Origin of the sequence: Ramlibacter paludis (assembly GCF_022012305.1) — a bacterium.
In the GTDB taxonomy this organism is placed as follows: Bacteria; Pseudomonadota; Gammaproteobacteria; order Burkholderiales; family Burkholderiaceae_C; genus Ramlibacter; species Ramlibacter paludis.
In genome coordinates, this window is the sequence record NZ_JAKLTM010000001.1 from 167,044 (window position 1) to 220,377 (window position 53,334).

Annotated in this window: 57 protein-coding genes (2 of these 57 cut by a window edge); 26 read left to right on the forward strand and 31 right to left on the reverse strand. The window is 68.7% G+C overall.

What is annotated here, in order from left to right:
• The 4 genes from msrP to LZ009_RS00850 all read right to left on the reverse strand — a co-directional run.
• Positions 1 to 802, reverse strand: the 5' portion of a protein-coding gene (gene msrP / locus LZ009_RS00835) for a protein-methionine-sulfoxide reductase catalytic subunit MsrP (protein ID WP_275695983.1). It extends 194 nt beyond the left edge of the window; only the first 802 of its 996 coding nucleotides appear in the window; the start codon lies at positions 800 to 802; its stop codon lies beyond the left edge, outside the window.
• Between the two features lie 67 nt (positions 803 to 869).
• Complete coding sequence (gene ccsB, locus LZ009_RS00840) at positions 870 to 2,195, reverse strand: c-type cytochrome biogenesis protein CcsB (protein WP_275695984.1); 1,326 nt, start codon at positions 2,193 to 2,195, stop codon at positions 870 to 872.
• Entirely contained in the window at positions 2,192 to 4,324 is a 2,133-nt protein-coding gene (locus LZ009_RS00845) for a cytochrome c biogenesis protein ResB (protein ID WP_275695985.1), read from the reverse strand. Before LZ009_RS00845 ends, ccsB begins: the two co-directional genes overlap by 4 nt.
• A gap of 92 nt (positions 4,325 to 4,416) precedes the next feature.
• On the reverse strand, positions 4,417 to 5,067 hold the full coding sequence (locus LZ009_RS00850; protein WP_275697089.1) for a c-type cytochrome: 651 nt from the start codon (positions 5,065 to 5,067) through the stop codon (positions 4,417 to 4,419).
• A 133-nt stretch (positions 5,068 to 5,200) separates the two neighbouring features.
• Here LZ009_RS00850 and yihA point away from each other — a divergent pair, with 133 nt between their 5' ends.
• Together yihA and LZ009_RS00860 are read left to right on the forward strand one after the other, a co-directional pair.
• Positions 5,201 to 5,893 (forward strand): ribosome biogenesis GTP-binding protein YihA/YsxC, encoded by a 693-nt coding sequence (gene yihA, locus LZ009_RS00855; protein ID WP_275695986.1) that lies wholly within the window; start codon positions 5,201 to 5,203, stop codon positions 5,891 to 5,893.
• Entirely contained in the window at positions 5,890 to 6,756 is an 867-nt protein-coding gene (locus LZ009_RS00860; protein WP_275695987.1) for an alpha/beta fold hydrolase, read from the forward strand. Before yihA ends, LZ009_RS00860 begins: the two co-directional genes overlap by 4 nt.
• A gap of 3 nt (positions 6,757 to 6,759) precedes the next feature.
• On the opposite strand, the gene LZ009_RS00865 is transcribed toward LZ009_RS00860, so the two are convergent.
• Together LZ009_RS00865 and LZ009_RS00870 are read right to left on the reverse strand one after the other, a co-directional pair.
• The gene (locus tag LZ009_RS00865; RefSeq protein ID WP_275695988.1) at positions 6,760 to 7,626 is read right to left on the reverse strand and encodes an LpxL/LpxP family acyltransferase; all 867 of its coding nucleotides are present in this window, start codon (positions 7,624 to 7,626) and stop codon (positions 6,760 to 6,762) included.
• Positions 7,623 to 8,393 (reverse strand): lysophospholipid acyltransferase family protein, encoded by a 771-nt coding sequence (locus LZ009_RS00870; protein WP_283254107.1) that lies wholly within the window; start codon positions 8,391 to 8,393, stop codon positions 7,623 to 7,625. Before LZ009_RS00870 ends, LZ009_RS00865 begins: the two co-directional genes overlap by 4 nt.
• 187 nt (positions 8,394 to 8,580) lie before the next feature.
• Between LZ009_RS00870 and metK the strand changes: the two genes are divergently transcribed.
• Positions 8,581 to 9,762 (forward strand): methionine adenosyltransferase, encoded by a 1,182-nt coding sequence (gene metK / locus LZ009_RS00875; protein WP_275695990.1) that lies wholly within the window; start codon positions 8,581 to 8,583, stop codon positions 9,760 to 9,762.
• Between the two features lie 34 nt (positions 9,763 to 9,796).
• Here metK and LZ009_RS00880 read toward each other — a convergent pair whose 3' ends face one another.
• Positions 9,797 to 10,660, reverse strand: a complete 864-nt coding sequence (locus LZ009_RS00880; RefSeq protein WP_275695991.1) for a hypothetical protein — start codon at positions 10,658 to 10,660, stop codon at positions 9,797 to 9,799.
• A complete protein-coding gene (locus tag LZ009_RS00885) occupies positions 10,657 to 11,148 on the reverse strand; it encodes a hypothetical protein (RefSeq protein WP_275695992.1) in 492 nt (163 codons plus the stop codon). Before LZ009_RS00885 ends, LZ009_RS00880 begins: the two co-directional genes overlap by 4 nt.
• A 212-nt stretch (positions 11,149 to 11,360) precedes the next feature.
• Between LZ009_RS00885 and LZ009_RS00890 the strand changes: the two genes are divergently transcribed.
• Entirely contained in the window at positions 11,361 to 12,371 is a 1,011-nt protein-coding gene (locus LZ009_RS00890; RefSeq protein ID WP_275695993.1) for a PA2169 family four-helix-bundle protein, read from the forward strand.
• Positions 12,372 to 12,390: 19 nt separating this feature from the next.
• Positions 12,391 to 14,937: a DNA ligase D gene (gene ligD, locus LZ009_RS00895; protein ID WP_275695994.1), complete on the forward strand. Its 2,547-nt coding sequence runs from the start codon at positions 12,391 to 12,393 to the stop codon at positions 14,935 to 14,937.
• Here the strand turns inward: ligD and LZ009_RS00900 are convergent.
• Complete coding sequence (locus LZ009_RS00900; RefSeq protein ID WP_275695995.1) at positions 14,924 to 15,610, reverse strand: hypothetical protein; 687 nt, start codon at positions 15,608 to 15,610, stop codon at positions 14,924 to 14,926. The genes ligD and LZ009_RS00900 overlap by 14 nt on opposite strands.
• A 64-nt stretch (positions 15,611 to 15,674) precedes the next feature.
• Entirely contained in the window at positions 15,675 to 15,917 is a 243-nt protein-coding gene (locus LZ009_RS00905; RefSeq protein ID WP_275695996.1) for a hypothetical protein, read from the reverse strand.
• A 109-nt stretch (positions 15,918 to 16,026) separates the two neighbouring features.
• Here LZ009_RS00905 and LZ009_RS00910 point away from each other — a divergent pair, with 109 nt between their 5' ends.
• Positions 16,027 to 16,788, forward strand: coding sequence for a YecA/YgfB family protein (locus LZ009_RS00910; RefSeq protein ID WP_275695997.1), 762 nt, complete (start codon positions 16,027 to 16,029; stop codon positions 16,786 to 16,788).
• Here LZ009_RS00910 and LZ009_RS00915 read toward each other — a convergent pair.
• The gene (locus LZ009_RS00915) at positions 16,785 to 17,462 is read right to left on the reverse strand and encodes a GntR family transcriptional regulator (RefSeq protein ID WP_275695998.1); all 678 of its coding nucleotides are present in this window, start codon (positions 17,460 to 17,462) and stop codon (positions 16,785 to 16,787) included. The genes LZ009_RS00910 and LZ009_RS00915 overlap by 4 nt on opposite strands.
• An 80-nt stretch (positions 17,463 to 17,542) precedes the next feature.
• On the opposite strand from LZ009_RS00915, the gene LZ009_RS00920 reads away from it, so the two are divergent.
• From LZ009_RS00920 to LZ009_RS00930, 3 genes are read left to right on the forward strand one after another with little or no spacing between them, the layout of a single operon-like run.
• A complete protein-coding gene (locus LZ009_RS00920) occupies positions 17,543 to 18,931 on the forward strand; it encodes an acyclic terpene utilization AtuA family protein (protein ID WP_275695999.1) in 1,389 nt (462 codons plus the stop codon).
• Positions 18,924 to 19,229 carry a DUF4387 domain-containing protein gene (locus LZ009_RS00925; protein WP_275696000.1) on the forward strand — a complete coding sequence of 102 codons (306 nt, stop codon included), beginning with the start codon at positions 18,924 to 18,926 and terminating at the stop codon, positions 19,227 to 19,229. The genes LZ009_RS00920 and LZ009_RS00925 overlap by 8 nt, the downstream gene beginning before the upstream one ends.
• Positions 19,230 to 19,249: 20 nt before the next feature.
• Positions 19,250 to 20,245, forward strand: a complete 996-nt coding sequence (locus tag LZ009_RS00930) for a Bug family tripartite tricarboxylate transporter substrate binding protein (RefSeq protein ID WP_275696001.1) — start codon at positions 19,250 to 19,252, stop codon at positions 20,243 to 20,245.
• Between the two features lie 7 nt (positions 20,246 to 20,252).
• Here the strand turns inward: LZ009_RS00930 and LZ009_RS00935 are convergent, their stop codons facing one another.
• Positions 20,253 to 21,011 carry an IclR family transcriptional regulator gene (locus LZ009_RS00935; protein WP_430300175.1) on the reverse strand — a complete coding sequence of 253 codons (759 nt, stop codon included), beginning with the start codon at positions 21,009 to 21,011 and terminating at the stop codon, positions 20,253 to 20,255.
• Between the two features lie 83 nt (positions 21,012 to 21,094).
• Between LZ009_RS00935 and LZ009_RS00940 the strand changes: the two genes are divergently transcribed.
• Genes LZ009_RS00940 through LZ009_RS00950 form a run of 3 tightly spaced genes read left to right on the forward strand, consistent with a single transcriptional unit; the run spans position 21,095 to position 23,701 of the window.
• On the forward strand, positions 21,095 to 22,063 hold the full coding sequence (locus LZ009_RS00940; RefSeq protein WP_275696003.1) for a Bug family tripartite tricarboxylate transporter substrate binding protein: 969 nt from the start codon (positions 21,095 to 21,097) through the stop codon (positions 22,061 to 22,063).
• 34 nt (positions 22,064 to 22,097) lie between these two features.
• Positions 22,098 to 22,775 carry an RraA family protein gene (locus LZ009_RS00945; RefSeq protein WP_275696004.1) on the forward strand — a complete coding sequence of 226 codons (678 nt, stop codon included), beginning with the start codon at positions 22,098 to 22,100 and terminating at the stop codon, positions 22,773 to 22,775.
• The gene (locus tag LZ009_RS00950) at positions 22,772 to 23,701 is read left to right on the forward strand and encodes an NAD(P)-dependent oxidoreductase (RefSeq protein ID WP_275696005.1); all 930 of its coding nucleotides are present in this window, start codon (positions 22,772 to 22,774) and stop codon (positions 23,699 to 23,701) included. Before LZ009_RS00945 ends, LZ009_RS00950 begins: the two co-directional genes overlap by 4 nt.
• A 6-nt stretch (positions 23,702 to 23,707) precedes the next feature.
• Here LZ009_RS00950 and LZ009_RS00955 read toward each other — a convergent pair whose 3' ends face one another.
• Together LZ009_RS00955 and LZ009_RS00960 are read right to left on the reverse strand one after the other, a co-directional pair.
• The gene (locus LZ009_RS00955; RefSeq protein WP_275696006.1) at positions 23,708 to 25,111 is read right to left on the reverse strand and encodes an FAD-dependent oxidoreductase; all 1,404 of its coding nucleotides are present in this window, start codon (positions 25,109 to 25,111) and stop codon (positions 23,708 to 23,710) included.
• Positions 25,112 to 25,121: 10 nt separating this feature from the next.
• On the reverse strand, positions 25,122 to 26,102 hold the full coding sequence (locus LZ009_RS00960; protein ID WP_275696007.1) for a Bug family tripartite tricarboxylate transporter substrate binding protein: 981 nt from the start codon (positions 26,100 to 26,102) through the stop codon (positions 25,122 to 25,124).
• A 97-nt stretch (positions 26,103 to 26,199) separates the two neighbouring features.
• Between LZ009_RS00960 and LZ009_RS00965 the strand changes: the two genes are divergently transcribed.
• Entirely contained in the window at positions 26,200 to 27,093 is an 894-nt protein-coding gene (locus tag LZ009_RS00965) for a LysR family transcriptional regulator (RefSeq protein WP_275696008.1), read from the forward strand.
• A gap of 4 nt (positions 27,094 to 27,097) precedes the next feature.
• On the opposite strand, the gene LZ009_RS00970 is transcribed toward LZ009_RS00965, so the two are convergent.
• A complete protein-coding gene (locus tag LZ009_RS00970) occupies positions 27,098 to 27,220 on the reverse strand; it encodes a hypothetical protein (RefSeq protein WP_275696009.1) in 123 nt (40 codons plus the stop codon).
• A 138-nt stretch (positions 27,221 to 27,358) separates the two neighbouring features.
• Between LZ009_RS00970 and LZ009_RS00975 the strand changes: the two genes are divergently transcribed.
• A complete protein-coding gene (locus LZ009_RS00975) occupies positions 27,359 to 27,652 on the forward strand; it encodes an ElaB/YgaM/YqjD family protein (protein ID WP_275696010.1) in 294 nt (97 codons plus the stop codon).
• 2 nt (positions 27,653 to 27,654) lie between these two features.
• Here the strand turns inward: LZ009_RS00975 and glmS are convergent, their stop codons facing one another.
• Positions 27,655 to 29,496 (reverse strand): glutamine--fructose-6-phosphate transaminase (isomerizing), encoded by a 1,842-nt coding sequence (gene glmS / locus LZ009_RS00980; protein WP_275696011.1) that lies wholly within the window; start codon positions 29,494 to 29,496, stop codon positions 27,655 to 27,657.
• A 124-nt stretch (positions 29,497 to 29,620) separates the two neighbouring features.
• On the opposite strand from glmS, the gene LZ009_RS00985 reads away from it, so the two are divergent.
• Positions 29,621 to 30,115 (forward strand): Lrp/AsnC family transcriptional regulator, encoded by a 495-nt coding sequence (locus LZ009_RS00985; RefSeq protein WP_275696012.1) that lies wholly within the window; start codon positions 29,621 to 29,623, stop codon positions 30,113 to 30,115.
• 81 nt (positions 30,116 to 30,196) lie between these two features.
• Here LZ009_RS00985 and glmU read toward each other — a convergent pair whose 3' ends face one another.
• A complete protein-coding gene (gene glmU / locus LZ009_RS00990; RefSeq protein ID WP_275696013.1) occupies positions 30,197 to 31,591 on the reverse strand; it encodes a bifunctional UDP-N-acetylglucosamine diphosphorylase/glucosamine-1-phosphate N-acetyltransferase GlmU in 1,395 nt (464 codons plus the stop codon).
• An 18-nt stretch (positions 31,592 to 31,609) separates the two neighbouring features.
• Between glmU and LZ009_RS00995 the strand changes: the two genes are divergently transcribed.
• Together LZ009_RS00995 and LZ009_RS01000 are read left to right on the forward strand one after the other, a co-directional pair.
• A complete protein-coding gene (locus LZ009_RS00995; protein WP_275696014.1) occupies positions 31,610 to 32,485 on the forward strand; it encodes a DUF6279 family lipoprotein in 876 nt (291 codons plus the stop codon).
• On the forward strand, positions 32,482 to 33,594 hold the full coding sequence (locus LZ009_RS01000; RefSeq protein ID WP_275696015.1) for an MFS transporter: 1,113 nt from the start codon (positions 32,482 to 32,484) through the stop codon (positions 33,592 to 33,594). The genes LZ009_RS00995 and LZ009_RS01000 overlap by 4 nt, the downstream gene beginning before the upstream one ends.
• Before the next feature lie 3 nt (positions 33,595 to 33,597).
• Here the strand turns inward: LZ009_RS01000 and LZ009_RS01005 are convergent, their stop codons facing one another.
• The 4 genes from LZ009_RS01005 to LZ009_RS01020 all read right to left on the reverse strand — a co-directional run bounded on the left by LZ009_RS01005 (position 33,598) and on the right by LZ009_RS01020 (position 36,044).
• Positions 33,598 to 33,900, reverse strand: coding sequence for a hypothetical protein (locus LZ009_RS01005; protein ID WP_275696016.1), 303 nt, complete (start codon positions 33,898 to 33,900; stop codon positions 33,598 to 33,600).
• Between the two features lie 118 nt (positions 33,901 to 34,018).
• The gene (locus LZ009_RS01010; RefSeq protein ID WP_275696017.1) at positions 34,019 to 35,008 is read right to left on the reverse strand and encodes an MBL fold metallo-hydrolase; all 990 of its coding nucleotides are present in this window, start codon (positions 35,006 to 35,008) and stop codon (positions 34,019 to 34,021) included.
• Between the two features lie 45 nt (positions 35,009 to 35,053).
• Positions 35,054 to 35,584, reverse strand: a complete 531-nt coding sequence (locus LZ009_RS01015; RefSeq protein WP_275696018.1) for a gluconokinase — start codon at positions 35,582 to 35,584, stop codon at positions 35,054 to 35,056.
• Positions 35,559 to 36,044 carry a DUF2917 domain-containing protein gene (locus LZ009_RS01020; protein WP_275696019.1) on the reverse strand — a complete coding sequence of 162 codons (486 nt, stop codon included), beginning with the start codon at positions 36,042 to 36,044 and terminating at the stop codon, positions 35,559 to 35,561. The genes LZ009_RS01015 and LZ009_RS01020 overlap by 26 nt, the downstream gene beginning before the upstream one ends.
• Before the next feature lie 110 nt (positions 36,045 to 36,154).
• Between LZ009_RS01020 and LZ009_RS01025 the strand changes: the two genes are divergently transcribed.
• A complete protein-coding gene (locus tag LZ009_RS01025) occupies positions 36,155 to 37,135 on the forward strand; it encodes a LysR substrate-binding domain-containing protein (protein WP_275696020.1) in 981 nt (326 codons plus the stop codon).
• Positions 37,136 to 37,173: 38 nt separating this feature from the next.
• Here the strand turns inward: LZ009_RS01025 and LZ009_RS01030 are convergent, their stop codons facing one another.
• Entirely contained in the window at positions 37,174 to 37,770 is a 597-nt protein-coding gene (locus tag LZ009_RS01030; protein WP_275696021.1) for a 5-formyltetrahydrofolate cyclo-ligase, read from the reverse strand.
• Positions 37,771 to 37,779: 9 nt separating this feature from the next.
• Between LZ009_RS01030 and LZ009_RS01035 the strand changes: the two genes are divergently transcribed.
• The 4 genes from LZ009_RS01035 (at position 37,780) to LZ009_RS01050 (ending at position 42,314) form a co-directional block, all read left to right on the forward strand.
• Complete coding sequence (locus LZ009_RS01035; protein WP_275696022.1) at positions 37,780 to 39,774, forward strand: lytic transglycosylase domain-containing protein; 1,995 nt, start codon at positions 37,780 to 37,782, stop codon at positions 39,772 to 39,774.
• Between the two features lie 3 nt (positions 39,775 to 39,777).
• A complete protein-coding gene (locus LZ009_RS01040; RefSeq protein ID WP_275696023.1) occupies positions 39,778 to 40,266 on the forward strand; it encodes an MgtC/SapB family protein in 489 nt (162 codons plus the stop codon).
• Between the two features lie 96 nt (positions 40,267 to 40,362).
• Entirely contained in the window at positions 40,363 to 41,049 is a 687-nt protein-coding gene (locus LZ009_RS01045) for a glutathione S-transferase family protein (RefSeq protein WP_275696024.1), read from the forward strand.
• Between the two features lie 35 nt (positions 41,050 to 41,084).
• Positions 41,085 to 42,314: a multifunctional CCA addition/repair protein gene (locus tag LZ009_RS01050; protein WP_275696025.1), complete on the forward strand. Its 1,230-nt coding sequence runs from the start codon at positions 41,085 to 41,087 to the stop codon at positions 42,312 to 42,314.
• A gap of 30 nt (positions 42,315 to 42,344) precedes the next feature.
• Here the strand turns inward: LZ009_RS01050 and LZ009_RS01055 are convergent, their stop codons facing one another.
• The 9 genes from LZ009_RS01055 to LZ009_RS01095 form a co-directional block, all read right to left on the reverse strand.
• The gene (locus tag LZ009_RS01055) at positions 42,345 to 43,268 is read right to left on the reverse strand and encodes an ROK family protein (protein WP_275696026.1); all 924 of its coding nucleotides are present in this window, start codon (positions 43,266 to 43,268) and stop codon (positions 42,345 to 42,347) included.
• Positions 43,269 to 43,277: 9 nt separating this feature from the next.
• Positions 43,278 to 43,472 carry a DUF2905 domain-containing protein gene (locus LZ009_RS01060; RefSeq protein WP_275696027.1) on the reverse strand — a complete coding sequence of 65 codons (195 nt, stop codon included), beginning with the start codon at positions 43,470 to 43,472 and terminating at the stop codon, positions 43,278 to 43,280.
• Positions 43,473 to 43,482: 10 nt separating this feature from the next.
• Entirely contained in the window at positions 43,483 to 44,613 is a 1,131-nt protein-coding gene (locus LZ009_RS01065; RefSeq protein ID WP_275697090.1) for a Gfo/Idh/MocA family protein, read from the reverse strand.
• A 32-nt stretch (positions 44,614 to 44,645) separates the two neighbouring features.
• Positions 44,646 to 45,656, reverse strand: coding sequence for a sugar phosphate isomerase/epimerase family protein (locus LZ009_RS01070; RefSeq protein WP_275696028.1), 1,011 nt, complete (start codon positions 45,654 to 45,656; stop codon positions 44,646 to 44,648).
• Between the two features lie 2 nt (positions 45,657 to 45,658).
• On the reverse strand, positions 45,659 to 46,588 hold the full coding sequence (locus LZ009_RS01075; protein WP_430300196.1) for a substrate-binding domain-containing protein: 930 nt from the start codon (positions 46,586 to 46,588) through the stop codon (positions 45,659 to 45,661).
• Positions 46,589 to 46,692: 104 nt separating this feature from the next.
• The gene (locus LZ009_RS01080) at positions 46,693 to 47,691 is read right to left on the reverse strand and encodes an ABC transporter permease (protein WP_275696030.1); all 999 of its coding nucleotides are present in this window, start codon (positions 47,689 to 47,691) and stop codon (positions 46,693 to 46,695) included.
• Positions 47,672 to 49,156, reverse strand: a complete 1,485-nt coding sequence (locus LZ009_RS01085; RefSeq protein WP_275696031.1) for a sugar ABC transporter ATP-binding protein — start codon at positions 49,154 to 49,156, stop codon at positions 47,672 to 47,674. The genes LZ009_RS01080 and LZ009_RS01085 overlap by 20 nt, the downstream gene beginning before the upstream one ends.
• On the reverse strand, positions 49,153 to 50,322 hold the full coding sequence (locus LZ009_RS01090) for an ROK family protein (protein ID WP_275697091.1): 1,170 nt from the start codon (positions 50,320 to 50,322) through the stop codon (positions 49,153 to 49,155). Before LZ009_RS01090 ends, LZ009_RS01085 begins: the two co-directional genes overlap by 4 nt.
• Positions 50,323 to 50,501: 179 nt before the next feature.
• Positions 50,502 to 51,587, reverse strand: coding sequence for a class I SAM-dependent methyltransferase (locus LZ009_RS01095; RefSeq protein ID WP_275696032.1), 1,086 nt, complete (start codon positions 51,585 to 51,587; stop codon positions 50,502 to 50,504).
• A 17-nt stretch (positions 51,588 to 51,604) separates the two neighbouring features.
• Between LZ009_RS01095 and LZ009_RS01100 the strand changes: the two genes are divergently transcribed.
• The 4 genes in view from LZ009_RS01100 to ttcA are tightly spaced (at most 59 nt apart) and all read left to right on the forward strand, a layout consistent with a single transcriptional unit that may run on beyond the window.
• Positions 51,605 to 52,354 (forward strand): SDR family oxidoreductase, encoded by a 750-nt coding sequence (locus tag LZ009_RS01100; RefSeq protein WP_275696033.1) that lies wholly within the window; start codon positions 51,605 to 51,607, stop codon positions 52,352 to 52,354.
• 5 nt (positions 52,355 to 52,359) lie between these two features.
• Positions 52,360 to 52,728 carry a dihydroneopterin aldolase gene (locus LZ009_RS01105; RefSeq protein WP_275696034.1) on the forward strand — a complete coding sequence of 123 codons (369 nt, stop codon included), beginning with the start codon at positions 52,360 to 52,362 and terminating at the stop codon, positions 52,726 to 52,728.
• A gap of 59 nt (positions 52,729 to 52,787) precedes the next feature.
• On the forward strand, positions 52,788 to 52,955 hold the full coding sequence (locus LZ009_RS01110) for a hypothetical protein (RefSeq protein ID WP_275696035.1): 168 nt from the start codon (positions 52,788 to 52,790) through the stop codon (positions 52,953 to 52,955).
• A 37-nt stretch (positions 52,956 to 52,992) separates the two neighbouring features.
• Positions 52,993 to 53,334: the beginning of a tRNA 2-thiocytidine(32) synthetase TtcA gene (ttcA, locus tag LZ009_RS01115; RefSeq protein WP_275696036.1), read on the forward strand. Its footprint extends 579 nt past the window's final position; only the first 342 of its 921 coding nucleotides appear in the window; it begins with the start codon at positions 52,993 to 52,995; its stop codon lies off the right edge, out of view.

The following is a 53,334-nucleotide window of genomic DNA, read 5'->3' on the forward strand; positions in this document are numbered from 1 at the left end:
CCTTGTTCCAGGCGGTGCGCGGCTCCTTCTCGACGAAGCGGATCTTGACGATGCTCTTGGCGCTCTTGAAGCCGTACTTCCAGGGCACCACCAGGCGCACCGGCGCGCCGTTCTGGTTGGGCAGCACCTCGCCGTACATGCCGAAGGTGAGCAGCGTGAGCGGATGCATGGCTTCTTCCATGCGCAGGCCTTCGGCGTAAGGCCAGTCCAGCACGCGCGAGCCGACGAAGGGCATGGTCTTGGGATCGGCCTGGGACAGGAACTCGATGTACTTGGCGTTGCCCATGGGCTCGACCCGGTTCACCAGGTTGGACAGCGAGTAGCCCACCCACGGAATCACCATCGACCAGCCTTCGACGCAGCGCAGGCGATAGACGCGTTCTTCCTGCGCACTCAGCTTCAGCAGGTCTTCCAGCGCGTACTTGCCGGGCTTCTTCACCAGGCCCTCGATTTCCACGGTCCAGGGATTCGGCTTGAGCGTGTGCGCGTTCTGCGCCGGGTCCGCCTTGTCGGTGCCGAACTCGTAGAAGTTGTTGTAGGTGGTGGCGTCCTTGTAGTCGGTCAGCTTTTCCATCGTCGCTGCGCCGGCCACGTTGGACTTGGCACCCGGCAGCGCCGCCAGCTTGCCGGGCCGCGCAGCTTGCGCGAACGCTTCACGTCCCGCCCAGGAAGCCAGCGCCGCGCCGGCGGCCCCGGTCGCCATCCACTGCAGCATGCGGCGGCGGTCTTCGTAGACCGCCTGCGGGGTGATTTCACTGCCGGCGGGATGCTGGAATCCGTCGCGGCCTGTCCTGATCAGCATGGGCACTCCTGGTTCAAATGTCTTGGCGTTATCAGAGTACGCACGCCATTGTGACCAGGATTCAAAATCAGAGTTCGCCGTAGCTGTGCAGGCCCGAGAGGAACATGTTGACGCCCAGGAAGGCGAAGGTCGTGACGGCCAGGCCGACCAGCGCCCACCAGGCGGACACGGTGCCGCGCAGGCCCTTCATCAGGCGCATGTGCAGCCAGGCCGCGTAGTTCAGCCAGACGATCAGCGCCCAGGTTTCCTTCGGGTCCCAGCTCCAGTAGCCGCCCCAGGCCTCGGCCGCCCACAGCGCGCCGAGCACGGTGGCAATGGTGAAGAAGGCGAAGCCGACCGCGATGGACTTGTACATCACGTCGTCCAGCACTTCCAGCGCCGGCAGGCGGCTGGCGATGTGCTTGCGGGTGGCCATGATGCCACCGACGATCAGCGCCGCGACGCCGAAGTAGGCCGTCCAGTAGCTGACGCTGCCTTCCACCGACTTGCGGAACACCACGGGCAGCACGCACAGGAGCACACCCAGCACCCACAGCGGCGCCAGCTTGTACCAGCGCGTCTCGGTGGCCTGCTTCTTGATCAGGTAGGCGAAGGCCACCATCGCCGACAGCGAGAAGGTGCCGTAGCCGATGAAGTTGGCCGGCACGTGCAGCTTCATCCACCAGCTCTTGAGGGCCGGCACCAGCGGCTGGATCTCGTGCGCTTCGCGCGCCACCGAGTACCACATGAGGAAGCCCACCGCGGCGCTCACCACCAGCATCACGAAGGCGCCCAGCGAGCGCGTGCCATACTGCTGTTCGAAGTAGAGGTAGAAGGCGGTGGTGAGCCAGCAGAACAGCACGAACACTTCGTACAGGTTGCTCACCGGGATGTGGCCGATGTCCGGGCCGATCAGGTAGCTCTCGTACCAGCGCACCAGGGTGCCGATCAGCGCCATGCCGACCGCGATCCAGGCCAGGCGCGAACCGATCGCTTCCATCGCCCCGGACTGGCCGCGCGCGAACATGCCGAACCAGTAGAACAGCGTGCTCATGACGAACAGCACGCTCATCCAGAGGATCGCCGACTGGCTGGAGAGGAAGTACTTGAGCCAGAACACGCTGTCGGCCCGCGCCAGGTCGCCCTGGTAGGCCACGATGCCCAGCAGCGCGAAGGCGGCGACCAGCAGCATGAGGACGCGCGTGGAACGCCAGAACCATCCCATCCAGATGGCGGCCGGCATCGCGCCGAGCAGGATGCCCTTCTCGTACACGTCCATGTGCTGGCCGTAGCGCGCGAAGGCGAACAGGCCGCCGGCGACGACGACCAGCGCGAACAGCCAGTCGAACGGCGAACGGCGCGAGAAGAAGCCCTCGGAGAGGGTGATGGTGGTGGTGGTCGTGGCGGTGTTCATGGCTTTGTCCCGAGGATGCGGTCCCGGAGCCGGTCGAATTCGCGGTCGACTTCCAAAAGCTTGCGGTTGCTCGATAGCGCCATCCGCGCCTGCGAACCCGCCCCTTGCGGAGTCAGCCAGACCCAGAGCCGGCGCTCCCGCACGTACAGCATCGCAAAAACGCCGAGGATCAGCAAGGCGCAACCCAGATAGACGATCAGGTGGCCGGGGGATCGCGTGACCTGGAACACGCTGGCCTGCACCTGCTTGAAGTCCTGCAGCTGGAAGGCCAGCGGCGCCGGATAGGCAAAGGCGTCCGACAGCGCCAGCACCGCCTGGGTCATGAAGGCCTGGGTCTTCTCGTCGCGCGGCAGCGGCGCCAGGCCGGCCTGTTGGCGGCTGGCCTGCGCCAATTCGAACAGCGCACCGTTCAGGATGCGCACCAGCACTTCGCCGGCGCGGGCGCGTTCGCCTTCGGGCACGTTGGCTTCGAGGAATTCGGAAACCGCGAGCAGCCCGCCCGGCGCCTTGCCCGAGCCGGCCTCTGCGCCGGCAAACAGCGACAGCGCGCGGCTGGTCGACAGGGCCAGCTGCTTCGCCAGCTCCGGCTTGGCCGGGTCGGTGGCCTGGCGCGCGTAGCTTTGCACGGCCTTCTCGCGCAGCGCGGCGTCGTTCAGTGCGCCCCGCAGCCGGAAGAAGCCGTCGATCGACCCCTTGTCGTCGGCCGGCACGCGCAGGTAGCGGAAGCTCTCCGCCGGCGAATCGCGCATGCCGAACAGGAACACCGGCACGCCGTCGCCCAGTTCCACCGGCAGCATGTAGTTGTTGAACTCGCGCGCCTGGCCGGAAGCGTCGCGCAGCTTGTACGCGATGCTGGGGCCGACGTTGCGCAGCGTCTTCTTGTTCTGGATCTTGTTGGCGGCGCCCAGGCGGCCTTCCAGCGAATCCTTGAGCGAGTCGCGCAGGTCCACCTTGCGCGGGTCCATGCCGCTGCCCGTGCCGTTGCCCGCGAGGTTCTCCACGTTGATCACGCGCAGGCCCGTGTATTCCAGCGTCAGCTTCTCGGCGCCGGCCTGCTGGCCGCGCGTGAGCTGGGTCGTCGAGCCGATGGTGCCGTCGACCTCGAAGGTCTTGTCGCTGCCGTCCAGCGCCACCGACTTCAGCTTCACGCTGGAGCCGCCGTCGTCGAAGCTCGATTGGTAGATCTCGATGCCACGGTGGCTGGCCGGGTGGTTCACCTCCACGCGCGCCGGGATCGCCTCGCCCGTCTCGCGGTCGTGGATGATGATCTCGCTGGCGAACAGCTTCGGCATGCCGGTGGAGTAGAAGTCCACGATGAACTTCTTCAGCTCGATCGAGAAGGGCAGCTCCTGCAGCAGGATGCCGTCGGACTGGTTCAGGATGGCCGTGGAGGACTGCGTGCCTTCGGCGACCAGCAGGTTGCCGCGGAAGGTGGGATTGCTGGTGGGCAGGCGGTGCTTCGCCGGCACGTCGGAGATCATGCCGCCGCCGTTGTACGGCTGCTTGCCGCCCCACAGCATCTGGGCGCGCACGATCAGGTCGCCATCGAGCAGGCCGCCCAGGCAGACCAGCACGATCGCGCTGTGCGCCGCCAGGTAACCCAGCTTGTTCAGGCTGCCGGCCTTGGCGGCCACCATCCAGCCGGCGTCGCCGCGCTGCTGCAGGCGCACCTTCCAGCCGGCGCCCGCCAGCGCCTGGCCGACGTTGCGCGCGGCGGCCTCGGGCGTTTCGGCCAGCGTGCCTTCGGCCCGGTGGTGGAAGGCCAGCAGGCTCTGCTCGCGGATGTTTTCCTTGAAGGCCTTGAGGTCGGCGACGATCTTGGGCGAATTGCGCGCGATGCACAGCGAGGTGCTGGTCACCAGGAAGGCCAGGATCAGCAGGAACCACCAGGCGCTGTAGACCGCATTGAGCTTGATCGCCATGAACAGTTCGGCCCAGAACGGACCGAACTGGTTGATGTAGTTGCCCAGCGGCTCGTGCTGCTTGAGGATGGTGCCGATCACCGAAGCGATGCAGATCACCGTCAGCAGCGCGATGGCGAAGCGCATCGACGACACCAGTTCCAGCAGCGCCCGCGCGCGGGTCGCGTCGCGGCGGACAGGCGTGGCTGGAAGGGTGGCTTCGTTCATCGGTTCCGGAAGTGAAAAGGCGGGCCCCCTCGCGAGGTGCCCGCCCTTCTTGGTCTTGTTAACGGCGGTTTAGTTCAACAGCAGGCGCTGTCTCAGCGCAGGCCGGCGATGTAATCCGCGACGGCCTTGATCTCGCGGTCGTTCATCTTGGAGGCGATCGCCGTCATCTGCGCGCTGTTCTTGCGGCCGCCTTCGCGGAAGGCGACCAGCTGCGCGGCGATGTAGTCGGCATGCTGGCCCGAGAGGCGCGGGTACTGCGAAGGCACGCCGGCGCCGTTGGGGCTGTGGCAGCCGGCGCAGGCGGCAACGGCGCGGTTGGCGATGCCGCCGCGGTAGATCTTCTCGCCGCTGGCGACCAGTTCCTTGTCCTTGGCGAAGCCGGCCTTGCCCTTCTGGCCGCCGACGTAGGCCGCGATGTTCTTCATGTCCGCGTCGGTCAACTGCGCGGCGAAGCCCTGCATGATGGGGTTCTGGCGCTTGCCGCTCTTGAACTCCTGCAGCTGCTTGACGATGTAGTCGGGATGCTGCTGCGCCAGCTTGGGGTTGGCGGGCGTGCCGGAATTGCCGCCGGCCCCGTGGCAGGCCGCGCAGACGGCGTCGAACTTGGCGGCGCCGGCATTGGCGTCGACCTTGGCGGCCATCTGGGGCGCCGGGGCGGCAGGAGCCGCAGCCGGGGCGGCAGCGGCAGCCGGCGCCGAAGCGGCGGGCTGCGCTTCGGCGGCGGGCGTGGCGTGCTGGGCCAGGGTCGGGAGCGCGGACGCCGCCAGCACGAAAGCCAGCAGCAGGGAGACGGGCGACTTGGTCACGGTATTCTGGTTTGATTGGCGCAAAACCCGGTGATTCTACAATGCCCCACCAAGCCCTCCCCCCGATCGCATGACCACCTCCCCGGGCCCGCGCGCCCCCGCTTCCCCCGCCGCGCAAGCCCTTGGCTGGCTGCACACCGCCCGTTTCCTCACCACGGCGCCGCGCCTGGAGCATCTTCCAGCGGTCTCCGTGCCGGAGATCGCCTTCGTCGGCCGCTCCAACGCCGGCAAGTCGACCTGCATCAACACCCTGACGCAGCAGAAGCGCCTGGCCTTCGCGTCCAAGACGCCGGGCCGCACCCAGGCGATCAACCTTTTCGCGCTGGGCAAGCAGGGCGAGACCGACGCCATCCTGGCCGACCTTCCCGGCTACGGCTATGCCGCCGTGCCCAAGGCCGACAAGATCCGCTGGCAGCAGGTGATGGCGAATTACCTCGTCACGCGCGAGAACCTCACCGGCGTGGTGATGCTGTGCGACCCGCGCCACGGCATTACCGAGCTGGACGAGATCCTGCTGGAGGTGATCCGCCCGCGGGTGGAGGAAGGCCTGAAGTTCCTGGTGCTGATGACCAAGTCGGACAAGCTGAACCGGCAGGAGCAGAACAAGGCGCTGTCGATTGCGCGACTGCAAACCGGCGGCGGAGAGACGAGACTGTTTTCCGCGCTGAAGCGCGAAGGCATCGAAGAGACGGCCTTGACGCTCTTCCAGTGGGCCCACCCGGCGGAACCTCCCGCAGCTCCCCAAGCTCCCGACTCGCCATGATCCAGACCTGGCTGCAGCCTCTCCCCCACGGCATCACCCTCAGTTGCCGCGCGGCCGGAGAGCGCGGGCGGCCGGTGCTGCTGTTCCTGCACGGCTTCCCGGAAGCTGCCTTCGTCTGGGACGAACTGCTGCTGCATTTCGCGCGCCCCGAAAACGGCGGCTACCGCTGCGTGGCGCCCAACCTGCGCGGCTACGAGCAATCGAGCCAGCCGGCCGACGTGGCCGCCTATCGTGCCAAGCACCTGGTGCAGGACCTCGTGGCCCTGATCGACATCGAGGGCGCGCCGCTCGACTGCCTGGTGGCGCACGACTGGGGCGGCGCCGTGGCGTGGAACCTGGCGAACCAGCGGCCCGAGCTCGCGCGCAAGCTGGCCATCATCAACTCGCCGCATCCCGGCACCTTCCTGCGCGAGCTGCAATCGAATCCGCGCCAGCAGCAGGCCAGTGCGTACATGAACTTCCTGGTGCGCCCGGACGCGGAAGCGCTGCTGCGCGAGGACGGCTACCGCCGCCTCCTGGGCTTCTTCGGCAACCCGCCGTGGCTGACGGAGGAGCTCAAGCGCCGCTACATCGAGGTGTGGGACGCGAGCCTCACGGGCGGCTGCAATTACTACCGCGCCTCGCCGGTGCGGCCGGGAAGCGCCGACACGGTGAACCTGCCGCGCGAGATGCTCACCGTGGACATCCCGACGCTGGTGCTGTGGGCGATGGAAGACATCGCCTTGCCGCCCGAGTTGATCGAGGGGCTGGATGACTACGTGTCGCAGCTGACGCTGGAAAAGGTGCCGGGCGCGACGCACTGGATCGTGCACGAGCGGCCGGCTTTCGTGGCGGAGCGGCTGGCGGCGTTCCTCGCGCGCTGACGCTCAATAAACCCCAGGCTCCCCCGGCGGACGCGTCTTGAAGCGCTTGTGCACCCAGTAGTACTGCTCCGGCATTTCGTCGATGTAGTGCTGCAGCTCGGTGTTCATGCGCGCCGTGTCGGCTTGGAGGTCACCGGTGGGGAAATCGCCCCACGCCGGCAGCACTTTCACTTCGTAGCCCGTAGGCGTGAGCTTCGCCACCACGGGCACCACCTTCGCCTTGCCCAGCCGCGCAAAGCGCGACAGGGACGGCACCGTGGCCGCCTGCACGCCGTAGAAAGGAACGAAGATCGATTCCTCCGGCCCGAAGTTCATGTCCGGCAACAGGTACATGACGTCCCCCGCGCGCAGCGCCGAGACGATCTCGCGCACGCCTTCGCTGCGGCTCATGGGCCGCGCGCCGCCGAAGCGGTGCCGCCCCTGCAGCACCCAGGCGTCGACCACCGGGTTGCTTTGCCGCGTGTAGATGCCGATGAAGCGGCGGGCCACCTGCTGCGTGAGCGCGGTGACGCCGGCATCGAGGCCGACGAAGTGCGGCGAGAACACGATCGCCGGATCCTTGCCGGCGAGTTCGTGCACCGCGCCGGTCACGAGCAGCCGGCGCCGCACGACCTCGGGGTCGGCGTGCCAGAGCCAGCCGCGATCGAGGAAGGATTGCGCCACCAGGACGAAGTGCGCCCGCGCGGCGCGGCGGCGTTCGCGCGGCGTCCACTGCGGGAAACACAGGCGCAGGTTCACGTTCACCACGTGCCGGCGCGGCCACACCACCCAGTACAGCAGGAGGCCGAGCCCCGTGCCCAGCGCCCGCACCCAGGCCAGCGGCAGCGTGGCGAGGAAATGCATGAAGCGCACGCCCAGCTTGCTGATCATGGCGCCAGCTCCTCGCGCGGCGTCTTGTAGCGGGCATAACCCCACAGGTACTGGCGCGGGCCGGCGCGCACCAGGCGCTCCATCTGCGCGTTGACCTGCGCGGCGGCCGCTTCCTGCACCGCCGGAATCTCGCCTTCCCACGCCGACACGCGCACGCAGTAGCCACGGCCGCCCGGCAGGCGCTCGCCCCAGATCAGCAGCAGCACCGCGCCGGTCTGCTGCACCAGCCGTGCCGGCAAGGTCATCGTGTAGGCGGCCTTGCCGAAGAACGGCGCCCACACGCCCAGCCCCTGCGGCGGCACCTGGTCCGGCAGCAGGCCGATCGCGCCGCCCGCCTTCAGCGCGCGCAGCATCTGCCGCACGCCGGCCAGCGTGGTGGGCGCGGTGGCGAGGTTGGGCCGCGCGCGGGCCGATTCGATGATCTCGCGCAGCCAGGGCTTGCGCGCCGGCCGGTACAGCACGGTGACCGGTCCGAAGCGCTGCGCATAGGCCTGCGCGGTGATCTCGAAGCAGCCGAGGTGTGGCGTGAGGAACACGACACCGCGACCTGTGGCACGCGCGGCCTCCACCAGTTCGGCGCCCACCCATTGCACCGGCACCGGCGCGCCGAACCAGAGCCGGGGCGCTTCGGCCACCAGCCGGCCGGCCTCGCCGACGGCGCGCCGCACCTCGGAAAACGAGTAGCCCGCCTGCTGCGCATTGGCGATGAAGCGCCGCCGGTAGGTCGGCGACGCGAGGAAGGCGATCCATCCCAGGAGCGCGCCCATTACATGCAGCAGGGGGAGGGGCCAACCGGAAAGCGATTGGAAGAGTTTTTTCACGCGGGTTAGAATCGGGGCGTCGCCGAGTTATGGAACTACTTGCAGGGCGACGTTAAAAAATTTCTGCTAAAGCGTTCGCCAGAGCTCCGGCACAAGGCAACGCGCCTTTCAGTCATCGACGGAGTGTATTCAAATGGCGAACGATTTCCTCTTCACTTCCGAGTCCGTGTCCGAAGGCCATCCCGACAAGGTGGCCGACCAGATCTCGGACGCGATTCTCGACGCGATCTTCAAGCAGGACCCGCGCAGCCGCGTCGCCGCGGAGACGCTGACCAACACCGGCCTCGTGGTCCTCGCGGGCGAGATCACCACCAACGCCCACGTCGACTACATCCAGGTCGCGCGCGACACCATCAAGCGCATCGGCTACGACAACACCGAGTACGGCATCGACTACAAGGGCTGCGCGGTGATGGTGGCGTACGACAAGCAGTCGAACGACATCGCCCAGGGCGTGGACCACGCGTCCGACGACCACCTGAACACCGGCGCCGGCGACCAGGGCCTGATGTTCGGCTACGCCTGCGACGAGACGCCGGTGCTGATGCCCGCGCCGATCTACTACGCCCACCGCCTGGTGGAACGCCAGGCGCAGAAGCGCAAGGACGGCAGCCTGCCCTTCCTGCGTCCGGACGCCAAGAGCCAGGTCACGATGCGCTACGTCGACGGCCGGCCGCACAGCATCGACACCGTGGTGCTGTCCACGCAGCACAGCCCCGAGCAGAGCGACGGCCACAAGATGAAGTCCTCGTTCACCGAGGCCATCATCGAGGAGATCATCAAGCCGGTGCTGCCCAAGGAGTGGCTGAAGGAAACGCGCTACCTGATCAACCCGACCGGCCGCTTCGTCATCGGCGGCCCGCAGGGTGACTGCGGCCTGACCGGCCGCAAGATCATCGTCGACACCTACGGCGGCGCCTGCCCGCACGGCGGCGGCGCGTTCTCGGGCAAGGACCCGTCGAAGGTCGACCGCTCGGCCGCCTACGCCGCGCGTTACGTGGCCAAGAACATCGTGGCCGCCGGCCTGGCGCGCCAGTGCCAGATCCAGGTGGCGTACGCGATCGGCGTGGCCAAGCCGATGAACGTGACCGTCTACACCGAAGGCACGGGCGTCATCCCCGACCACAAGATCGCCGAGCTGATCAACGAGCACTTCGACCTGCGGCCGAAGGGCATCATCCAGATGCTGGACCTGCTGCGCCCGATCTACGAGAAGAGCGCCGCCTACGGCCACTTCGGCCGCGAGGAGCCGGAGTTCAGCTGGGAGCGCACCGATAAAGCGCAGGCGCTGCGCGCGGCGGCCGGCCTCAAGTAACCCTCAGGAAAAAAGCGGCCCGCGGGCCGCTTTTTCAGTTGAGCGCAGCCGTCTGCTGCCGGTCGTACTCCGCCCGTTTCATCTGCACATAGGTCGCCCGATCCATCTCGTGCAGTTGCTTCGGATACCGCTCCGTCGCACTGAACCAGCTGTTGATCCGCTTGTCCACGCGTTGCGCCTCGGGCGCCGACAGGGAATCCAGGTAGGCATCGATCGCCAGGTAGTAACGCATCGCATTGCGCTCGATCGCGCCGCGCACGCCCGTCGTCGGCTGGCCGTCGGTCTGGCTGAAACCCACCTTCGAGGCGCCCGCGGTCGACAGGTAGGCGCCCATCGCGATCTTGCCCGCCGTGCCGTAGCCGTACGCATAGCTCAGGTGCATGAAGGTCTTGCCGCCCTCGATGGGCACCGCCTCCACGCGGATGCGGTAGTCGCGCGTGCCGACCGGCCCTTGCGCCGCGTTCAGGCGGGACTCGAGGTAGTCGCTGCTCGCCGCCGCGTTCTGCAGGCGGAAGTCGATGCGGTACGCCTGCTCCACCGGCTGGTTGTACTTGCGGCCGATGCGCACGGCCAGCTGGTTGTCGCTGGCATGGCAGTACTTCGTGTTGAAGGGCAGCAGCATGATGTCGCACCAGGCGTTCGGGTCCTGCAGCGAATCCTTCACCTTTTCGAAAGGATGCTCCAGCACCGCGTAGACGTCGCCCTGCAGCGCGTTGGCGCTCTCGCTCGAGTCGATGTACAGCTGGCGGCCGAACGCGTTGTTGCGCAGGGGCTCGCGCAGTTCGCCGTATTTCGCGCGCAGCGCGCCGGCGTCGGCATGGGCCTGCACGGCCGGCAGGGCCAGCAGGCAGGCAGCGCCGAGAGCGGCCAGCCAGCGGTTGAAGAAGGGTCGGCTCATGCGTGCTTCCTTTGGTGGGGATCGGGGCTGTCGTCGCCGCCTTCGGGCAAGGCCGTCGCTTCGGCCGGGGTGTGCGATTCGGATTCGTCTTCCAGGAAGGCCTGGACGTCGAGCTGGATGCCGCCCATGAACAGCGAGTGCGGCGACACCTCGTACAGGTAGCGGCCGCGCGGCGCGAGGATCAGGCGCATGCGCAGCTTCGGGTCCTCCACGCCTTCCCACGCGCGGATCAGCCGCGTGCGCACCAGGTTGTCGGGGCACTGCAGCGACTTGAGCTTGTGGTAGTTCGACGAGAGGCTCACCGCATCCAGGTACCACGGCGAACTCTTGTTGCGCGCGAGCAGGTTGGCCGACAGGTCGACCTCGAGCGTCAGCACGTTGCCTTCGGCCTCGAGCACGAGATTGCGTCCCAGCAGGCCGCCGGCCGACTCGCCGTACTTGTACGTGAGGTGCAGATGCGATGGTGTTTTTCTCAGTGAATATTTCATGGGTTCACCCGTCGTGCCAGCGTGCCGCGCGGGCCATCCTCGAGGTGTAGGACGGTGCTGCGTATCCCTGTGGGGCGCGCGCATCCGTGCCGCATCGCAGCCCGGGGAACGCCGATTCCTACAGGCTCTATCGGCTGTGCGCCTACGTTGCGGTTGGGTCGAAGTCCCAAGATGAGGGACACAACCCCTGCAAACACACAAGGAGCATTTCAATGGCTGCTGAAGAACGCGAAGAGCGCGACCTGAACCGCGATCCCATCACCGACGAGCCGGGTGCGCACCCGGTCGGCACCGGCCTGGGCGCCGCGGGCGGCGCAGTTGCCGGCGCGGCCGCGGGCGCCATCGGCGGCCCCGTTGGCGCGGCCGTGGGCGGCGTGATCGGCGCCGTGGTCGGCGGACTCGCCGGCAAGGCCGCGGGCGAAGCGGTCAACCCGACGGCCGAAGAAGCCTTCTGGAAAGAGAACTACGACAAGGAGCCTTACTACGAGTCGGGCCGCAGCTTCGACGACTACGGACCGGCCTACCGCCTGGGCCTGTCGGGCCGCAGCCGCTACGAGGATCCGTGGACCGCGGTCGAGCCCAAGCTGGCCGACGAATGGGAAACCACCCGCGGCACCTCGTCGCTGGACTGGCCCAAGGCGAGCGCCGCCTCGCAGGCCGCCTACAACCGTGCCGACCAGCAGTACCGCAGCTTCCCCACCGGCGACAGCGCGCGTGCCGGCGGCGCGGCAGCCGCGGTGGGCGCGATGCAGACGGCCGGCAACGGCGAAGGCGACCGCGACGACACCATCGACCTGCTGCAGGACCTGGTGGAGTGCAGCAAGGACGGCGAGTACGGCTTCCGCGAGTGTGCCGAGCAGGCCAAGGCCCCGGACCTGAAGTCCACCTTCCTGCAGCGCGCCGACGATTGCCGCCGTGGCGCGCAGGAGCTCAACGACCTGATCCGCCAGCTGGGCGGCAAGGCCGAGGACGGCGGCAGCACGCTGGGCGCCATGCACCGCGGCTGGGTGTCGATCAAGTCCAAGCTGACCACCTACGACGACAAGGCGGTGCTGGAAGAAGCCGAGCGCGGCGAGGACAACGCCAAGGCGCGCTACACCAAGGCCCTGCAGAAGAACCTGCCGGCCAACGTGCGCTCGGTCGTGGAGAAGCAGCTGCAGGGCGTGCAGAAGAACCACGACCAGGTGAAGATGCTGCGCGACTCGTACCGCAGCGCGTCCTGACGCGGCAAGGGTTCCGGCGTTGAGCGAAAAGGGCGACCTGCGGAAATACCGCGAGAAGCGCAACTTCGACGCGACGCCGGAGCCCTCCGAAGGCGGCATCGCGAACGAGGCCGCGCGCAGCTTCGTCATCCAGAAGCACTGGGCGACGCGGCTGCACTACGACTTCCGGCTCGAGCTGGACGGAACGATGAAGAGCTGGGCCGTGCCCAAGGGCCCCAGCTACGACCCGCAGGACAAGCGCATGGCGATGCCCACCGAGGACCATCCCATCGCGTACAACCGATTCGAAGGCACCATCCCCGCCGGCAACTACGGCGCGGGCAAGGTGATCATCTGGGACAAGGGCACCTGGATCCCGCTGGAAGACCCGCGCAAGGGTTACCGCGAAGGCAAGCTCAAGTTCGAGCTGCGCGGCCACAAGATGCAGGGCCACTGGACGCTCGTGCGCATGAAGGGACGCGGCAACGGCCGCGAAGACCCCTGGCTCCTGATCAAGGAACGTGACGCGCTGGCCCGGCCGGCCGCAGAATTCAGCGTGGTCGACGAAATGCCCGACAGCGTGCAGAAACTGGCGGACCGCCCCGCGGCGATCGCCACGCCCGTGGCCGCCCCCGCTGCTGCCTCCGCACCCACCGATGGCCCCCCCGCCGGCGCCAGGAAGGCGGCCCTGCCCGAAACGCTGCAACCCGAACTCGCGGTGCTGGTCGACGAAGCGCCGAAGGACGCGCAGGACTGGATCTTCGAGATCAAGTTCGACGGCTACCGCATGCTGGCGCGCGTGGAGCGCGGCCAGGTCGCCCTCGTCACCCGCAACGGCAACGACTGGACCACGCGCCTGGGCGCCCTCGTCAAGGCGCTGCAATCCATGGACCTCCCCGACGGCTGGTACGACGGCGAGATCATCATGCCCGGCGCCGACACGCCGGCCGACTTCCAGGCGCTGCAGGGCGCCTTCGACAGCAAGCGCACCGAGCAGATCGTCTACTACCTGTTCGACCTGCCTTATTGCGCCGGGCACGACCTGCGCGACGTGCCGCTGCAGCAGCGGCGTGAAGTGCTGCAGCGCATCGTCACGCGCAAGCCGCACGCCAACGTGCGCTTCAGCGAGGTGTTCGAAGTGCCGGCGGCGGAACTGCTGGACTCGGCCTGCCGGCTCGGCCTGGAAGGCGTGATCGGCAAGCGCCGCGATTCGGCCTACGTCTGCCGCCGCTCCACCGACTGGATCAAGCTCAAGTGCTCGCGCCGGCAGGAGTTCGTGATCGGGGGCTGGACCGACCCCAAGGGCTCGCGTACCGGCATCGGCTCGCTGTTGCTGGGCCTGCACGACAACGACGGCAAGCTCATTTACGCGGGCAACGTCGGCACCGGCTTCAACGAGCGCAGCCTGCGCGACCTGCGCGCGCGGCTCGACCAGCTGGCCGTGGACAAGAGCCGGTTCCAGGGCGGCACCGGCTTGCCGCGCGGCGCGCACTGGGTCGAGCCGGAGCTCGTGGCCGAAGTGTCATATGGAGAAATGACGCGCGACGGCAAGGTGCGCCACTCGGTGTTCCAGGGCCTGCGCACCGACAAGCCGGCAGACGTCATCGTCAACGAACCGGTGCTGCACGACCCGCCCGCTGACAAGCCGGCGAAGAAAGCGAAAGCAACCCAGGCGGCCCAGACCGCGGCGCCGGTCGCGCTCCCCAGCACGCTGCGCGTCAGCAACCCCGACCGCGTGATCGATCCGCAAAGCGGCACCACCAAGATCCAGCTGGTGCGCTACTACGCGCTGGTCGGACCGCTGATGATGGAGCACCTGAAGGGCCGCCCCATCGCCATGGTGCGCGCGCCCGACGGCATCGAAGGCCAGCTGTTCTTCCAGAAGCACCTGGACCGCTACAAGATGGCCGGCATCGCGCAGCTCGATCCCGCCTTTTTCCCCGGCCATCCGGCCATGCTGGAAGTCGTGAGCCCGGAGGGCCTGCTGTCGGCGGCGCAGATGAACGTGATCGAGATCCACACCTGGAACGGCGTGAAGTCGGCGATCGACAAGCCCGACCGCATGACCTTCGACATCGACCCGGGCGAAGGCGTCACCTGGCCGCAGATCCAGGAAGCGGCGACGCTCGTGCGGACCATGCTCGACGAGCTCGGGCTGCCCTGCTTCCTGAAGACCAGCGGCGGCAAGGGCCTGCACCTGGTGGTGCCGCTCAAGCGGCTGCTGGACTGGGACACCGTGAAGAGCTTTTCCCAGGCCGTGGTGCAGCACCTGGCGCGCACCCTGCCGGACCGCTTCGTGGCCAAGAGCGGCGGCAGCAACCGCATCGGCAAGATCTTCATCGACTACCTGCGCAACGGCTATGGCGCGACCACCGCCTGCGCCTGGTCGGCCCGCGCGCGGCCGGGCCTCGGCATCTCGGTGCCGGTGCGCTGGGACGAACTGGCCGGGCTGAAGAGCGGCGCGCACTGGACGGTCGGCAGCGTGCACACGCGGCTGGACCAGGGCAACACGCCCTGGGAGGACTACGAGAAGAGCCGGGTCGCGCTGGGCGCGGCGATGAAGAAGCTGGGCTTCAAGCCGGCGTAGCGAGCCAGGGCAGGCGCATGGCGATGCGCGCCCCGTCGCGCGACAGCTGCACGCCTTCGGCCGCTGCCAGCGCCTGCAGGTCGCCCCACGCGATCTTGCGATACGGCGGCTCGTTGGCGAAACCCTTGTCGCCGTCCGTACCGCGCGAAGTGACGCTGATTTCCACGCCGGCCTCGTCCTCGACCGCCGCCAGTTGCAGGTCGGCCGGCGGCTTGAGGTGGTCCGAGGTGTGGATCAGCGTGCCGGCCAGCAGGCTGCGCAGCGCGGAACGCCGTACCTGGCGCGTGATCGCGCCGACCTCGTTGCGCAGCGCATAGCCGCGAAAGCTGAGGCTGGTGGCCAGCAGGCTGGAGCACTCGCGCGCGCCCTCCTGCACCGTGATGCCGATCTTTTCGTCGGGCGCCAGCCAGCCGACCACGTCGATGCAGGAGGCGAGCGCCGCACGGGCAAAGGTGTTGATCTTGGTGGCGCTCTCGTGCACGTGCGCGAGGTCGGGCTGCGGCGCGCGCAGGCGCCGCTCCATCACCTCGTAGATCATGCCGATCGGCTGGAGATTGACCACCAGGTGGTGGCGCATGGAAGGGGCCAGGCGGCGCAGCAGCGCGTAGCGCGCGGCTTCCGCATCGGGCGAAGGCAACGCGGCCTCGACCGGTTTCGGTTCGGAAGCTTGCATGGCCGCAGGTTAGCAGCGCCAGCAGCGCTGTCAACGCGACCGGAACAGACTGTTACGGCCGGGCTCAGTAGCCGCTGCCGGCCATGGTGACGGGCTCGGACGCGGGGGTCGTGGCCGTGGTTGCGGTGGTTGCCGTCGTTGCAGGCGGCGCGGCGGTGGTCGTGGTGGTCGTGGGTGCCGAGTTGGTCGACTGGCCTTCGGCGCAGACCTCCGGGCTGCCGTGGCAGGTGCCGGGGTCGCCACCACCGCCGCCGCAGCCGGCCAGCACGACGATCGCTGCGCAGGACAAGAGGATGCGAGGCTGCATGGTTCACCTCCTTGGGCCCGCCGGGAAGGCTGAGCCACCCGCATTCGATGCCCGGTGCGCGCGCCGGGTTCCCGGATAATCCGCGATTGCCCTCGCCCCGGACCCTGCCTTGACGACTGCCGCCCCCAACGCTCCCCTCACCCCGGAAGATTTCGACGCGCTCGACGACGAGCTCGACCGCATGCGGGAGCAGTCCGAGGAAATTCCGCAGTGGGAGTTCTGCGAGGGCTTCCTGGCCGCGCTGGTCTGCATGCGGCGCGAAGTGCCGCCGGAGGAGTACTGGCCGGTGCTGCTGGGCGAGAACTTCAAGCCCATGGAGCACATGGAGTTCGTCTGGCGCTGGCGCCGCCGCCGCGAGGAAATCGCGCACGCCCTCGACCAGCCGGTGGACCTGCTGGAAGACGAACGCACTTACCACCCCGAGGCGCTCGACACGCGCGGCGCGATCCTCGCGCTGCCGCCGGAGGAGCGTGTCGAAGGCGACTTCGCCAACGTCCCCGCCTACGGCCAGATCTGGGCCGTGGGCTTCATGTACGCGGTGGAAAGCTGGCCCGAGGAGTGGGAGCCGCCGCGCGATGCCGACGCCGCCGAGATGCTCGACACCGCGCTCGGCGACATCGTGGCGCTCGCCGAAGACGACACGGGCACGCCGGCGCTGTCGATGTACGCGGAAGACGGCCCGCCCAGCGTGAGCGAGGAACGCCTCGATGCTTTCGCGGCGGCGATCTGGGCGGTGTACGAGCTGCGGCAGATCTGGCGCAGCTACGGGCCGCGCGTGGACCCGATCCGCAAGGCGCCGGAGCCGGGGCGGAACGATCCCTGCCCATGCGGCAGCGGCAAGAAATACAAGAAGTGCCACGGCGCGGGCTAGCCCTGCTCCTTCACCTGCGCCAGCAGCCGGTCCCGGCTGTGGCGGATGTGTTCGCGCATCGCCTGCTCGGCGCCGTCGGCATCGCGCGCATGGATGCGGTCGATGATCGCGTGGTGCTCCTTCGCGGTGACCTTGGCGCTGCCGCCCGGCCGGCGCACCGCGTGCAGGCGGTACAGGCGCAGTAGCGAATAGAGGTCCTCGCACAGCTGGCGCTCGATCCACTTGTTGCGGCTGCCCACCGCGATCTGGCGGTGGAAATCGGTATCGGCCTGGCTGGCGAAGATCGACTGCGGCGCTTCGGCCAGCAGTTGCTCGATGCGGTGCGCGGTTTCGCGCAGGCGCCGCACCTCCGGCGCGGTCATGTGCTCGGCGGCCTGCCGGCAGGCCATGCCTTCCAGCGCCTCGCGCATCGCCAGCAACTGTTCGAGGTCCTCCAGCGAAAGCTGCACCACGCGAACGCCCGCGTGCGGCGTGCGCTCCAGCAGGCGCCTTCCTTCCAGCGTGCGGATCGCCTCGCGCAAGGGGCCGCGGCTCACGCCCAGCGTGTCGGCGAGTTGCTGCTCGGGCAGGCGGGCGCCGGCCGGCAACTCGCCGCGCATGATCAGCTCTTCCAGCCGCGCGACAGTGTCGTCGATCATCACCCGCGCGGGCGCGGCGGCTTCGGCAGTGGTCATGGGGCCGATTCTAGCCGCGGTTGACGACCGCCTCAGATTGTCTACAATCCATCGCATTGTCTACCGCGAGGTCCCGCACGATGCCCCCACCCTCCCCCACCACCGCCAATGTCCTGGTGCCTTGCGGCGCGCTCGGCATCGGCGTGAAGGAGCGCGACGTGTTCGCGCGCCTGGCCGAAGCGCACGCTATCGCCTGCGACGCCGGCTCCACCGACAGCGGCCCGGCCTACCTGGCCACCGGCAAGGCCAAGTACTCGCGCGACGCGGTCAAGCACGACCTGTCGATCCTGATGCGCGCCCAGGCCAAGGCGGGGATTCCGCTGCTGATCGGCTCCTGCGGCACGTCCGGCAGCGACCAGGCCCTGGACTGGACGCGCGACATCGCACTGGAGATCGCGCAGGAGCACGGACTCGCGCCGCGCATCGCCCTGCTCTACTCGGAACAGGCGCCCGCGCTGATGGCCGCCAGAGCCGAAGCCGGCCGCATCACGCCGCTCGCACCGATGACCGGCGCCGATCCCGCGCTGCTGCGCAGCTGCGACCATATCGTCGCCCTGATGGGGCCCGAGCCCTACATCGCGGCGCTGCAAGCCGGCGCCGACATCGTGCTGGGCGGCCGCACCACCGACACCGCGGTGCTGGCCGCCGTGCCCCTGATGCGCGGCGCAGGCGCCGGCGCTGCCTGGCACGCCGGCAAGATCGCCGAGTGCGGGTCGCTCTGCACCACGCATCCGCGCGAAGGCGGCGTAATGATCCGCGTCGGCCGCGACGACTTCTCGATCGAGCCGCTGGGAGCGCACAACAGCTGCACCGTCGACACGGTCTTCTCGCACATGCTGTACGAGAACAGCGATCCCTTCCTGCTGCACGAACCCGGAGGGGTGCTCGACGTGACGGCGGCGAAGTACACCGCCGTCGACGATCGCATCGTGCGCGTCACCGGCGCGCAGTTCCAGCCCCGGCCCTACACCATGAAGCTCGAAGGCGCGAGCGGCGGCGGCTGGCAGACCCTGATGCTGGTCGGCATCCAGGACCGCGCCGTCCTGAAGGAGATCGACCGCTTCGTCGCCCACATGCACGAAGTCCTGGTGGCGCGCGTGCGCGAAACCATGGGCGCGCGCGCCGGCAGTTTCGACATCTCCTTGCGCGCCTACGGCTGGAACGCGGTCAGCGGACTGGACGTCGAGGCGGGAGCGCCCGCCCCGCGCGAGATCGGCCTGATGTTCGTCGCGACGGCCGAGACGCAGGAAATCGCGACGCAGATCGCCAAGACCTGCAACCCCTGGTTCTTCCACCTGCCGCTGGACCGCGGGCAGGAGTTGCCCAGCTACGCCTTCCCCTTCTCGCCCGCGGAGGTCGAGCGCGGACGGGTCTACGAATTCAGGTTGAACCACGTGGTGCACGTGGATCGTCCCGACGAACTGGTGCGTACCGTGTTCGTCAACGCCAGGGAGGCCGCGCATGCCTAAGGTCGCCGACGCCTGCAGCCACGTGCGTTCCAAGAACGCCGGCCCTTTCTGGATCACGCTGGACCTGTGGTTTCCCGACCGCGCCGCCTTCGATCGCCATGCCGCGTCACCGGCGCTGCAGCCGCAAGCCATCGCCGCGCTCTATGGCGTGGAGCCGGCGCAGGTCAAGCACTTCGCCATCCCCGAGCTGCTGGTGGTGAAGGTTTCCTACCCGCGCGCGCGGCCGCAAGGCGGCGCCTGCGAGCGCGACATGCATGGCGGCCAGCAATACGTGCGGCTGCTCGAAGTGGAACTGTGAACCGGACTTTGGAGAGAGACATGCAAGACGAATCCCGCCGCGGCTTCCTGCGCCACGGCTTCCTGGCCGCCGCTTCCGCCGGCCTGCTGCCCACCCTGGCGCGTGCCGATGCGGCCTACCCCAGCCGCCCCATCAAGGTGCTGATCGGAACGCCGCCTGGCGACACGGCCGACGGCTGGGTCCGCGGCCTCGCCGACCCCATGTCCCGCTTGCTGGGGCAGCCGCTCATCATCGAGAACAAGCCTGGCGCGCACGGCATGATCGTGGGCAGCGCCGCGAAGGCAGCTGCGCCCGACGGCTACACGCTGCTCGTTTCCACCGGCGGGCCGATGTCGATCAATCCTTCGGTCTACAAGGACAAGCTCACCTACGACCCGCTGAAGGACTTCGTACCGATCGCGCCAGTGCTGCAGGGGTCGCTCTACCTCTACTGCAACAACGACGTGCCGGTGAAGAACGTGAAGGAGATGGTCGCCTGGGTGAAGAGCCGCGGCGGCAAGGTGTCGTACGGCTCGGGCGGCACCGGAACCACGCAGCACCTGTCGATGGAAATGCTGAAGAAGGCCACCGGCATGGAGATGACGCATGTGCCGTACCGCGGCTCGCCGATGGTGCTGCAGGACGTGATCGGCGGACAGATCCCGTTTGCCTTCGACGCCGGCGGCTCGCTGCTGCCGCAAGCCCGTGCTGGCAAGGTGCGCGTGCTTGCCGTGACCAGCGCGGGACGCGACCCGGCCCTGCCGGAAATCCCGACGCTGATCGAACAGGGCTATCCGGGCCTCGAAGCCCGCGTGTGGATGGGGTTCTTCGCGCCGGCCGGCACGCCGCCCGACGTGCTGGCCAAGGTGAATGAAGCCGTGCTCAAGGCGGCCGGCACGCCGGAGTTCAACGCCAAGCTCGCGTCGGTGGGCTCGGTGCCCTGGCTGGGAAGCGGCGACGACCTGCGCAAGTTCCTCGCCGCCGACATCCAGCGCTGGTCGGTGATCGTGCAGCAGGCCGGCGTCAAGGCCGATTAGGCGTTCACTAGGGGTGCCAGCGTGACAGCGCCGCCGGCGTCGCCGGCGAGCGGTTGCCCGCCAGCGCGTACGAGAGCTGGTTGGCCGCGCGGATGACGCTCTTGGCGTGCTTCTCCAGCTTGGCCTTGGTCAGGCGCGAGCTGGGCCCGGAAATGCACATGGACCCGAGCAGCCGCCAGTTCACGCCGAACACCGGCGCGGCCACGCTGGACACATCGGATTCGCGCTCGCCCATGGACATGTGGTACCCGCGCTCGCGGATGGCCTCGTAGGGTGCGCCCTGCGCGCCGCTGAAGGCGAGGATCACGCGTCCCGGCGCGCCCTTGTCCAGGGGCAGCCGTTCGCCGATCCGGACATGGTGCCGCACGGACTGGGGGCCTTCGACGCGCGACACGCAGGCCCGGATGTCGCCTTCGCGGACATAGAAGGACGCGCTCTCCCCCGTCTCCTTCACCAGTTCGTGCAGCGTCGGCTCGACGACGTTGTTGACGTCGAAGCCGGCGTGGTAGCGCGCTCCCAGCCAGCCCGCCGCGGGACCCAGCCGCCACTGGCCATCCTCGGTCTGAACCATGTATTGGGACAGGGCCAGCGTGCGCGCCAGGCGCAGGGCCGTGGTCTTGTGCATGCCGGCGCGGCGGCTCAACTCGGCGAGGCTGAGCGAGGAATCGCCGACGGCGAAGGCCTCCATGAGCGAGAGCGCGCGCGTCACCGCGGCGACGCCGCCCTGGGCCTCCGGTTCTTCGTGGTTCAAAGCCGCGTTGCGCATCCTGCACCTCGGTTCATCACGTGAAACGCCATTGTACTGAGTGCAACGCTCGTCGAGAATCGCGCTTCCAAGGAGACAAACCCATGCAATTCACCCGTCGTGCCGCCCTCATCCTCGCGGCCAGCACCTTTGCCGCTTCCGTCGCCCTCGCCCAGGCCTACCCGAGCAAGCCGATCCGCCTGATCGTGCCCTTCCCGGCGGGCGGCGGCACCGACATCATCACCCGCGAGCTGGCCAACAAGATGCATGGCTCGGGCTACACCTTCATCGTCGACAACAAGCCGGGCACCGGCGGCAACATCGGCGTGGACACCGCGGCCAAGTCGCCGGCCGACGGCTATACGCTGGTCATGGGCCAGACCAGCAACCTCGCGATCAACCCCAGCCTGTACAGCAAGCTGCCCTACGACCCGGTGAAGGACCTGTCGCCGGTGAGCCTGGTCGCCAGCTCGCCGCTGGTGATCGTCGCCAGCGCCAACTCGCCGTTCCAGACGCTGGCGGACGTGGTCAAGGAATCCAAGGCGCACCCGGGTTCGGTCAACTACGCCTCGTCGGGCAACGGCACGGTCGCGCACCTCGCCGCCGAATCGTTCCAGAAGGCCGCCGGCATCAAGCTCACGCACATCCCGTACAAGGGCGCTTCGCAGGGCGCGACCGACGTGATCAGCGGCCAGGTGCAGCTGTACGTGTCGTCGATCCCCACGCTGATCGGCCACATCAAGAGCGGCAAGATGCGCGCCATCGCCGTCACCTCGCTCAAGCGCGTCGACGACCTGCCGCAGGTGCCGACGATCGCCGAGTCCGGCTACAAGGGCTTCGAAGCCGTCACCTGGTTCGGCATCCTCGCGCCCGCCAATGCGCCCAAGGACGTCGTCGCCAAGCTGAACGCCGACATCAACAAGGCGCTGAAGGACCCCGAGCTGGAAAAGAAGCTGGGCGCCCAGGGCGCGGACATCGCGGGTAGCACGCCCGACCAGTTCGGCAAGCTGATCCGCGACGACATGACCCGCTGGGGAAAGATCGTCAAGGAATCGGGCGCCAAGATCGACTGAAGACCGACCGCAGACACTTTCCCGAAAGATTTCCATGACCGACATCCTCCGCAACTTCGAGCGCGTCTCGCCCGACCTGGTGCGCCAGGCCGCCGAATTCCAGGCGGCGATCCTCGCCGACGTCAACGGCCGCCGCGGCGCGCTGCATGGCCGCATCGCCGCCCTGCGCCCGCGCATGAAGCTGGCCGGCCCGGCACTCACCGTGGACGTGCGGCCCGGCGACAACCTGATGATCCATGCCGCCATCTCGCTGGCCAGGCCCGGCGACGTGCTGGTGATCGACGGCAAGGGCGACCAGACCGCGGCCCTCATGGGCACGATCATGATGACGGCCTGCAAGCAGCTGGGCCTGGCGGGCGTGGTGATCGACGGCGCCGTGCGCGACAGCCTCGAGATCGACGAGATGGACTATCCGGTGTTCGCCTTCGGCACCAACCCGAATGGCCCGACCAAGAACGTGCCCGGCCGCATCGGCCATGCGGTGAGCATTGGCGGCGTGACCGTGCGCTCCGGCGACTTGATCGTGGCCGATGCCGACGGCGTGGTGGCCATCGAGCGCGAGCGGGTCGAAACGCTGCTGCCGCTGGCGCGCAAGAAGGTGGAAGACGAGACCGCGCGCATCGCCGCGATCAAGAAGGGCAACACCGCCGCCGGCTGGCTCGACGCCGCGCTGCGCACCGCCGGCGTGCTGAAGCAAGGCGAAACGCTGTGAGCGGGCGCCGCGCGCTCATCGTCACCGGTGCCGACCTGGCGCCCCAGGCGCTCGCGCTGCTGGACGACTTCGAGGTCGTGTACGCCGGCAAGACGCCGCAGGAAGCGGACCTCGTCGCGCTGTGCAAGCAGCACGATCCGGTCGCCATCATCGTGCGCTACGGCAAGGTCGGCGCCGCGGTGATGGATGCGGCGCCCTCGCTGCGCGTGATCTCCAAGCACGGCAGCGGCACCGACACCATCGACAAGGACGCGGCCAAGGCGCGCGGCATCGAAGTGCGCGCCGCCGCCGGCGCGAACGCCGCCGCGGTCGCGGAGCAGGCCCTGGCCCTGCTGCTGGCCTGCGCCAAGTCGGTGGTGCAGCTCGATGCGCGCATGCATGCCGGCCACTGGGACAAGGCCACGCACAAGAGCGTGGAGCTGCACGGGCGCACCATCGGCCTGGTGGGCCTGGGCGCGATCGGCCAGCGCTTCGCGCGCATGTGCGACGCGATGGGCATGAAGGTGATCGGCTTCGATCCCTTCGCGCAGAACCTGCCTTCGACCATCCGCAGCGTGGACCTGGCGACGCTCTGGCGCGAGTCCGACGCGATCTCCCTGCACTGCCCGCTGACGCCGGAGAACCGCAACCTGGTCAACGCGCAGACGCTGCAGGCCACCAAGCGCGGCGTGATCCTGGTGAACACCGCGCGCGGCGGCCTGGTCGACGAGGCCGCGCTGCTGGATGCGGTGCGCTCGGGCCAGGTGATGGCAGCGGGCCTGGACAGCTTCGCGGTGGAGCCGATGGCGGCGCCGCATCCTTTCCACGGCGTGCCCAACATCGTCCTCAGCCCGCACATCGGCGGCGTGACGAGCGACGCCTACGTGAACATGGGCGTGGGCGCTGCGAAGAACGTGCTGGACGTGCTGGCGGCGGCGCACGCCTGAGGCCACTCAGGCGCGGGTCATCTCCCGCGCCAGTTCGGTCTGCGGCAGGTACGCGCCGTTCCGGCGCAGGGTCTGCACCAGCGCCCGCGTGTCCAGGTCGTTGGCGGGCTGTCCGGTCGCGATCGACTGCGCGGCAGCCGTGCCCACCGCCTGTCCCATCATGTAGGCCGCCGACTGCGCGCGGATCGAGCCGTGCACCTTGGCGTCGCTCGAATGGCAGCGGCCGGCAACCCACAAGTTCTCCGAGCCCCGCGGCACCAGGATGCTGTAGGGAATGCCGACGCTTTCGCCGCGCCCCAGGTTGTCCTTGCCGTGGAAATCCTTCAGGAAGCGCTCGTATTCCTTCTTGCTGGTGTCGCTGGGGTGCACGTCGGTCGGCCGGTTGTAGACCGCCACCTGGTCCGGGAATTGCCGGCGTGCCAGGAAGTCGTCGATGCCCAGTTCGAACTCACCGACGATGCGGCGCGAGTCCCGCACGCCCATGACGGGCGCGGTCGTCAGCAGCTCGAGCTCCGCGCAGCCGGGCACGTACTTGCGATAGAACTCGGTGTATTCCAGGGCCAGCTTGCGGCCGAACACCATGCCGTCGGACAGGCTGCGCACCGACAGCGGGTTCAGGTTGAAGACGTGGCCCGCATTCAGCGTGGCCCCATGCGGCCCGACGCGGTTCATGCCGGGGAAGAAGCGGTCCTCCTGCGTGAAGAAGCCGTCCTCGATGGCCTTCGGCACGAACTCGCTGCGCACCTGCGCCTTGACCGTGTCGAGTCCCTTGCCGGCATAGGCCGGATCGTTCCAGTCCATCCCTGCCAGCAGCGAACACAGGGTGCTGGGCGCGACGGTCTCCGTGTCGCGCAACACCACCTTGCATTCGGCGCCGGTCAGCGCAGCCAGGGCGGCATCGCCGGTCGCGTCGACGAAGGCCTTGGCCGGCACGTAGCGCAGCCCTTCCACGTTGCTCAGGACCACGCCATTGACGTGGCGGCCGGTGCAGTCGGCTTCCACCACCCGCGTGAAGAAGCGCAGCTCCACGCCGGCCTCCACGGCGAAGTTGTCGAGGATGCGCTTCAGGTGTTCCGGGGCGAAAGGCACCCAGCGATTCAGCTGCTTGTCCAGGTAGTCCTGCGTGACCTGCGGCGCAAAGGCCTTCTGCTCCCACATCGTGGCCAGCAGCTCCTTCATGAAGCCCCCGACCAGCATGCGCTCGCCGTCGGAGACCGGACCGAAGGAGGCGACCAGGCCGCTGGTGCCCATGCCGCCCAGGCAGCCGGTCGCTTCGGCGAGCAGGACCTTCAGCCCGAGGCGGGCGGCGCAGACGGCGGCCGCCGTGCCGGCCGGTCCGCCGCCCGCGACCACCAGGTCGTAGGGCGCGTCGGACGGGATGCTGCGGGAAAGCTGGTAAGTGGCACTCACTGCGGCGTCCTCACTTCTGCACGGCCAGCGGCCGCGTGACGGCCGCGAAGCGCTTCATCTCACTCTGGATGAAGGCGCCGAAATCCGCGGGACCCTGCGGCGCCTGCTCGATGCCCATGGCGGCCAGCGCCTTGGCCATGTCGGGTGCCTTGAGCACGGCCAGCAGGTCGTCACCGACCTGCCGGACCAGGTCCTTGGGCATGCCGGCCGGCCCGCAGAAGCCCGCCCAGTTGACGGCCTCGAAGCCGGGCAGCGTCTCGGCGATGGTGGGCCATTGCGGATAGAGCGGGCTGCGCTGCGCGCTGGTCACGCCCAGCACCTTCATCTGGCCGGCCTTGATGAACTGCTCGGCGGAGCTCACGACCGAGAACCCGAGCGGCAGCACGCCGCCCCCGATGTCGGTGTACATCTTGGCCGCGCCGTTGTACGGCACGTGCTGCAGTTCGATGCCCGCCATGTGGTTCAGCATCTCGCCCGCCACCTGCGCCGATGTCCCGATGCCGTTGGAGCCGAAGGAGATGCTGTTGGCCGGCTGCTTCTTCGCCAGCGCGACCAGCTCCTTGATGTCGTTGGCGGGGAAGTTCGCCGCGGCGACCAGCGCCACGGTGTAATAACCCACGCGCGCCAGCGGCTGCAGGTCCTTGATCTCGTAAGGCAAGTCCTTGCGCTGCACGGCGTTGATGCTGAGCGAGCTGCCCAGCAAGCCGAGCGTGTAGCCGTCCGCGGGTGCGCGCACCACGGCCAGCGTGCCGACGACGACACCGCCGCCAGGCTTGTTGTCCAGGACCACGGGCTGCTTCCACTGCGCCTCCAGGCGGTCGGCCACCATGCGGCCGAGGCGGTCCGCGGCGCCGCCGGGCGGTTGCGGCAGCACGATCTTCACCGCGCGGCTCGGGAATTTCTGTCCCTGCGCCAGGGCGGGCCCTGCGGCCATGGCGAGGCCAGCCAACAGCATGCGCCGCCTGAGCGCGGCATCCGGATTCAACTGCATCTTGTCTTGTCTCCTTCCCGGCATCGTGCGAGCCTGCCGCCACGCGGTCAAATGAAAAGAGTTGGCCGGGACTTAACCATGGGTTATGTTGTCGCGCATGAACCTGCGGCAGATGGAAGTGTTCCGGGCAGTGATGCTGGCCGGTGGCGTCAGTGGCGCGGCGGAACTGCTGCATGTGTCGCAGCCCGCGGTGAGCAAGTTGCTGGCGCAATGCGCGCGGCAACTGGGCTTTCCGCTGTTCGCTCGCGTCAAGGGCCGACTGGTGCCCACGCCCGAAGCGCAGGAGCTGCACGCGGAAATCGACGCCCTCTGGCGCGGCGTGCAGCGCGTGCATGACGTGAGCAAGAGCCTGGCATCGCCGCGTGGCGGCACCTTGTCGCTGGGCGTGTCGGCGAGTTTCGCGCCTTACCTGGTGCCGCGCGCACTGGCGCTGCTGGCCGAGCAGTTCCCCGACCTGCAGACCCGCATGGAGATCCTGGTTACGCCCATCCTGATCGAGGCCCTGCAGACGCGCGCGATCGACATCGGCGTGGCGCTGCTTCCGATCGAGCACCCGAACCTCGTGCGCGTGCAAAGCCATGAGTGCGGCTTCGCGTTCGTCGCGCCGCCGCGCCACAAGCTGGCGAAAAAGCGCATCGTCACGCCTGCCGACCTGGCCGACCAGCGCGTGATCGGCTCGCCGCCGGACACGCCCTATGGGCAGGCGCTGCTGCGGGCGTACGGCAAGGAAGGGGCGTCGTTGAAGGTGCATTTCCAGGTGCGCTCCGCTACCTCCGCCTGCTGGCAGGCGCAGGCCGGCGGCGGCGTCGCGGTGGTCGACCGCGCGGCCGTCGCCGGCCCGGCCTTCACCCGGCTTGCAGTGCGCCCGTTCCAGACGCGGGAGCGCCTGCCGCTGGCGGTGCTGCGCAATCGCTTCCGGCCGCCATCGGTGGTGCAGGAAGCGTTTTGCGAGGCTTTCGATGCGGTATGGAAACAGGAAATGCGCGGCTGAAGGCCTAGTCCGGCATGTGGTTCACCACGAAGAGGAAGACCGCCGCCAACACGGCCGCGGCGAGCAGGAGGACGCCGGCGACGCTCCACCCCACCCGGTGCCCGTGACCCGCGTCTTTCCCTTTCATGGCTTCTCCTGTTCCCGCCCGGCTTGCGCGGACGCATGCCTGCATGGTGGGCGCTCCCCGCGCAAGGGGCTTGACCCACGTCAAGCCGGCCGGCCGCAACGGCGCCAGCATGGACTCCTCTTTTCCAGGGGAATCTCCATGAACGACATCTCGAAGGACCTGAACGCCATCATCGCGGACGCGGAACAGCTGCTCCAGCACCTGAAGCGCGAGGTGGGCAGCGAAGCGGGAGCCGCGCGCGAGCGCCTCGAGAAGAGCCTGGCCGCCGGCAAGGCACGCCTGCAGGCGGCGCAGCACGCCGTCGGCGCGGGCGTGCGGACGGCGGCCGACGCCACCGATGGCTACGTGCACCAGCAGCCCTGGACCGCCATCGGGATCGGTGCCGGCCTCGGCCTGCTGGCCGGCTTGCTCCTGGGTCGACCCCGCGACTGACCTTATTCGACGGTCACGCTCTTCGCCAGGTTGCGCGGCTTGTCGACGTCGGTGCCGCGCGCCAGCGCGGTGTGATACGCCAGCAGCTGCAACGGCACCACGTGCAGCAGGGGGCTGAGCGGCCCGTAATGCTCCGGCATGCGGATCACGTGGATGCCTTCGCTGTTCTCGATCTTCGTGTCCGAGTCGGCCAGCACGTACAGCACGCCGCCGCGCGCGCGCACTTCCTGCATGTTGGACTTGAGCTTTTCCAGCAGCGTGTCGTTGGGCGCCACCGTCACCACCGGCATCTCGCTGGTCACCAGCGCCAGCGGGCCGTGTTTCAGCTCGCCCGCGGCGTAAGCCTCGGCGTGGATGTAGGTGATCTCCTTGAGCTTGAGCGCGCCTTCCAGCGCGATCGGGTAGTGCAGCCCGCGACCCAGGAACAGCGCGTTCTCCTTGGCCGCAAAGTCCTCCGCCCACGAGATGACCTGCGGCTCCAGCGCCAGCACCGCCTGCAGCGCGGTGGGCAGGTGGCGCATCGCCTTCAGGTGTTCGGCTTCCTGCGTCTCGGTGAGGTGGCCGCGCGTCTGCGCCAGCGTCAGCGCCAGCAGGAACAGGCCGGCCAGCTGCGTCGTGAAGGCCTTGGTCGACGCCACGCCGATCTCGACGCCGGCGCGCGTCAGGTAGGCCAGCTTGCATTCGCGCACCATGGCCGAGGTCGAGACGTTGCACACCGTCAGCGTGTGCTGCATGCCCAGTTCGCGCGCATGCTTCAGCGCGGCCAGCGTGTCGGCCGTCTCGCCCGATTGCGTGATGGTGACGACCAGGGTCTTCGGGTTGGGCACGCTCTCGCGGTAGCGGTATTCGCTGGCGATCTCGACCTGCGTCGGGATCTTGGCGATGGACTCGAGCCAGTACTTGGCGGTGCAGCCAGCGTAGTAGCTGGTGCCGCAAGCCAGGATCAGCACCGAGTCGACTTCCTGGAAGATCTTGTGCGCGCCGTCGCCGAACAGCTCGGGCATCACGCTGTCCACGCCCTGCAGGGTGTCGGCGATCGCGCGCGGCTGCTCGAAGATCTCCTTCTGCATGTAGTGGCGGTAGGGGCCGAGTTCGGCCGCGCCGCTGTGCGCCTGCACGGTCTTGACGATGCGCTGCGCCGGCTTGTGGTTCTTGTCGACGATCCAGTAGCGCCCCAGCTGCAGGTCGACCACGTCGCCTTCTTCCAGGTACACGATCTGGTCGGTCACGCCGGCCAGCGCCATCGCGTCGCTGGCCAGGAAGTTCTCTTCCTTGCCCACGCCCAGCACCAGCGGCGAGCCGGCACGCGCGCCCACCACGCGGTGCGGTTCGTCCTTGCAGAACACGGCGATCGCGTACGCGCCATGCAGTTGCTTGACCGCCGCCTTCACCGCCTCGAACAGGTCGCCCTCGTACAGGCTGTCGACCAGGTGGACGATCACCTCGGTGTCGGTCTGGCTGTGGAACTTGTAGCCCTTGGCCTTGAGCGCCGCGCGCAGTTCGTCGTGGTTCTCGATGATGCCGTTGTGGACCACGGCGACGCGCCCGGGCGCCGACGGATTGTCGCCGGGGCCCTGGCTGAAGTGCGGGTGTGCGTTGTGGACGGCCGGCGCGCCGTGCGTGGCCCAGCGCGTGTGCGCGATGCCGGTGCCGCCGGCGATGCCTTCGGTGGCGACCTGGTCCATCAGTTCAGCGACGCGGTCGGTGCTGCGGGCGCGCTTGAGGCCGTCCGCGTAGACGGCGACCCCGCAGGAGTCGTAGCCGCGGTATTCCAGGCGTTGCAGTCCCTGGACCAGGATGGGAACGATGTTGCGCGTGGAAACGGCGCCGACGATACCGCACATGACAGACCTCTTGGGGTTGGTGTGGCAAGGACTGTAGGCTCGCAGCCGTGGAATATGGTTGCTAAATCATCGTCTTTCTGGAATTTCCTTCCATCGCATTGTGGTTGTGGAATAAAATTCCGAAATGCCTATCGAATCGACTGATAGCTTCACGGATGCAGCCGACCTGGCCCTGCTGGAGCAGCTGCAGAAGGACTGCTCCCTGACCAACCAGGATCTGGCCAAGCGGGTCCACCTGTCGCCGCCGACCTGCCTGCGGCGGGTCAAGCGCCTGCGCGATGCGGGCCTGATCGAAAGCGAGATTGCCATCCTGAACCCGGAGCTCGTGGCGCGCGCGCTGGGCCACGGCCTGGAAGCCGTCGTCGAGGTGTCGCTCGACCGGCAGGGCAACGAGGAACAGGAAGCCTTCGAGGCGCGCGTGATCGAGGACGAGGCGGTGCAGCAGTGCTACCGCGTGTCGCCCGGCCCCGACTTCGTCTTGATGGTCCACGCGCGCGACATGCAGGATTACCTGGCGCTGGCGCAGCGACTTTTCACCAGCGATGCGAACGTGCGCAACGTGAAGGCCTTCTTCTCGGTGAAGCGGGCGAAGTTCAAGCCGCGGATTCCGCTGAAGTAGGCGCGGGAGTTGTCATTGCGGGCTCGACCCGCAATCCAGCGGCGGGGCTGGATCCCGGCGCGAGGCCGGGATGACAAGCACTCATTTCTTCTTCGGCCGCGCCCAGTTCGGAATGCTCGCCTGCCGCGCCCGCGCCACCGACAGCGCGCCCGCCTCGGTGCTCTTGTTGATCACCGACCCCGCGCCCACCGTGCCGCCCGCGGCCACCGTCACCGGCGCCACCAGCACGCAGTTGCTGCCCACGTGCACGTCGGCCTCGATCACGGTGCGGTGCTTGTTGGCGCCGTCGTAGTTGGCCGTGATGCTGCCGGCGCCGTAGTTCACGCGTTCGCCCACCGTCGCATCGCCCAGGTAGGCCAGGTGGTTCGCCTTGGCACCCTTGGCCAGGGTGGAGTTCTTCACCTCGACGAAGTTGCCGATGTGCACTTCCTGGCCCAGCTTCGCGCCCGGACGCAGCCGTGCGAAGGGACCGATCAGCGCGCCTTCGCCCACTTCCACGCCGGCCTTCTCGCCGTCGATGTGGGTGAAGGGATGGATCACCGCGCCGGCCGCGATGCGCGCATTGGCGATCACGCAGTTGGCGCCTATGCGCACGCCGTCGCCCAGCGCCACCTGGCCTTCGAACAGGCAGTTCACGTCGATCTCCACGTCCTGACCACACTCCAGCGTGCCGCGCAGGTCGAAGCGTGCCGGGTCGGCCAGGCGCACGCCGGCTTCCATCAGGGCCACGGCCTGGCGGCGCTGGAAGGCGCGTTCCAGGTCGGCAAGCTGCAGCGGGCTGTTCACCCCATCCACCTCCACCTGCTCGCCCGCCTTGGCCGCCACGACCTCGGTGCCATCGGCGGCCGCGAAGCCGACGATGTCGGTCAGGTAGTACTCGCCCTGGGCGTTGTCGTTCTTCAGCCGCGCCAGCCAGTCCTTCAGCTTGCGCGCGGGCACCGCCATGAAGCCGGTGTAGACCTCCTTGATCGCGCGCTGCGCATGGCTGGCGTCCTTGTGCTCCACGATCGCCTGCACCGCCTCGCCGCTGCGCACGATGCGGCCGTAGCCGGTGGGGTCGGCCATGTCCACGGTCAGCAGCGCCAGGCGCGTGCCGCCGCACTTGTCCACCAGCGCCTGCAGCGTCTGCGGCCGGATCAGGGGCACGTCGCCGTTCAGGATCAGCGCGATGCCGTCGTCCGGCAGCACCGGCACCACTTGCTGCACCGCGTGGCCGGTCCCGAGCTGGGGCTCCTGCCGCACGAAGTCCGGCGCGGCCCGGCCGGCGCCTTCGGCCGCGCCCTTCAGGTACTGTTCCACGCCCTCGGCGCCATGGCCGGTGATGACGATGACGCGCCGCGCCTGCAGCACCGCCGCCGTGTCCATCACGTGCTGGATCATGGGCCGCCCGCCCACCTTGTGCAGCACCTTGGGCGTGCGGCTTTTCATGCGCGTGCCCTTGCCCGCCGCCATCACCACCACATCGACTGCCGTCATTCGTGTACCTTCCTGCCCATGAAATTGATCGTTGCCCGTACCGCCGGAATTATCCTTGCCTTGGCCGTCGCCATGGGGCTGGCCGCCTGCAGCGCCATCAAATTGGGCTACAGCACGCTGCCGGACCTGGCCTACTGGTGGCTCGACGGCTACGTGGATTTCAACGAAGCCCAGGAGCCGCTCGCGCGGCAGCAACTCGCGCAGTTGCATGCCTGGCATCGCCAGCAGGAGCTGCCCAAGCTGGGGGAACTGCTGGCGCGGCTGGAACAGATGACGCCCGGCAGCATCAGCGCAGCGCAGGCGTGCACCGTGGTCGCCGACGTGCAGGCCCGCATGGACGTGGTCGCCACCCGCGCCGAACCCGCCATCGTCGGCCTCGCCTCCCTGCTCACGCCCAAGCAGCTGCGCCACCTGGAGCGCAAGTACCGCAGCAACAACGATGCCTACCGCAAGGACTGGATCGCCGTGTCCGCGGATGAGCGCAAGGACAAGCGCTACGACCAGATGCTGGAACGCATCGAGACGATCTACGGCAGCCTCGACGCCCCGCAGCGCGCGGTGCTGCGGCAAGGCATCGCGCAGTCGATGTTCGACCCGCAGCGCGTCCTGGCGGAGCGCCAGCGGCGCCAGCAGGACCTGCTGCAGACGCTGCGCCGGATGATGGAGCCCTCGACCGGCACCGAGGCCGCACGCACCCTGCTGCACGCCCATCTCGAGCGCGTGATGCACTCGCCCGACCTCGCCTACCGCGCCTGGCAGGACGCGCTGGTGCAGGAAGGCTGCCGCATCTTTTCCGCAGTGCACGAAAGCACGACGGCCGCGCAGCGCCAGCAGGCCGTGCGCCGCCTGCGCGCCTACCAGCGCGACCTGCGGGAACTGTCGGGGACGCATTGAGCCTGATCTGGCGGCTGGGCGCCGCCACCACGCTGATCCTCATGGCTTTCGCCATGGCCGGCCCCGTGCTGGCCGTGCAGCTGCAACGCGCGGGGCATGGCCCGGCCACCATCGGCGCCTTCGCCATGCTGCCCTTCCTGCTGATCGGCCTCCTGATGCCGGTCGTGCCGCGCGTGATCGGCCGGTTCGGGCTGGTGCGCACTTACCGCGCGGGTGCGCTGCTGCAACTCCTCGGCGCGGTCGGCTACGCATTGGGCAACGGCCTGGCCGCCTGGAGCGCCGGCGCCCTGCTGACCGGCCTGGGCGCTTCGCTGCTGTGGAATGCGACGGAGACCTTGCTGACGCAGGAAGCGCCGCCGGCCACGCGCGGGCGCGTCATGGGCGCCTACCAGACCGCGCTGGGCGCGGCCCTCGCGCTCGGACCTTTCCTGCCGGCGCTGCTGCAGCTGAAAGCGCGCAGCGCGCTCTGGCTGGGCGCCGCGCTGGTCGCGGCTTGCGTGCTGGTGGCGCTCAGTGCCCGCAGCAAAGCAGTGGCCACACCGGCCGCGAGCGCCGCCTCGGGTACCTGGCAGGCCTTGCGCGCCGTGCCCTGGCTGGCCGCGCTGGCCTTCGCCGGCGGCGTCTTCGAAGCGGGCCTGAGCGCCATCACGACGGCCCACGCGTCCTCGCTGGGCATGGACTTGCGCACGGCCACCAGCGTGGCGGGCGCGATCGGCGTCGGCAGCTTCCTGTTCCAGTATCCGGCGGGCTGGGCCGCGGACCACATGCCGGTGCGGCGCGTCTTCACCTTCGCTTCGCTGGTGCTGGTGGTGGCCAGCGTCGCCATCGCCTTCGCGGGCGAAGCGCCCTGGCTGCTGTGGGTGTGCGGCCTGCTGTGGGGCGGGGTCGGCGGCGCGCTCTACACGCTGGCGATCATCCAGGTGGCGCACGCCTTCGACGGCCGCGCGACCGCGGGCGCAGCCGCGGCGGCGATCACCGGCTACACCTGGGGCGGCACGCTGGGGCCGCTCGCAAGCGGCTGGACGCTGCAGGCCGCCGGCCTCACGGGCCTGGCGGCGTGGCTGCTGCTGATGGCGCTGGGCGCGCTGCTGGCGGCGCGCCGGGCCTGAGGCTTACTTCTCGCCCTTGGAGTGCGAACGCCCTTCGCGCTCGGCCTGCTCCAGGTCGCGCGCTTCCGATTCGGAGCGCGGCTTGGCGTTCTCGGCATCGGCGGACACGTCGGCCTTGTCGAGGTAGTCCTTGATGTTCTTCTGGTAGTCGCGGGTGGCCGTGTAGCTGCCTTCGCCTTCGACCTGGCCGCCCTGGGCCTGGCCGCGCTGCTGGAAATCGGTGGCGCCGGCGCGCTGCTGCTGGGGGTCGCTGTCGCGCGCGGGCTGCTGCTGGAGGGTGCGGGGGGTGGACTTGTCGTCGGACATCGGGGCGTCTCCTGTGGGTGCCGCTGCACAGCTTAGGAAAGCTGGTGCGCGGCAGGTGTCGTCCGCCGGGGTTCGGATGTGTCAGCGGGCGCCTACGCCCGCCGCGAACGCGCCACGCTCAAGCCTGCAGCGACGCCCACATCTCCTTGTCGCGCTCCGCCGTCCACACGCGCGGCACCTTCATGCCGCGCGCTTCGTCGTAGGCGCGGCTGACGTCGAAGGGCAGGCAGTGTTCGTAGATGAAGACCTGGCCGAAGATCGGGTCCATGGACTTGCGCGTGTGCGCCATTGCCGCCTTCAGGTCCATGTTCTGCTCCGCCGCCTCGCGGGCGCAGCGGTACAGCGTCTCCACCCAGCGCTGCGTGTAGTCGAGCGCCTGGTTGACCGCTGCATTTCCCTTCATCGCTTCGCCGCGGCCGGGCACGATCGCTTCGGCCTTCAGCGCGCGCAGCGCGGCCAGCGTGGCCGGCCACTCCTGCAGGTGGGCGTCGCCGGTGTAGACGCCGGCGTTGTATTCCACCAGGTCGCCGGAGAACAGCACCTTCTCTTCTTCCACCCAGGCAATGGTGTCGCCGCGCGTGTGGCCGTTGCCGGGCGACCAGATCTGCACCTTCACGCCGCCGAGGTCGACGGTCAGCTTGCCGGGCACTTCGCCGATGTTCGGGTTGCCGCCGCCGATCACGAGCGTCGGCCAGGTCAGGCCCGGGATCTCCTCGGCATTGCGGAACAGGCGCGGAAAGCGGTCCATCTCGGACTGCATGTCTTCCTTGCCGCGCTCCACGATCAGTTCCTGCGTGCCCTGGCTGGCGATCACCTCGGTGGCGCCCTCGGCCACGAAGGCGCTGGCGCCCAGCACGCGCACCGCGTGGTAGTGCGTCAGCAGCACGTACTTGATCGGCTTGTCGCTCACCTGGCGGATGCGCTGGATCAGGTCGCGCGCCATCGAGGGCGTCGCGGTGGCGTCGCTGACCATCACGAACTTGTCGCCGATGATCACGCCGGAATTCGGGTCGCCTTCGGCGGTGTACGCCCAGCAATGCGCGGACAGCTGCTCGAAGGTGATTTTCTTGTCGGCCAGGTCGGCCTGGCTCGCGAAGGCTTTGGACATCGGGACTCCTGCGGATAGGGCCCGATTTTAACTAATCGAAACGCATTACGGATTGTTGAACGGCTGCCGCGCCCAGCGCGCCGCGCCGTCGACCACGCGATCGATGTGCGCGGTGGCGTCGGCCGCCAGCACGCCCGGCTCCGACGAAGGATCCTCCAGCGCCTCGAACTGGCTCGCGACCAGGCTGGGCGGATAGAAGTGGTCGGTGCGGGAAGCCACGCGCTCGAGCGCCTGGTGCTCGGTCAGGGCGAGGTGCAGGAAGCGCAGATTGGGAACGGCGCCACGCAAGGCGTTGCGGTAGGACCGCTTGAGCGCGGAGCAGGTGAGCACCGCACCGCCCGGCTGGGCGCGCAGTGCATCGGCGAGTTTCTGCAGCCATTCGGCGCGATCGACGTCGGTGAGCGGAATGCCCTGCCGCATCTTCTCGATGTTGCCGGCCGGATGGAAGTCGTCGCCTTCCACCAGCGGCAACTGCAGTTGCGCCGCGAGGCGCGCGCCGACCAGCGACTTGCCGCAGCCGGCGACGCCCATGACGACGATGAAGAGCGGGTCAGCGGGCGGGGCAGGCTTGGCCATGCCGGCCATTATGGGTGGCCGGCAGCGCCTGGCGGGCGAGCACCATCACCAGACGACGCAAGGCGTCGCCCGCCAGCACCAGCGCGGTGCGCAGGTCCGCCAGCGGCAGCAGGGCCGCGGCGAAGTCCACGCGCCGGCGCGGCGCCTTCACCTTGATCGGTTCGAACACGGGGTCCCAGCTGAAATAACTGGGGCCGGTTGCGTTCCAGGCTTCGATCACCACGCGCTGGCCGGGACGCACCCACATCGAGCGCCCGAGTTCCAGGATGTGGTCGCCGGAATCCGTGGGCGTGACGCCGTGCGGCCCGTCCACCGTGGCCCACACGCGGCCGTGGGCGATGCGCAGGATGCCGTTGGTGCGCGGCTGCAAGGTCAGGGCGCGTCCTTTCGCCAGCTTCCAGGTGCCCGGCAGGGCCGGGGCGGCGGCGGGCAACAGGAAATTGGCGTAAGGGGCGTTCATGGCGGGCTCCTGGGTGATCTTGTTTCGGCATTGAATGATCTTTCACGGATGCTTGGCGGTCCAATGAAATGCGGCTAGGCTATTGATTCCCGAATCGCATCAATGCCCGCATGCAGCATTCCCAGACCCACCTGCGCACCCGGCCCATTTCGGCCGGCCACCTGCGCGCCTTCGAGGCCGTCGCCCGGCACCTGAACTTCCGCGCCGCCGCCGAGGAAATGGCGCTCACCCAGTCGGCCGTCAGCCGCCAGATCCAGTCGCTGGAGGAAGAAGTGGGGGTGGGCCTCTTCCTGCGCCACACGCGCGCGGTGGAACTCACGAGCGCCGGCGCGCTGCTGCTGATGGCGGTGTCGCAGTCGCTGCCGCGCATCGACAACGCGGTGCGGCAGATCCGCCAGAGCGCCGGGCGGCGCAGCGTGGCGCTGACCACCTTCGCCTCGTTCGCCTCGATGTGGCTGATCCCGCGCATGGAGCAGTTCCAGCGCGACAACCCCGAGATCGACATCCGCATCGATGCGTCGGATGGCGCGATGGACCTCGATGTCGCGGACGTCGACCTCGCCCTGCGCTACGGGCCGATGGCCAACATGCCGCCGAACGCGGTGCGCCTGTTCGGCGAGCAGCTCACGCCGGTGGTGAGCCCGTGGCTGCTGAAGAACGGCACGCTGGCCAAGCCCGCGGACGCCGCGCAGTTCACGCTGATCGAAGCCGGCGACGCCCACCAGACGCACCTGGAGTGGCTGACGTGGCGGCGCTGGTTCGACGAGCACGGCCTGGCCAAGCTGCAGCCCAAGCGCTGGCTTTACTTCAATTACGCCTACCAGATGGTGCAGGCGGCGCTGGCGGGGCAAGGCGTGGTGCTGGCGCGCCTGCCGCTGGTGGCCGAGAGCCTGGCGAACGGCGACCTGGTCGAGCCCTTGCCCCGGCTAAGGATGGATTCCCCGATGGCCTACTGGCTGATCGTGGGCCCGCGCAGCGCGCAGCGGCCGGAAATCAAGGCCTTCTGCGAATGGCTGCTGCAGCAAAGCCGGATCACGCGCCAGACGATCGGCGAGGTGCCGGATCCGGATACGGTGGACCACCTGGATTGACCCGGCGCCGATCCTTGTCATTGCGGGCTCGACAAGTGCTAACCCCCCAGCGAAATCGGCCAGACCACGCCCAATTCATTCAGCAACGCATCCAGCGGCACGTCGTGCGCCTCCGGCTCCAGGTCGGGCAGGAAGCCGTTCGCGAAGCCCAGGCCGACCGTGTAGGGCGCCGGTTGCAGCTTCGCCAGCGTGCGGTCGTAGAAGCCGCCGCCGTAGCCAAGCCGGAAGCCGCCCGGTGCATAGCCGACGCAGGGCACGAACAGCAGCGTGGGGGTCACCACCTCGGTGTCCTTCGGCTTCGGAATGCCATAGGCGTCCTCTTCCATCGGGCAGCCGGGGAACCAAGCGTGGAACTTCAGCGTCTGATTCACCTTGTCCACCACCGGCAGGCCGATCCGGCGCGGCTGCGGTTCGTCCAGCAGTTCGCCGTCTTCCTTCCAGCGGTGCAGCGCGGGCAGCGGATCGAACTCGCCCTTGATCGGCCAGTAGGCGCCGATCACGGTGTCGGGCCGGTTCACCAGCCAGATGCGCATGACGCGCTGGAGCAGGTCGGCACGGTGTAGGCGGTCCGGCATGTTCAGGCGTTGCTCGATGAGAGCCTTGCGCAAAGCCTTTTTTTCTTCCGACCTGTCCATAATTCCCCGATGAAGTTGAGAACGATTCTGGCATCCTTCGGCGCCCTGCTCGTCGCCAGCGCCTGCCAGGCGCAACCCAAGGATGAGGTGCTGCTGGACATGGCCCAGGCCTTCCGGCAGACCAACAAAGCCAGGCTGGCTCAGCTGTTGCCTGCCGCCCAGGGCCACGTCCTCGAGCCCTGGGCCGCCTATTGGGAGCTGCGCGCCCGCCTGGACACCGCCTCCAGCTCGGAGGTGCAGGCATTCTTCACCCGTTACGCCGGAACCTACCAGGAAGATCGCCTCCGCGCCGACTGGCTGATGCAGCTCGGCCAGCGCCGGGAATGGGAGGCCTTTGCCGACAACTACGCCCGCTACCGCATGCGCGACGAGCGCGAGCTGCGCTGCTACAACCTGCTGGTCACCTTCCTGCGCGAAGGCCCGAACGCGCCGCCCACGCTGGCCGACGAGGTGCGCCGCAACTGGCTGGCGCAGCGCGAGCTGGACGACGGCTGCACCACCGCCGCCAGCCGCCTGATCGACGAGAAGAACGGCCCGAACCGCCTGACCGCCGCCGACGCCTGGCGCAAGGCGCGCCAGTCCATCGAGGCCAACCGCCCGCGGGCGGCGATCGCCGCCGTCGAGATGGTGAACCCCGATGCCGTGCCCGCGGTCACCGAACTCAACGCCAATCCCACGCGCTTCCTCACCAGCAAGGTGGTTGCCGCCTCGCGCGTGCGGCGGGAAGTGATCGGACTGGCGCTGATCAAGCTCGCCACCAGCGACATCGACAGCGCCGCGCGCATGCTCGATGCCAAGTGGGGCCCGCAATTCAGCGCCGAGGAGCGCGACTGGATCTGGGGTGTCATCGGGCGCCAGGCCGCCACCAAGCTGATGCCCGAGGCGCAGGGCTACTTCGCCCGCGTCACGCGCGACAGCAACCTGAGCGACGAGCTGCTGGCCTGGAAGGTCCGCGCCGCGCTGCGCGCGGACAAGGGCCCGGACTGGCGCACCATCCTGCCGGCCATCACCGCGATGAGCGACGAAGCCAAGGCGGATCCCACCTGGACCTACTGGCGCGCCCGCGCGCTGCTGGCCACCGGCAACACCGAAGCGCATCGCGCGGAGGCGCAGAAGCTGCTGGAAGCCATCGCCTCGCCGCGCGGCTTCTACGAGCAGCTCGCGCTGGAGGAACTGGGCCAGCGGATCACGCTGCCGCCGGACCCGCTGCCGCCCACCGAAACCGAGAAGCAGGCCGCGCGCCAGAACCCGGGCCTGCAGCGCGCGCTGTATGCCATCGCGATCGGCCTGCGGCCGGAAGGCACGCGCGAGTGGAACTACACCACCAACCTGCACGCCAACGGCGGCCTCGCCGAGCGCGAGCTGCTGGCCGCCGCGCAGCTGGCCTGCGACCGCGAGGTGTGGGACCGCTGCATCAACACCAGCGAGCGCACCAAGGCGGAGTTCGACGCCGACACGCGCTTCCCCATGCCTTTCCGCGACAGCGTGGTCAAGCGCAGCAAGGAAATCGGCCTGGACCCAGCCTACGTCTACGGGCTCATGCGGCAGGAAAGCCGCTTCGTGATGGACGCCAAGTCCACCGTCGGCGCGGCCGGCCTGATGCAGGTGATGCCCGCCACCGCGCGCTGGACCGCGAAAAAGCTGGGCATGACGAACTTCACCGTCGACCAGCTGCACGAGCGCGACACCAACATCGCCATCGGCACGGGCTACCTCAAGCTGGTGCTGGACGACTTCGGCGGCTCCATGCCGATGGCCGCCGCGGCCTACAACGCCGGGCCTGGGCGCCCGCGCGCCTGGCGCAACGGCCCGGTGATGGAAGGCGCGGCCTGGGCCGAGACGGTGCCCTTCACCGAGACGCGCGACTACGTGAAGAAGGTGGTGAGCAACGCCACCGTCTACGCGGCGATCCTCACCGGCCAGCCGCAATCGCTGAAGGCGCGCCTGGCCACCATCGGTCCGCGCGAAGCTTCGCAGCCCGGGCCCAACGGCGACCTGCCCTGACGCATGGCGTGGCAGACCATCACGAGCACGGTCGCGTCCGAGTTCTCGGACCTGGCGGACCTGGAGCAGTTGACGCGCACCGTGCTGCGGCTGGTGCTGGCCGCCCTCCTCGGCGGCTGCCTGGGCTGGCAGCGCGAGCGTGACGGCCAGGAGGCCGGGATCCGCACGCACATGCTGGTGGCGGCGAGCTCGGCGCTGTTCCTGCTGGTGCCGCAGCAGATGGGCATGGGCGACGACGGCACCAGCCGCGTGCTGCAAGGACTGCTGGCCGGCGTCGGCTTCATCTGCGCCGGCTCCATCCTGAAGGTCCCCGAGGCGCAGCGCGTCCATGGCCTCACCACCGCCGCCGGGATCTGGATGACGGCCGCCATCGGCGTGGCCGCCGGCCTGGGGCGCGAAATGACGGCGGTCTTCAGCACCTTGCTGGTGCTGGCCATCTTCCTGCTGGAAAAGCCCTTGAACCGGATGGGCGCGCGCCGGCCCCGGCCCTGACCGCGCGGCCGGGCATCAATCCCGGCCGCGGATTGCATCAATGGCCGCCGCCGGCGCGGCTAGCATCGCGGCCATCGCAGCAGCAACGGAGGCACCATGCTCACCCTCTACATCGGCAACAAGAACTATTCGTCCTGGTCCATGCGGCCCTGGGTCCTGCTGAAGCAGGCCGGCATTCCCTTCCACGAGAAGATGGTCCGCTTCGACTCGTTCAACGCGCCCGATTCCGAGTTCAAGCGCGAGATCCTCAAGGTCAACCCGGTCGGCCGGGTGCCGGTGCTGGTGGACGAAGGCTTTGCCGTGTGGGATTCGCTGGCGATCGCCGAATACGTCGCCGAGAAATTCCCGGACAGGAAGCTCTGGCCCGCCGATCCGCAGGCACGCGCCCGCGCACGCAGCGTCTGCGCCGAAATGCATTCGGGCTTCTCGTCGCTGCGCAACCACTGCCCCATGAACATCGAGGCGCAGCTGCCGCAGGTCGGCGCGCTGGTGTGGCGCGACCAGGCGGGCGTGCGTTCCGATGTCGAGCGCATCGTCGGCATGTGGAGCGGCCTGCTGGAAACGTACAAGGGTCCCATGCTGTTCGGCGAATTCAGCGTCGCCGACGCCTTCTTCGCGCCGGTGTGCTTCCGCATCCGCAACTACGCGCTGCCGGTGCCCGGCGTCATCACCGACTACGTGCGCCGCGTCTGCGCGCTGCCGGGGGTGAAGGCCTGGGTGGACGAGGCGCTGGAGGAGCGCGATTTCGTGGCGTTCGACGAGCCGTACCGCACCTCACGCTGAGGCAAGCGCAGTTTGCGGCGGCTAAACTCGCCGCCATGCAAACGTATCGGGTCGGTGGCGCGGTTCGCGACGCCCTGCTGGGGCGGGACGTGCACGACCACGACTGGGTGGTGGTGGGCGCGACACCCGAGCAGATGATGGACGCCGGCTTCCTGCCGATCGGCAAGGACTTCCCGGTCTTCCTGCACCCCGAAACCCGCGAGGAATACGCGCTGGCCCGCACCGAGCGCAAGACCGCGCGCGGCTACCACGGCTTCGCCTTCCGCGCCGCGCCGGACGTCACGCTGGAGCAGGACCTGGCCCGGCGCGACCTCACCATCAACGCGATGGCGCAGGACGAGCAAGGCCGCATCATCGATCCCTTCAACGGCCGGGCCGACCTGGAAGCGCGCGTGCTGCGCCACGTGACCGAGGCCTTCCGCGAGGACCCGGTGCGCATCCTGCGCGTGGCGCGCTTCGCGGCGCGCTTCGCCGACTTCAGCCTGGCGCCGGAAACGCTGGCGCTGATGCGCGGCATGGTGGCCGATGGCGAGGTCGACGCACTGGTGCCGGAGCGCGTCTGGCAGGAGCTCGCGCGCGGCCTGATGGAAGCGCGGCCCTCGCGCATGTTCGAGATGCTGCGCGAATGCGGAGCGCTCGCCCGCATCCTGCCCGAGGTCGATCGCCTGTGGGGCGTGCCGCAGCGCGCGGACTACCACCCCGAAGTCGACACCGGCGTGCACCTGATGATGGTGCTGGACATGAGCGCACGCCTCGCAGCGCCGCTCACGGTGCGCTTCGCCTGCCTCACGCACGACCTGGGCAAAGGCACCACGCCGGAAGAGATCCTGCCAAAACACATCGGCCACGAGCAGCGCAGCGCGCATCTGCTGAAGGATGTGTGCGAGCGCCTGCGCGTACCGACCGATTGCCGCGAACTGGCGAAGGTCGTGGCGTACGAACACGGCAACATCCACCGCTGCGAGGAGTTCGGCGCAGCGGCGCTGGTGCGTCTGCTCGAGCGCTGCGACGCCTTCCGCAAGCCGCAGCGCTTCGAGGAAGTGCTGCTGGCCTGCGAATGCGATGCGCGCGGCCGGCTGGGGCTGGAGGAGCGGGCGTACCCGCAGCGGGACCGCCTGCTGTTCGTGCTGGCCGCCGCCCGTTCGGTGGACACGGCCGTCCTGGCCGCGCAGGCGCGCGAGCAGGGCTCGAGCGGCGAAGAGATCGGCGCGCGCATCCACAAGGTGCGCACCGAGGTCGTGGCGGATCGCTTGCGTGCCCTGTAGGGGGGTTCGCGCCAGCGACCCCAACGCCCATCACACCAGCAGCGCCAGCGCCGCGTAATCCCCCACCTTGTCCCCCAGGCCCGCCGGCACGAGCTCGCAGCCATCCGTCAACGCCGGCAACTTGCCGCGCAGTTGCCCCTGCAGGCGCGGCAGCAGGTAATCGATGTTGTTGCCGAACACGCTGCCGCCCAGGCTGATGCGCTGCAGGTCGAGGATCGCGGTGATGTTGTAGAGCGCGCGGCCCATCACGCGGCACAGCTCGTCCACCGTCTGGATCGCCGCGGCGTCGCCGGCCTTGGCCTTCTGCAGCAGCGTCGCCGCATCGGCGCCGAACCGGCGCGCGACCGCGTTGCCCGCCACCAGCGCCTCGACGTCGCCCACGTTGCCGCAGCCGCACAGCGCCTGGTCGTTGTCGCTCACGAACATGTGGCCGCCGTGGCCGGCATTGCCGTTCTTGCCGCGCAGCACGCGGCCGTCGACGCACAGGCCCATGCCGACGCCGGTGCTCCACGTGACGTAGGCGCAATCGTCGACGCCCTGCAGCGCGCCCCAGCGGCGCTCCGCTTCCAGCGCCGACACCGCGTCGTTCTCCACCCGCACTTCGGCAAAGCGCCGGCGCAGCGGCGCTTCGATGGGTGCGGTGATCCAGTCGTTGGGCAGCCCGCGCGCCGGGCCGGCCAGGCCGCCGCAGATGTTGGGCGTGCTCAGTTCCACCATGCCGTTGCGCAGCACGAAGGGTCCGGCCGACGAGACACCGGCGCGCTGCACCTTGTCGGGCGGCAGGCCGGCTTCGGCGCAGGCTTCGTCGACCATGCGCATCACCTGGCGCGCCAGCGCGTCGTTGGTGCCGGTCTTGATGGTCGGCTCGCTGCGCCTGGCGAGCAGTTCCAGGCCGGCGCCGGTATTCAGGCTGACGGCGACCTTGGTGCCGCCGATGTCGATGCAGGCTTTCATGCGCGGTCCTTACAGCAGCTTCGCCAGCGCCGCGCACGCCAGGCTCAGCAGGACGGTGGTGGTGAGGGGGATGAAGAACTCGCGCCCGAACAGCTTGAAGCGCAGGTCGCCCGGCAGCTTGCCGAAGCCCAGCTTCTGCAGCAGCGGCGTGAACCAGCTGATCAGCATCAGCGCGAGAAAGACGACGATCACCCAGCGAATCATGGGGCCCAGTTTAGGGCAGCGGGGTCCACTTCTGGTTGCTGCGGCTCGACGCCAGCACGGCCCCGATGAAATGCACGCCGCGGGCGCCGTCCTCGACGCCCGGGTAATCGGCCTCCAGCGGATCCGCGGCCACGCCGGCGCCATGCGCGCGGATCGCCGCAGCCACGCCGAGGTAGACGTTGGCAAAGGCTTCGATGAAGCCTTCCGGATGTCCGGGCGGGATGCGCCCCGCGCGCAGCGCCGCCGGGTGCAGCCAGGGTGCACCGCGCGTCAGCACGCGCATCGGGCCTTCGCCGGGAAAGTGCGTCAGGCGGTTCGGCTCTTCCTGCCACCACTCGATCGAGCCGAGCGTGCCCGACACGCGCAGCCGGAATCCGTTCTCGAGCCCGGTGTTGACCTGCGAAGCCACCAGCACGCCGCGCGCGCCGCCTTCGAAGCGCAGCAGCATGCTCGCGTCGTCGTCGACGGTGCGGCCCGGCACGAAGGCGGCGAGGTCCGCGCACAGGCTTTCGAGCTTCAGGCCGGTGACGGTCGCGACCAGGTTCTCGGCATGCGAGCCGATGTCGCCGACCGCGCCGGCGCCGCCGCTTTGCGCCGGGTCGCTGCGCCAGGCGGCCTGCTTGTTGCCTTCGGCTTCCAGCTTCGTCGCCAGCCAGCCCTGGTTGTATTCGACGACGACCTTGCGGATCGCTCCCAGCTCGCCGGCACGCACCATCGCGCGCGCCTGGCGCACCATCGGGTAGCCGGTGTAGTTGTAGGTGACGCCGAAGACGGTGCCCTGCTTGCGCACCGCGGCCACGAGTTCTTCGGCCTGCGCCCCCGTGTGCACCAGCGGCTTGTCGCAGACGACGTGGAAGCCGGCATCGACGAAGGCCTGGGCCACCGGGAAGTGCACGTGATTCGGCGTGACGATGCACACCACGTCGATGCGTTCATCGGGGCGGCGCTTCAGTTCGTCGGCCAGCAGCGACTGCCAGTCGCCGTGGTTGCGGTCGTCGCGCAGACCGAGCTCGCGGCCGGAGGCGAGCGCCTTCTCGCGCGTGGACGACAAGGCGCCCGCGACCAGCTCGTACTGCCCGTCCAGCGCCATCGCCTTGCGGTGCACGGCGCCGATGAAGGCGCCCTGCCCGCCGCCGACCATGGCGTAGCGCAGCTTGCGCGCGGCTCCTGCGGTCACTGGTTCTCCCGGGCGAAGGCGGCGTCGAAGGCGCCGCTGGCGGCAGCCGGAAAGTCGAGGCGCCGGCTGAAGGCAGCGCTCTCGGTCGCGCCGTGCACGCGGTCCATCCGGCTGTCCTCCCACTCCACCGACAAGGGGCCGGCATAGCCGATGTCGTTGAGCGCGACGATGATGGATTCGAAATCGACCATGCCGCGACCGACGCTGCGGAAGTCCCAGTGGCGGCGCGCATCGCCGAAGCTGGTGTGGCCGCCGAACACGCCCACGGTGCCGTCGCCCTTGCCCCACCACACGTCCTTCATGTGGACGTTGTAGATGCGATCCGGGAAGGTGCGGAGGAACTTGACGTAGTCGACGCCCTGGTAGGCCAGGTGGCTGGGGTCGAAGTTGAAGCCGAAGCGCTTGTGGCCCTTCACGGCCTCGATCGCGCGCTGCGTCGATGCGATGTCGAAGGCGATCTCGGTCGGATGCACTTCCAGCGCGAAGTTGACGCCCTCCTGCTCGAAGGTGTCGAGGATGGGCGTGAAGCGCCGGCCGAAGTCGGCAAAGCCCGCGTCCCAGTATTCCTGCGTCGTCGGCGGAAAGGCGTAGGTGGCGTGCCAGATCGAGGAGCCGGTGAAGCCGGTGACGGTCTTCACGCCGAACTTCCTGGCGGCGCGCGCGGTGTCGGCGAGTTCCTTGGCCGCGCGCTGCCGCACGCCCTCGGGGTCGCCGTCGCCCCAGACGTGTTGGGGCAGGATGGATTGGTGGCGCGCATCGATCAGGTCGCAGACTGCCTGGCCGACCAGGTGGTTGCCGATGGCCAGCGAGGTGAGGCCGTGCGACTTGAGCAAGGCCCATTTGTCGCGGCAGTAGGCATCGCTGCGCAAGGCCTCCTGCACGTCGAAGTGGTCGCCCCAGCAGGCCAGCTCCAGGCCGTCGTAGCCCATGCGCTTCGCAAGCGGCGCGAGTTCGGCCAGGGGCAGGTCCGCCCACTGGCCGGTGAAGAGGGTGATGGGGCGGGCCATGGTCAGAACGGCGAGTTCGGGAAGTAGAAGTCCTTCGCGTTCTGCTTCGTGATCAGCACCGAGGGCACGATGTTGTTCGCGGGCAGCTTCGCGCCCTTCAGGCGCGCTTCGCCGGTCATCTTGATGGCGTCGTACATGAACTTGGGCGAGTAGGACACGTTGGCCTGGATCAGCGGGTCGCTGCCGTCCATCAGCGTCTTGATCGCGCCCTTGGCGCCGGCGCCGCCGAACACCAGCTTGATGTCCTTGCGCTTGGCCTGCTCGATCGCCTTCAGCACGCCCACGGCCATGTCGTCGTCGGCGGCCCAGATCGCGTCGATGTGCTTGAAGCGCGTCAGGTAGTCCTGCGTGACCTTGAAGGCGTCGTCGCGGTTCCAGTTGCCGTGCTTGGCGTCCAGCAGCTTGATGCCGGGATAGTTCTTCATCACGGCGTTGAACGCGTCCATGCGCTCGTTGTCCAGCGTGGTCGGGATGCCGCGCAGCGCGACGATCTCGCCCTTGCCGTTCAGCGCCTTGGCGATGTATTCGGCCGGGATCTTGCCGAAGGCGGTGTTGTCGCCGGAGACGTAGGCGTCCTGCGCGCTCGGGTCGGTGAGGCCGCGGTCGACCACGGTGACGTAGATGCCCTTGGCCTTGACCTGTGCCACCGGCTTGGTGAGCGCCGCCGATTCGAAGGGGAACACGACCAGCGAGGTGATCTTGTTGACCGTCACCAGGTCCTGCAGCTGGTTGGCCTGCTCGGAGGCGTTGGCCGCCGTCTTCACGATCACCTGGATGTTGGGGTTGGCCTTCTCCAGGTCCTTCTTGGCTTCGTTCGCCCAGTACACGGCGCCGGCCATGAAGCTGTGGGTGGCCGCGGGCATGGACACGCCCAGCACCTCCTTCTTGGCCTGCGCCAGGGCGGCGGGCGCCACCGTCAGCATCGCTGCCATCGCCGCGGCGCCCAGCGCCAGCCTGCGGGTGAATTTCGTCATGGTTGTCTCCTTGGGGTTGCGTAAGAAGCGGCCTTGCGGCTGCGGTGGAAAAACACGGTCCTTCATCGCCGCCCTCGCTGCAGGAAGGCGACGACGATGATCACGAAACCCTGCACCGCCGCATTCAGGTAGACGCTGATGATGCTGGTGAGGTTGAGGATGTTGTTGATGACCGAAAGCAGGATCGCGCCCACCACGGTGCCGGCGATGCTGCCGCTGCCGCCCTTGAGCGCCGTGCCGCCGACGATGACGGCCGCGATCGCCTCCAGCTCCCACAGCAGGCCGGTGGTGGGCGAGGCCGAGCCCAGGCGCGGCACGTAGAGCAGCGTGGCGATGCCCACGCACAGCCCGAGCAGCATGTAGGTGAAGATCTTCACCTGGTCGACCGACACGGCGGCATAGCGCGCGACCTGTTCGTTGGAGCCGATCGCCTGCACGTAGCGTCCGTAGGCCGTGCGATTCAGGATGAAGCCGCCGGCCAGCGCCACGAGGGCGAAGACCCACACCGGGAAGGGCACGCCCAGCAGGCTGCCGTAGTAGACCGGCGCGTAGACGTCCGCCAGCGCGTTGTCGAGCGTGATCGCGCCGCCGTTGGCGAAGTAGGTGAGGTAGGCGCGGAAGATCCCCAGCGTGCCCAGGGTGACGATGAAGGGCTCGATGCGGCCCTTGGTGATCAGCAGCCCATGCGCCAGCCCGAATGCGGCGCCCAGCACCAGCGCCAGCAGCATGCCGATGGCCACCACCAGCGCGGGCGACGCAATGGTGCCCGCCGCGTGGTTCATCACCAGGATCACGCAGCCGGCGATCAGCGCCGCCATCGAACCGACCGACAGGTCGATGCCGCCGCTGATGATCACGAAGCACATGCCCACCGCGATGATCCCGATGAAGGCGGTGCGGGTCAGCACGTTCAGCGTGTTGTCCAGGGTGGCGAATTCGGCGTTCAGCAGCGTGCCGGCGATGCACAGCAGCACCAGTCCCGCCACCGGGCCGAAGCCGTGCAGCTTGCCCCACAGGGCGGCGGCGCGCGCCGGGCGCGATTCAACGGGTTCCGGTGGCATGGGCGATGAGTTCCTCTTCGGTCAGGTGCTCGTCCTGCAGGGTGGCGGTCAGGCGGCCGCCGCGCATCACGGCCACGCGGTGGCACAGGCCGATCAGTTCGACCAGCTCCGACGAGATCACGACGACGGCCTGGCCCTCGCGCGCCAGGCGCTGCACCAGGAAGTAGATGTCCCGCTTGGCGCCGACGTCGACGCCGCGCGTGGGCTCGTCCAGCACCACGACGCGCGGCTTCGGCTGCAACACCTTGGCCAGCGCCAGCTTCTGCTGGTTGCCGCCGGAGAGCGACGAGGCCCTGGACCGCAGGTTGCCGGTGCGGATGCCGAAGACTTGCACGGCTTCGGCCAGCGCCGCTTCTTCCTTCTGCGGCGACAGCACCGGCGCGGCGTATTCGCGCAGGTTCATCAGGGTCAGGTTCTCGCGCAGGCCGAAGTCGACGTGCAGGCCCTTGCCCTTGCGGTCTTCGCTGAGGTAGGTGATGCCTTCGTTGGCTGCATCGCGCGGATTGCGCAAGTGCACGACCTTGCCTGCTACGGCCACTTCGCCGGCGCTGGAGGCGCGCAGACCCAGCAGGCCTTCGAACAATTCGGTGCGGCCGGCGCCGACCAGGCCGGCGAAGCCGAGGATCTCGCCCGGACGCACCTCGAAGCTCACGTCCTGCGCCCAGCCGGGCACGCTGAAGCCGCGCACCTGCAGCATGGGTTGCGCGGCGGGCGCGGGCTCCTTGGCGGGGAACAGGTCGGAGATCTCGCGCCCCACCATCAGGTTGGCCATGGCGTGGCGCGTGAGTTCGGCCGTCGGCCGCCGCGTGACGAACTGGCCGTCGCGCATCACGATCACCTCGTCGGTCACCTTCTCCACTTCGTCCAGCTTGTGCGAGATGTAGACCAGGGTCACGCCATCGGCCTTCAGCTGCGCCATCAGCGCGAACAGGCGCTGGGTTTCGCCGGGCGTCAGCGTCGCCGTCGGTTCGTCCATGACCAGGAGCCTGGCCTTGCGCGCCAGGGCCTTCGCGATCTCGACCAGCTGCTTCTCGGCGACGATCAGCTGCCGCACGCGGGTGTCGGGGCTGGCAACGAGGCCCACCTGCTTCAGCACGTCCTCGGTCGCCTTGCGCATCGCGTCGTCGTCGAGCAGCCAGCCGCGGTTCTTCTCGTGGCCCAGGAAGATGTTCTGCGCGATGGTCAGGTCTTCCGCCAGGTTGAACTCCTGGTGGATCAGCACGATGCCTTGCGCTTCCGCCTCGCGCGAGCTGCGGAAGCGTTGCGGCTGGCCGTTCACCAGCACCTGGCCGCTGGTGGCTTCGAGGTAGCCCGCCAGGATCTTCATCAGCGTCGACTTGCCGGCGCCGTTCTCGCCGAGGAGGCCCGTGACCTTGCCCGGCGCGATCGCGAAGCTCACGCCATGCAGCACCTGCACCGGACCGAAGTTGCGCGTGAGGTCCTTGAACTCGATGCCCAGGCTCATGGCCGCGCTCCATGCAGCTTGAGCGACTCCTGCATCGCCAGCGCGCCGGCGCCGACGATGCCGGCCTGGCCGCCCAGCGGCGTGTACTGGATCTCGAGGTGCCGCGTCGAGAGCGCCAGCGAGCGGTGATAGACGCTTTGCCGCACCGAGGCCAGGAACAGCGGGCCGATCTGCGTGACGCCGCCGCCGATGAACACGTGCGAGGGATTGAAGAAGTTCACCACCGAGGCGAGCATCTGGCCGATCAGGCTGCCGGCCTTCTGGATGATCGCGTTGGCGGCGGCATCGCCGTTGCGGCTGGCCTGGCCGACGTCGACTGCGGTGAGCTTGCCGTTCGCGCGCAGGATCTCCGCCAGCGCGGGGCTTTCGCCGGCTTCGGCGGCGGCGGTGGCCAGGCGCGTGATGGCCGGCGCCGCCGCCATCGCCTCGACGCAGCCGAAGTTGCCGCAGTGGCAGCGCGGCCCGGCCTGATCGACGCAGATGTGGCCGACGTCGCCCGCGGAGCCGTTGGCCCCGCGGTAGACCTCGCCGTGGCAGACGATGCCGCAGCCGATGCCGGTGCCGACCTTGATCACCATGAAGTTCTGCAGCCCGCGCTGCAACCGCCACAGTTCGCCCAGCGCCATCAGGTTGACGTCGTTGTCGACGAACACCGGCGCGGCAAAGGCCTCGCCCAGGTAGTCGCGGATGGAGAAGCTGTCCCACTCGGGCATCAGCGGCGGGTTGACCAGCTGCGCGCTGGCGAAGTCCACCGGGCCCGGCACGCCCATGCCGACGCCGATCACCTTCCTGGCCGACAGGCCGCATTGCGCCAGCAGCTCGCGCATCACGTCGCGCACGCGCGCCAGCACGACGCCGGGGCCGGCGCGCACGTCGGCGTCTTCGGAGTGGCGTGCCAGCACGGTGAGGTCGGGCCGCATCACGGCCACGTCGAGGCTGGTGGCGCCGAGGTCGACGCCGATCACGGCGCCCAGGCCTTGCGCGAGTTGCAGTGTTTCGGGGCGGCGGCCGCCGGAAGAGGCTTGCAGGCCGGTCTCTTCGAGCAGGCCTTGTTCGATCAGGCCGGCAGCCAGCGCGTTGGCCTTGCTCTTGGAGCACTCGAGGCGGTCGGCGAGCGCATTGCGGGAACTGCCCAGCGACCAGAACACGGTCTGGAGCACGTCCATCTCGGCGGCCGAAAGCTGGTCCCAGCGGGTCACGCTGTTGTCTCCTGTTGTGGTTCGGATGCTAGGAGGGCCACTTTAGCCGGGCAAGCGCGATCTTCGGCCAAATCGTGGCCGAAGTGATACGGACCTGTCATCCCCGGCTAGCCCCGGGATCCAGTCCAGTTACCGACCCAGCTGCCTCACAACCGCGCCGTGCGGTCGCCGTTGCGGAAGCCCACCGCGTCCCAGAACGGCCCGCGATGGAAGGCCATCACCTTGAAGATCTCCCCCATCTCGTGCTCGGTGATCAGCCGCTGCGCCGCCGTCCGCTCGGCCAGCGACGCATGTTCCAGCTTCTGCACCAGTCCGCAGTTGATGAGGAAATGCGCCTGGGTCGTGTAACCGAGCACCGGCAGCCCGGCCTCCTGCGCCGCCAGCGCGATGCCCGTGAAGTCGACGTGGGCGGTGATGTCCTTCTCGCCAGGCGATGCCAGCGGATCGGGATCGGCCAGGTGGCCGCGGTGGCACATCACCGTGCCGGTGCTGCGTTGCGGGTGGTAGTACTCGGCCTCGGGAAAGCCGTAGTCGAGGAAGAACGCGGCGCCCTGCTGCAGGCGGTCCGCCATGGTCCGCATGAAGGCCTGCGCCTGCGGATGGATCTCGGTCAGGTAGTCGTGCGTGCCCTCGATCTCGATCGGCGGGCGCAGGTCCGTGGGCTGGTCGACCCAAGCGATGCCAGGTCCGACACCGCGCTCGTACCAGGCGCCGTCCTTGCGCACCAGCAGCTTCACCGGCATCGCATCCAGCACCTCGTTGCCCACGACGACGCCGGCCATCTTCTGCGGCAATTCGCTCACCCACTGCACACGCGCGCCCCACTTCGCGAGCGCCTGCTGCTGCCGCTCCCGCAGGCTCGCCGAGAGTTCGACGATGGTGTAGCGGCGGATCCTCTTGCCCAGCGTGTCCAGCAGCTGCATGGCCAAGGCGCCCGAGCCCGCGCCGAATTCGAAGACTTCGCGCGTCCCCGTCTGCTCGAGCGCTTCCTCGACCTGCACCGCCAGCGTCGCGCCGAACAGCGGCGTCATCTCCGGTGCCGTCACGAAGTCGCTGCCCGAAGCCGGCATGGCGCCGAACTTGCGCGAGGTGTTCGCGTAATAGCCGAGGCCGGGCGCATACAGCGCCAGCGCCATGTAGCGGTCGAAGGGCAGCCAGCCACCCGCACGTTCCACCTGCTGCGCGACCAGCTTCGCCAGCGCGCTCGTTACACTCGATGCATCTTGGTCCACTGCGCGATTGTCCGCGAATGAACGCAGCTCCCGTCCGCACCGTGCTCGTGACCGGCGCCGCCAAGCGGCTGGGCCGGGCGATCGCGCTTGAACTGGCGCGGGCCGGCTGGCGCGTGGCGGTGCACCATCGCGGCAGCGATGCGGCCCAGACCGTCGCCGACTGCGGTCCGCAGGCGAAGGCCTTCCAGGCGGACCTGTCCCAGGAGGCACAGGTGCGCACCCTGTTCGCCGCGGTGGTGCAGCACTACGGCACGGTGGATGCGGTGGTGAACAGCGCGTCCTTGTTCGAGCACGACAACGCCCAGAGCTTCGCCGCCGCTTCACTGGCGAAGCACATGGCCACCAATGCCGCCGCCCCGGTGCTGCTTGCGCAAGCGCTGCACGAACACGTGGCTGCACGCAATGGCGAAGGCGCGGTCGTCAACCTGCTGGACCAGAAGCTGTGGAACCCGAATCCGGATTTCTTCAGCTACACGCTGTCGAAGGCCGCACTGGAGTCGGCCACGACGCTGCTCGCGCAGGCGCTTGCGCCGCAATTGCGCGTGGTCGGTGTCGCGCCCGGGCTCACGCTGACGAGTCACCTGTTGTCGCAGGAGAAGTTCGAGCAGCTGCACAAACTGTCGCCCTTGGGCCGCTCTTCCACGCCCGAGGACGTCGCAGGCGCCGTGCGCTTCGCGCTGGAAAATCGCTCGATCACCGGCACAACCTTGCTGGTGGACGGGGGACAGCACCTCATGAAATTCGAACGCGACTTCTCGCTCATGTGATCAAAATGACCAAGGCCGGCACCCAGATCCTCACCCTCGAAGGCCTGCGCTTCGACGCCAACCTCGGCATCCTCGACCACGAGAAGACCGCGCCGCAGCCGATCCTGGTCGACGCGGAACTGAACCTGGGGACGCAGCCCCTGCTGCCCTCCGACGACGACATCACGCACGTCCTCGACTACCGCAAGGTGCGCAAGATCATCATCGACGAGTGCACGGCCACGCACGTGAACCTGCTGGAATCGATGATCGGCAAGCTGGCCCACCGGCTGATGCAGCTGCCCGGCGTGCTGGGGGTGCGGGTGCGCATCGTCAAGCTGGAAATCTTCGAGGACTGCGAAGTCGCCATCCGCGTCGAAACCGGCCAGTGGTGAATCGGGCATGGGACCTTGGTCCCACAGAAAAGCCCGCCCACCCTGACCAGAATGCGCGCATGAAGCGCGTCTTCGCCCTCCTGGCCCTGCTTGCCCTGTGCGCCTGCACCGCCACTTTCACCCCCGGCAGCACCAGCTTCGTGCGAACCATCGACGCGCCCGACAGCTGGATGGGCAATTTCTACAGCGGCTCCGGCCCCATGGGCGCCTCCGGCGGCGGGCCCTGAACGGCGCGTTCCGGGCCGGGGTGAGAAAATACGGCCCATGAGCGCCGTCTGGATAGAAAACGATCCCATCCCCCTCTCCGCCGATCGCAAGATCGAGCGCGAGAACCACAAGCTGGAAAAGCGCCTGTGCCGCCTTGTGGGCCAGGCGATCGGCGACTACGGGATGATCGCCGAGGGCGACAAGGTCATGGTCTGCCTCTCCGGCGGCAAGGACAGCTACGCGATGCTGGACGTGCTGCTCAAGCTGCAGAAGCGCGCGCCGGTGAACTTCGAGCTGGTCGCCGTCAACCTCGACCAGAAGCAGCCCGGCTTCCCCGAGCACGTGCTGCCGGAATACCTGAAGGCGCTGGGCGTGCCCTTCCACATCGAGGAGCAGGAC

What these genes read in the sequence shown, in the direction of transcription:
- LZ009_RS01010 (WP_275696017.1), bottom strand. Translation starts at nt 35,008, where the DNA reads ATGTCCAAAGCCTTCGCGAGCCAGGCCGACCTGGCCGACAAGAAAATC.
- LZ009_RS00935 (WP_430300175.1), bottom strand. Translation starts at nt 21,011, where the DNA reads ATGCGCAACGCGGCTTTGAACCACGAAGAACCGGAGGCCCAGGGCGGC.
- metK (WP_275695990.1), top strand. Translation starts at nt 8,581, where the DNA reads ATGGCGAACGATTTCCTCTTCACTTCCGAGTCCGTGTCCGAAGGCCAT.
- LZ009_RS00845 (WP_275695985.1), bottom strand. Translation starts at nt 4,324, where the DNA reads ATGAACGAAGCCACCCTTCCAGCCACGCCTGTCCGCCGCGACGCGACC.
- glmS (WP_275696011.1), bottom strand. Translation starts at nt 29,496, where the DNA reads ATGTGCGGTATCGTCGGCGCCGTTTCCACGCGCAACATCGTTCCCATC.
- LZ009_RS01110 (WP_275696035.1), top strand. Translation starts at nt 52,788, where the DNA reads ATGAAGCGCGTCTTCGCCCTCCTGGCCCTGCTTGCCCTGTGCGCCTGC.
- LZ009_RS00905 (WP_275695996.1), bottom strand. Translation starts at nt 15,917, where the DNA reads ATGCAGCCTCGCATCCTCTTGTCCTGCGCAGCGATCGTCGTGCTGGCC.
- LZ009_RS01085 (WP_275696031.1), bottom strand. Translation starts at nt 49,156, where the DNA reads ATGAGCCTGGGCATCGAGTTCAAGGACCTCACGCGCAACTTCGGTCCG.
- LZ009_RS01100 (WP_275696033.1), top strand. Translation starts at nt 51,605, where the DNA reads ATGAACGCAGCTCCCGTCCGCACCGTGCTCGTGACCGGCGCCGCCAAG.
- LZ009_RS01040 (WP_275696023.1), top strand. Translation starts at nt 39,778, where the DNA reads ATGGCGTGGCAGACCATCACGAGCACGGTCGCGTCCGAGTTCTCGGAC.
- LZ009_RS00870 (WP_283254107.1), bottom strand. Translation starts at nt 8,393, where the DNA reads ATGGGCGCGCTCCTGGGATGGATCGCCTTCCTCGCGTCGCCGACCTAC.
- LZ009_RS00945 (WP_275696004.1), top strand. Translation starts at nt 22,098, where the DNA reads ATGACCGACATCCTCCGCAACTTCGAGCGCGTCTCGCCCGACCTGGTG.
- LZ009_RS00965 (WP_275696008.1), top strand. Translation starts at nt 26,200, where the DNA reads ATGAACCTGCGGCAGATGGAAGTGTTCCGGGCAGTGATGCTGGCCGGT.
- LZ009_RS00930 (WP_275696001.1), top strand. Translation starts at nt 19,250, where the DNA reads ATGCAAGACGAATCCCGCCGCGGCTTCCTGCGCCACGGCTTCCTGGCC.
- LZ009_RS00940 (WP_275696003.1), top strand. Translation starts at nt 21,095, where the DNA reads ATGCAATTCACCCGTCGTGCCGCCCTCATCCTCGCGGCCAGCACCTTT.
- yihA (WP_275695986.1), top strand. Translation starts at nt 5,201, where the DNA reads ATGACCACCTCCCCGGGCCCGCGCGCCCCCGCTTCCCCCGCCGCGCAA.
- LZ009_RS00885 (WP_275695992.1), bottom strand. Translation starts at nt 11,148, where the DNA reads ATGAAATATTCACTGAGAAAAACACCATCGCATCTGCACCTCACGTAC.
- LZ009_RS00925 (WP_275696000.1), top strand. Translation starts at nt 18,924, where the DNA reads ATGCCTAAGGTCGCCGACGCCTGCAGCCACGTGCGTTCCAAGAACGCC.
- LZ009_RS01025 (WP_275696020.1), top strand. Translation starts at nt 36,155, where the DNA reads ATGCAGCATTCCCAGACCCACCTGCGCACCCGGCCCATTTCGGCCGGC.
- LZ009_RS00865 (WP_275695988.1), bottom strand. Translation starts at nt 7,626, where the DNA reads ATGATCAGCAAGCTGGGCGTGCGCTTCATGCATTTCCTCGCCACGCTG.
- LZ009_RS01080 (WP_275696030.1), bottom strand. Translation starts at nt 47,691, where the DNA reads ATGCCACCGGAACCCGTTGAATCGCGCCCGGCGCGCGCCGCCGCCCTG.
- LZ009_RS01005 (WP_275696016.1), bottom strand. Translation starts at nt 33,900, where the DNA reads ATGTCCGACGACAAGTCCACCCCCCGCACCCTCCAGCAGCAGCCCGCG.
- LZ009_RS01015 (WP_275696018.1), bottom strand. Translation starts at nt 35,584, where the DNA reads ATGGCCAAGCCTGCCCCGCCCGCTGACCCGCTCTTCATCGTCGTCATG.
- LZ009_RS01030 (WP_275696021.1), bottom strand. Translation starts at nt 37,770, where the DNA reads ATGGACAGGTCGGAAGAAAAAAAGGCTTTGCGCAAGGCTCTCATCGAG.
- LZ009_RS00880 (WP_275695991.1), bottom strand. Translation starts at nt 10,660, where the DNA reads ATGAGCCGACCCTTCTTCAACCGCTGGCTGGCCGCTCTCGGCGCTGCC.
- LZ009_RS00920 (WP_275695999.1), top strand. Translation starts at nt 17,543, where the DNA reads ATGCCCCCACCCTCCCCCACCACCGCCAATGTCCTGGTGCCTTGCGGC.
- LZ009_RS01060 (WP_275696027.1), bottom strand. Translation starts at nt 43,472, where the DNA reads ATGATTCGCTGGGTGATCGTCGTCTTTCTCGCGCTGATGCTGATCAGC.
- LZ009_RS01020 (WP_275696019.1), bottom strand. Translation starts at nt 36,044, where the DNA reads ATGAACGCCCCTTACGCCAATTTCCTGTTGCCCGCCGCCGCCCCGGCC.
- ccsB (WP_275695984.1), bottom strand. Translation starts at nt 2,195, where the DNA reads ATGAACACCGCCACGACCACCACCACCATCACCCTCTCCGAGGGCTTC.
- LZ009_RS01105 (WP_275696034.1), top strand. Translation starts at nt 52,360, where the DNA reads ATGACCAAGGCCGGCACCCAGATCCTCACCCTCGAAGGCCTGCGCTTC.
- LZ009_RS01065 (WP_275697090.1), bottom strand. Translation starts at nt 44,613, where the DNA reads ATGGTCGGCGGCGGGCAGGGCGCCTTCATCGGCGCCGTGCACCGCAAG.
- LZ009_RS00995 (WP_275696014.1), top strand. Translation starts at nt 31,610, where the DNA reads ATGAAATTGATCGTTGCCCGTACCGCCGGAATTATCCTTGCCTTGGCC.
- LZ009_RS01075 (WP_430300196.1), bottom strand. Translation starts at nt 46,588, where the DNA reads ATGGCAGCGATGCTGACGGTGGCGCCCGCCGCCCTGGCGCAGGCCAAG.
- LZ009_RS00900 (WP_275695995.1), bottom strand. Translation starts at nt 15,610, where the DNA reads ATGCAAGCTTCCGAACCGAAACCGGTCGAGGCCGCGTTGCCTTCGCCC.
- LZ009_RS01045 (WP_275696024.1), top strand. Translation starts at nt 40,363, where the DNA reads ATGCTCACCCTCTACATCGGCAACAAGAACTATTCGTCCTGGTCCATG.
- LZ009_RS00915 (WP_275695998.1), bottom strand. Translation starts at nt 17,462, where the DNA reads ATGACCACTGCCGAAGCCGCCGCGCCCGCGCGGGTGATGATCGACGAC.
- LZ009_RS00970 (WP_275696009.1), bottom strand. Translation starts at nt 27,220, where the DNA reads ATGAAAGGGAAAGACGCGGGTCACGGGCACCGGGTGGGGTGGAGCGTC.
- LZ009_RS01035 (WP_275696022.1), top strand. Translation starts at nt 37,780, where the DNA reads ATGAAGTTGAGAACGATTCTGGCATCCTTCGGCGCCCTGCTCGTCGCC.
- glmU (WP_275696013.1), bottom strand. Translation starts at nt 31,591, where the DNA reads ATGACGGCAGTCGATGTGGTGGTGATGGCGGCGGGCAAGGGCACGCGC.
- LZ009_RS00860 (WP_275695987.1), top strand. Translation starts at nt 5,890, where the DNA reads ATGATCCAGACCTGGCTGCAGCCTCTCCCCCACGGCATCACCCTCAGT.
- LZ009_RS01090 (WP_275697091.1), bottom strand. Translation starts at nt 50,322, where the DNA reads ATGGACGTGCTCCAGACCGTGTTCTGGTCGCTGGGCAGTTCCCGCAAT.
- LZ009_RS00890 (WP_275695993.1), top strand. Translation starts at nt 11,361, where the DNA reads ATGGCTGCTGAAGAACGCGAAGAGCGCGACCTGAACCGCGATCCCATC.
- LZ009_RS01055 (WP_275696026.1), bottom strand. Translation starts at nt 43,268, where the DNA reads ATGAAAGCCTGCATCGACATCGGCGGCACCAAGGTCGCCGTCAGCCTG.
- LZ009_RS00960 (WP_275696007.1), bottom strand. Translation starts at nt 26,102, where the DNA reads ATGCAGTTGAATCCGGATGCCGCGCTCAGGCGGCGCATGCTGTTGGCT.
- LZ009_RS00975 (WP_275696010.1), top strand. Translation starts at nt 27,359, where the DNA reads ATGAACGACATCTCGAAGGACCTGAACGCCATCATCGCGGACGCGGAA.
- LZ009_RS01050 (WP_275696025.1), top strand. Translation starts at nt 41,085, where the DNA reads ATGCAAACGTATCGGGTCGGTGGCGCGGTTCGCGACGCCCTGCTGGGG.
- LZ009_RS00985 (WP_275696012.1), top strand. Translation starts at nt 29,621, where the DNA reads ATGCCTATCGAATCGACTGATAGCTTCACGGATGCAGCCGACCTGGCC.
- LZ009_RS01070 (WP_275696028.1), bottom strand. Translation starts at nt 45,656, where the DNA reads ATGGCCCGCCCCATCACCCTCTTCACCGGCCAGTGGGCGGACCTGCCC.